The sequence below is a fragment of the Streptomyces sp. NPDC057253 genome, from assembly GCF_042669125.1.
Classification (GTDB): domain Bacteria; phylum Actinomycetota; class Actinomycetes; order Streptomycetales; family Streptomycetaceae; genus Streptomyces.
Genome location: NZ_JBHUXV010000026.1, coordinates 1 through 57,086 on the forward strand (window position 1 = coordinate 1; position 57,086 = coordinate 57,086).

A 57,086-nucleotide genomic window follows, 5' to 3' on the forward strand; every position below is an offset into this window, starting at 1 on the left:
CCTTTTGAGGTGCGGGGCCCGTTCCCATGTGCGGGGCCAGGGCTCTGAGTTAGCGTGCGAGCAGGGCACTTGTACGGGGGGACGTATGAAGAGGACGACGGCGACGGTCCGGATCGCGGCGGTCGCCGCGCTTGCGGGACTGACCGCCTGCACGTCCTCCGGCTCACCCGACGGGCCGGAGGCCGGGCACACCGCCTCACCTCCCGCCGCCCTCCCGGTCCTGCGTACCGCCGAGCGCGCCACCGAGCAGGCCGGCACGGCCCGGGTGCGGTCCACCACCGTGCTGGGCAGCCAGCTGTCCCTCACCGCCGATGGCCTCCTCGCCTGGCGGGACGGGCTCTCCGGCACCCTCACCCTCCGCTACACCGGCGGCACCGCGGCCCAGACGATGCGCGGCCTCGGCGTCACCTCCATGGAGGCCCGCTACCTCCCCGACGCCTACTACGCGCGCCTGGGCGACACCTTCGCCGCGAAGACGGGCGGCAGGCACTGGCTCAAGTACGCCTACGAGGACCTCAAGAGCCTCGGCGGCGGCGCCGACCTCGCCGACCAGATGCGCTCCACCACCCCCGACCAGTCGGTACGACTGCTGCTGGACTCCGCGGACGTGCGCGAGGTCGGTGAGGAGACCGTGGACGGCCGGACCACCCGGCACTACTCCGGCACCGTGACGCTCGGGCACGTCACCGACGCCGAGCTCCAGCGCCGCCTGAGGGACGCGGGTGTCACCGGCGAGAGCCTCGACATCTGGATCGACGAGAAGAACCTCCTGGTCAAGAAGGTCGAGAAGACCAGCACGGCCAGTGGAGAAGTCACCCAGACCGCGCACTACAGCGACTACGGCGTCGAGGTCGCCATACATCGCCCGCCGGCCGCGGACACCCAGGACTTCACGTCCCTCCTGTCACAGTCAGGCACCAACCCCCCTTAAGCCCCGGGGAATTCACCGGCCCCTCCCGCTCCTCTCGGATAGGCTCGCGGTCTTGCTGTGAATCGACCATGTGTTCCTTGGGGGGAATCAATGGGTACTTCCGTACGACGTTCCGCGCGCTGTAGGACCATCGGCGTCGGCCTCGCCGCCGTGGCCCTGGCCTCGGGTGCGGTGAGCTGCTCCAAGGGCGGCGACGAGTCGCCGGAGATGACTCCCGCGGCGGCCGTCGCCAAGGCGGCGAAGAACACGGAGGAGATCACCTCCTTCCGTTACCGCATGAAGGGCGAGATGCCCGAGCAGGGCCAGGTCCAGGCCGAGGCCTCCATGCGCACCAAGCCCGACCTCGCGATGAGCATGAAGATGACCGCGGCCGGACAGGGCTCCGCGGAGATCCGGCTCGTCGACAAGGCCATGTACATCGGGGGCAACCCCGAGCTGGCCAAGGAGATGGACGGCAAGAAGTGGATGAAGTTCGACCTGTCCGCGCTCGGCAAGGACGGCGGCCTCGGTGCCACCGCGCCCGGCGCCGGCCAGGCCGACCAGAACCCCGCCTCCATGTCCTCCTTCCTCAACGGCGCCAAGGACGTGAAGAAGGTCGGCACCGAGACCGTCGACGGGGTCAAGACCACCCACTACGCGGGCGACGTCACGCTGGCCGAGCTGAAGGCCTCCTTCAAGGACGCCGACAAGTCGGTGCGCGAGCAGCGCGAGAAGAGCACCGAGCAGCTGGAGAAGCTGGGCCTGGACAAGTTCACGATGGACATGTGGGTCGACGGTGAGCAGCACGCCAAGCAGTTCCGCATGCAGGGCGACGCCACCAAGGGGAAGTTCGACATGACCTTCACCTTCCTCGACTACAACAAGCCCGTGACCGTCGAGGCGCCGCCCGCCGGCGAGACCGCCGACCTCGCCGAGATGATGAAGGAACTCCAGAGCAGCTGAGCGTCGTAGGACCGGATTTGCTTGACAGGGATCCGGTCACGTACGCTCCTACAGAAGCCAAAGACCGCTGGTCGTTGCCGTGTCCTCGCAAGGGGGTGCGGTGGCCGAAGGATCCGCTGAGAATCGCGGACGACCCGCGCAGGTGACTGTGGAAGTTGCTCCTGGATCTCGCTGCCTCAGGGTTGCGTGTTCCGGTCGAGCTACGCCCCGTGCGCCTGCGCCGGGGCGTTTCGTTTTGTTCAGCCCCTTCTGAGCGGTCCTCATCACCCGGAAGGAGGCCACGCTTATGGCAAGGCCCGACAAGGCTGCCGCGGTAGCCGAGCTCGCGGACCAGTTCCGCAGCTCGAACGCCGCTGTGCTGACCGAGTACCGGGGTCTCACCGTGGCGCAGCTCAAGACGCTGCGTCGTTCGCTCGGTGAAGACGCCCAGTACGCCGTGGTGAAGAACACGCTGACCAAGATCGCGGCCAACGAGGCCGGGATCTCGACGCTCGACGACCTGTTCAACGGTCCGACGGCGGTTGCCTTCATCACCGGTGACCCGGTGACGTCGGCGAAGGGTCTTCGTGACTTCGCCAAGGACAACCCGAACCTCGTCATCAAGGGCGGTGTCCTTGACGGCAAGGCGCTGTCCGCCGACGAGATCAAGAAGCTTGCGGACCTCGAGTCCCGCGAGGTTCTGCTCGCCAAGCTGGCGGGTGCCTTCAAGGGCAAGCAGACTCAGGCTGCTCAGGTCTTCCAGGCGCTCCCGTCGAAGCTCGTCCGCACCGTGGACGCGCTTCGCGCCAAGCAGGACGAGCAGGGCGGTGCCGAGTAACTCGGCTCGCGCATTGATCCGCGCCGCCTGAGGCGCGGGTCGTAGCGGGCCGTAAGTACGCCCGCCGTATCGATACATCCGGCACCTGCCGAAATTAGTGGAAGGATCGCCCCTCATGGCGAAGCTCAGCCAGGAAGACCTGCTCGCGCAGTTCGAGGAGATGACCCTCATCGAGCTCTCCGAGTTCGTGAAGGCCTTCGAGGAGAAGTTCGACGTCACCGCCGCCGCGGCCGTCGCCGTTGCCGCCCCCGCCGCCGGCGGTGCCGCCGGTGGTGCCGAGGCCGCTGAGGAGCAGGACGAGTTCGACGTCATCCTCACCGGTGCCGGCGACAAGAAGATCCAGGTCATCAAGGTCGTGCGTGAGCTGACCTCCCTGGGTCTGAAGGAGGCCAAGGACCTCGTGGACGGCGCCCCGAAGCCCGTCCTCGAGAAGGTCGCCAAGGACGCCGCCGAGAAGGCCGCCGAGTCCCTCAAGGGCGCCGGCGCCTCGGTCGAGGTCAAGTAACACCCCACAGGTCCCGCTGGGCCTGTAACGCGTAAGCGCCGAGGAGCGATCATCCATCCGGGTGGTCGCTCTTCGGCGTTCCTGGAGGCGCGGTCACGGTTGCCTTGCGGCCTCGTGGGCGAGGGGTATGGTGATCTTCGTCGTGTCTCCGGAAACCCCGGGTTGGGGCAGCGGGGCCTTGACGAACCGCACGCAGCGCGCAATTCTCAGGACGCGTCGCCAGAACGGTCCGAATCCGAGGCATGGATCGGCGACGAAGAGGGCAGTATCAACGTGCGTTGAGGGCAACATGCCGAGGGCGTTGAGGACGACGAGGGTTTTTGAAGACCGGGCAGAAAAGCGGGGCTGGACATCAGTGCGCCAAGTGGCTACACTGACCCTTTGCGCTGCCTGTTAGCTGTCCCCTGCCCGTCACCAGGGGTCTGCCCTCGCCTCAGCATCGATGATCGGACCATCTCTGACCTGGCCTTTCGGCCAAATCGGAGAGACCTGTCCCGATGCCGCGGATGAGGGGCCGGGGAGCGCGTAGTGAGTCCGAGCCCTCGGAAGGACCCCCTCTTGGCCGCCTCGCGCACTGCCTCGACCGCGAATACGAACAACGGCGCCAGCACCGCCCCGCTGCGCATCTCCTTTGCAAAGATCAAGGAGCCTCTCGAGGTTCCCAACCTGCTCGCGCTGCAGACCGAGAGCTTTGACTGGCTGCTCGGGAACACCGCCTGGCAGAGTCGGGTCGAGGAGGCTCTGGAGTCCGGTCAGGACGTCCCCACCAAGTCCGGTCTGGAGGAGATCTTCGAGGAGATCTCCCCGATCGAGGACTTCTCCGGGTCGATGTCGCTGACGTTCCGCGACCACCGTTTCGAGCCGCCGAAGAACAGCATCGACGAGTGCAAGGAGCGCGACTTCACGTACGCCGCCCCGCTCTTCGTGACGGCTGAGTTCACCAACAACGAAACCGGCGAGATCAAGTCCCAGACGGTCTTCATGGGCGACTTCCCGCTCATGACGAACAAGGGCACCTTCGTCATCAACGGCACCGAGCGTGTCGTGGTGTCGCAGCTGGTCCGTTCGCCCGGTGTCTACTTCGACTCCTCCATCGACAAGACGTCCGACAAGGACATCTTCTCGGCCAAGATCATCCCGTCCCGGGGTGCCTGGCTGGAGATGGAGATCGACAAGCGCGACATGGTCGGTGTCCGCATCGACCGCAAGCGCAAGCAGTCCGTCACCGTCCTGCTCAAGGCTCTCGGTTGGACCACCGAGCAGATCCTCGAGGAGTTCGGCGAGTACGAGTCGATGCGCGCCACCCTGGAGAAGGACCACACCCAGGGCCAGGACGACGCGCTGCTCGACATCTACCGCAAGCTGCGTCCGGGCGAGCCCCCCACGCGTGAGGCCGCGCAGACGCTGCTCGAGAACCTCTACTTCAACCCCAAGCGCTACGACCTCGCCAAGGTCGGCCGCTACAAGGTCAACAAGAAGCTGGGTGCGGACGCTCCGCTGGACGCGGGCATCCTGACCGTCGAGGACATCATCTCGACGATCAAGTACCTGGTGAAGCTGCACGCGGGCGAGACCGAGACCACGGGTGACAGCGGCACCTCGATCGTCGTCGAGACCGACGACATCGACCACTTCGGCAACCGTCGTCTGCGCAGCGTCGGCGAGCTCATCCAGAACCAGGTCCGCACGGGTCTGGCTCGTATGGAGCGCGTCGTCCGTGAGCGCATGACGACCCAGGACGTCGAGGCGATCACGCCGCAGACCCTGATCAACATCCGGCCGGTCGTCGCCTCCATCAAGGAGTTCTTCGGCACCAGCCAGCTGTCGCAGTTCATGGACCAGAACAACCCGCTGTCGGGTCTCACCCACAAGCGCCGTCTGTCGGCTCTTGGCCCGGGTGGTCTCTCCCGTGAGCGGGCCGGCTTCGAGGTCCGTGACGTGCACCCCTCGCACTACGGCCGCATGTGCCCGATCGAGACCCCCGAAGGCCCGAACATCGGTCTGATCGGCTCGCTCGCCTCCTACGGCCGCGTCAACGCGTTCGGTTTCGTGGAGACGCCGTACCGCAAGGTCGTCGACGGTCAGGTCACCGACGAGGTGGACTACCTGACGGCCGACGAGGAGGACCGCTTCGTCATCGCGCAGGCCAACGCCACGCTCAACGACGACATGCGGTTCGAGGAGGCCCGGGTCCTGGTCCGCCGTCGTGGCGGCGAGGTCGACTACGTCCCCGGTGACGACGTCGACTACATGGACGTCTCGCCGCGCCAGATGGTGTCGGTCGCGACCGCCATGATCCCGTTCCTCGAGCACGACGACGCCAACCGTGCCCTCATGGGCGCGAACATGATGCGTCAGGCCGTGCCCCTCATCAAGAGCGAGTCCCCGCTCGTCGGCACCGGCATGGAGTACCGCTCCGCCGTCGACGCCGGCGACGTGGTCAAGGCCGAGAAGGACGGTGTGGTCCAGGAGGTCTCCGCGGACTACATCACCACCGCCAACGACGACGGCACGTACATCACGTACCGCCTGGCCAAGTTCTCCCGGTCCAACCAGGGCACCTCGGTCAACCAGAAGGTCATCGTCAACGAGGGCGACCGGATCATCACGGGCCAGGTGCTCGCCGATGGTCCCGCCACCCAGAACGGCGAGATGGCGCTCGGCAAGAACCTGCTGGTCGCGTTCATGCCGTGGGAGGGTCACAACTACGAGGACGCGATCATCCTGTCGCAGCGCCTCGTGCAGGACGACGTCCTCTCCTCGATCCACATCGAGGAGCACGAGGTCGACGCCCGTGACACCAAGCTCGGCCCCGAGGAGATCACCCGGGACATCCCGAACGTCTCCGAGGAGGTCCTCGCCGACCTCGACGAGCGCGGCATCATCCGCATCGGCGCCGAGGTCATCGCCGGTGACATCCTCGTCGGCAAGGTGACGCCCAAGGGTGAGACCGAGCTGACCCCGGAGGAGCGCCTGCTGCGCGCGATCTTCGGTGAGAAGGCCCGTGAGGTCCGTGACACCTCGCTGAAGGTGCCGCACGGCGAGACCGGCAAGGTCATCGGCGTGCGCGTCTTCGACCGCGAGGAGGGCGACGAGCTTCCCCCCGGTGTGAACCAGCTGGTGCGCGTGTACGTGGCGCAGAAGCGCAAGATCACCGACGGTGACAAGCTCGCCGGCCGGCACGGCAACAAGGGTGTCATCTCCAAGATCCTGCCGATCGAGGACATGCCGTTCCTGGAGGACGGCACCCCGGTCGACATCATCCTCAACCCGCTGGGTGTCCCGTCCCGAATGAACCCGGGACAGGTCCTGGAGATCCACCTCGGCTGGCTCGCCAGCCGCGGCTGGGACGTCTCCGGCCTCGCCGAGGACTGGGCGCAGCGCCTCCAGGCGATCGGCGCCGACTCCGTCGCCCCCGGCACCAACGTCGCGACCCCGGTCTTCGACGGTGCCCGCGAGGACGAGCTGGCGGGTCTGCTCCAGCACACCATCCCGAACCGGGACGGCGAGCGCATGGTGCAGCCGACCGGTAAGGCGAGGCTGTTCGACGGCCGCTCCGGTGAGCCGTTCCCGGACCCGATCTCGATCGGGTACATGTACATCCTCAAGCTGCACCACCTGGTCGACGACAAGCTGCACGCCCGCTCGACCGGTCCGTACTCGATGATCACCCAGCAGCCGCTGGGTGGTAAGGCCCAGTTCGGTGGCCAGCGCTTCGGTGAGATGGAGGTGTGGGCGCTGGAGGCTTACGGCGCCGCGTACGCCCTCCAGGAGCTGCTGACCATCAAGTCCGACGACGTGACCGGCCGCGTGAAGGTCTACGAGGCCATCGTCAAGGGCGAGAACATCCCCGAGCCCGGCATCCCCGAGTCCTTCAAGGTGCTCATCAAGGAGATGCAGTCCCTGTGCCTCAACGTGGAGGTGCTGTCCTCGGACGGCATGTCCATCGAGATGCGCGACACCGACGAGGACGTCTTCCGCGCTGCGGAAGAGCTCGGCATCGACCTGTCCCGGCGCGAGCCGAGCAGCGTCGAAGAGGTCTGACGGGAGTCCGGCCGGAGGACCTGGTGAGGATCCTCCGGCCGGCCCCAGGACCCCCGTATCAGACCCCGTGACTTACAACCCTGAGAGGGATTGACGCATAGTGCTCGACGTCAACTTCTTCGACGAGCTCCGGATCGGCCTGGCCACCGCTGACGACATCCGTCAGTGGAGCCACGGCGAGGTCAAGAAGCCCGAGACCATCAACTACCGCACCCTCAAGCCCGAGAAGGACGGACTCTTCTGCGAGAAGATCTTCGGTCCGACCCGGGACTGGGAGTGCTACTGCGGCAAGTACAAGCGCGTCCGCTTCAAGGGCATCATCTGTGAGCGCTGTGGCGTCGAGGTCACTCGCGCCAAGGTGCGCCGTGAGCGGATGGGCCACATCGAGCTGGCCGCTCCCGTCACCCACATCTGGTACTTCAAGGGCGTTCCGTCGCGTCTGGGCTACCTGCTCGACCTCGCCCCGAAGGACCTGGAGAAGGTCATCTACTTCGCGGCGTACATGATCACGTACGTCGACGAGGAGCGCCGCACCCGCGACCTGCCCTCCCTGGAGGCGCACGTCTCCGTGGAGCGTCAGCAGGTCGAGAACCGCCGGGACGCCGACCTGGAGGCCCGCGCCAAGAAGCTCGAGTCCGACCTGGCCGAGCTGGAGGCCGAGGGCGCCAAGGCCGACGTGCGCCGCAAGGTGCGCGAGGGTGCCGAGCGTGAGATGAAGCAGCTGCGCGACCGTGCGCAGCGCGAGATCGACCGTCTCGACGAGGTGTGGACCCGCTTCAAGAACCTCAAGGTCCAGGACCTCGAGGGTGACGAGCTGCTCTACCGCGAGCTGCGGGACCGCTTCGGCACGTACTTCGACGGTTCGATGGGTGCCGCGGCGCTGCAGAAGCGCCTGGAGTCCTTCGACCTCGACGAGGAGGCCGAGAAGCTCCGCGAGATCATCCGTACCGGCAAGGGCCAGAAGAAGACCCGTGCGCTGAAGCGGCTGAAGGTCGTGTCTGCCTTCCTGCAGACCTCCAACAGCCCCAAGGGCATGGTCCTCGACTGCGTCCCGGTCATCCCGCCGGACCTTCGCCCGATGGTGCAGCTGGACGGTGGCCGCTTCGCGACCTCCGACCTGAACGACCTGTACCGCCGTGTGATCAACCGCAACAACCGCCTGAAGCGCCTTCTCGACCTCGGTGCGCCCGAGATCATCGTGAACAACGAGAAGCGCATGCTCCAGGAGGCCGTGGACGCGCTGTTCGACAACGGCCGTCGTGGCCGTCCGGTCACCGGTCCCGGCAACCGCCCGCTGAAGTCCCTCAGCGACATGCTGAAGGGCAAGCAGGGTCGATTCCGTCAGAACCTGCTCGGCAAGCGTGTGGACTACTCCGCGCGTTCCGTGATCGTCGTCGGTCCGCAGCTGAAGCTGCACCAGTGCGGTCTGCCGAAGGCGATGGCGCTGGAGCTCTTCAAGCCGTTCGTGATGAAGCGCCTGGTCGACCTGAACCACGCGCAGAACATCAAGAGCGCCAAGCGCATGGTGGAGCGCGGCCGCACGGTCGTGTACGACGTCCTCGAAGAGGTCATCGCCGAGCACCCGGTTCTCCTGAACCGTGCTCCCACCCTGCACCGACTCGGCATCCAGGCCTTCGAGCCGCAGCTGGTCGAGGGCAAGGCCATCCAGATCCACCCGCTCGTCTGCACCGCGTTCAACGCGGACTTCGACGGTGACCAGATGGCCGTGCACCTGCCGCTGTCCGCGGAGGCGCAGGCCGAGGCGCGCATCCTGATGCTGTCCTCGAACAACATCCTCAAGCCCGCCGACGGCCGTCCGGTGACGATGCCGACCCAGGACATGGTCCTCGGTCTGTTCTTCCTCACCACCGACGGCGAGCTGCGTGACACCAAGGGCGAGGGCCGTTCGTTCGGTTCCACGGCCGAGGCGATCATGGCGTTCGACGCCGGTGAGCTGGCGCTCCAGTCGCCGGTCGACATCCGCTTCCCGGTGGGCACCATCCCGCCGCGGGGCTGGACGCCGCCGGCCCAGGAGGAGGGCGAGCCGGAGTGGCAGCAGGGGGACACCTTCCGCCTGCGCACCACGCTGGGCCGCGCGCTCTTCAACGAGCTGCTGCCCGAGGACTACCCGTTCGTCGACTACTCGGTGGGCAAGAAGCAGCTCTCCGAGATCGTCAACGACCTGGCCGAGCGCTACCCCAAGGTCATCGTGGCGGCGACGCTCGACAACCTGAAGGCGGCCGGCTTCTACTGGGCGACCCGTTCCGGTGTCACCGTGGCCATCTCCGACGTCGTCGTTCCCGAGGCGAAGAAGGAGATCGTCAAGGGCTACGAGGCGCAGGACGAGAAGGTCCAGAAGCAGTACGAGCGCGGTCTGATCACCAAGGAAGAGCGCACTCAGGAGCTCATCGCGATCTGGACCAAGGCGACCAACGAGGTCGCCGAGGCGATGAACGCGAACTTCCCCAAGACGAACCCCATCTTCATGATGGTTGACTCGGGTGCCCGAGGAAACATGATGCAGATGCGGCAGATCGCCGGTATGCGTGGTCTGGTGTCGAACGCCAAGAACGAGACGATCCCGCGTCCGATCAAGGCGTCCTTCCGTGAGGGCCTGTCCGTGCTGGAGTACTTCATCTCCACCCACGGTGCCCGTAAGGGTCTGGCCGACACCGCCCTGCGTACCGCCGACTCGGGTTACCTGACCCGTCGTCTGGTGGACGTCTCGCAGGACGTCATCATCCGCGAGGAGGACTGCGGCACCGACCGTGGCCTCAAGCTCAACATCGCGGAGGTCGGCGCGGACGGCGTGCTGCGCAAGGCGGACGACGTCGAGACGTCCGTGTACGCGCGCTGCCTCGCCGAGGAGATCGTCGTCGACGGCAAGGTGCTGGCCCCGGCCGGTACCGACCTGGGCGACGTGCTCATCGACGAGCTGGTCAAGCACGGTGTCTCCACGGTCAAGACCCGCTCGGTCCTGACCTGCGAGTCCGCCGTCGGCACCTGCGCCATGTGCTACGGCCGCTCGCTGGCCACCGGCAAGCTGGTCGACATCGGTGAGGCGGTCGGCATCATCGCCGCCCAGTCCATCGGTGAGCCCGGTACCCAGCTGACGATGCGTACCTTCCACACCGGTGGTGTGGCCGGTGACGACATCACCCAGGGTCTGCCGCGTGTCGTCGAGCTCTTCGAGGCCCGTACCCCGAAGGGTGTCGCCCCGATCTCCGAGGCCCAGGGCCGCGTGCGGATCGAGGAGACCGAGAAGACCAAGAAGATCGTCATCACGCCGGACGACGGCAGCGACGAGACGGCGTTCCCGATCTCGAAGCGCGCCCGACTCCTGGTCAGCGAGGGCGAGCACGTCGAGGTGGGCCAGAAGCTCACCGTGGGTGCCACCAACCCGCACGACGTGCTGCGCATCCTGGGCCAGCGTGCCGTCCAGGTCCACCTGGTCGGCGAGGTCCAGAAGGTCTACAACTCGCAGGGTGTGTCGATCCACGACAAGCACATCGAGATCATCATCCGGCAGATGCTGCGCCGCGTGACGATCATCGAGTCCGGCGACGCCGAGCTGCTGCCCGGTGAGCTGGTCGAGCGCTCGAAGTTCGAGACCGAGAACCGTCGTGTGGTCCAGGAGGGCGGTCACCCGGCCTCCGGTCGTCCGCAGCTGATGGGTATCACCAAGGCCTCGCTGGCGACGGAGTCCTGGCTGTCGGCCGCCTCCTTCCAGGAGACGACCCGAGTGCTGACGGACGCGGCGATCAACGCCAAGTCCGACAGCCTCATCGGCCTCAAGGAGAACGTCATCATCGGTAAGCTCATCCCGGCCGGTACGGGTCTGTCCCGTTACCGCAACATCCGGGTCGAGCCGACCGAGGAGGCCAAGGCCGCGATGTACTCGGCCGTCGGCTACGACGACATCGACTACTCGCCGTTCGGCACGGGCTCCGGCCAGGCCGTTCCGCTGGAGGACTACGACTACGGTCCGTACAACCAGTAAGCGAGTCGCTCGTTGAAGGGCGGTCACCCTTTGGGGTGGCCGCCCTTCGGCGTGCGCGTTGCGGTGACGTGCCCGTTGGAGTGCTGGGGGTGCGGGAACCTGTCCCGGTATCGGCGCGTTGGAGCATCATGGAGGCATTCGACCTCTCAGGGGGTGCTCCGTGACGCAACCGTCGTGGCAACCGTGGCAGGACAGGGATGAGTGGCCGTCAGAGCCGGGCAGAGACGCTCCGGCGGACGTTCCGGCCACCGAGCCCTGGACCGGTGCGGGCGGCCCTGTCGCGCGCCCCTGGCCCGGATACGCGGCTCCTCAGCCCGGCGCCGCCCACCCCACCCCGTACCCCGGCGTCTCCCACCCCGCCCCGCACCCCGGTGCCTCCGCCATGCTCGCCTCGCACGCCGACCGGGAGCGGGCCGTCGACGTGCTGCGGGCCGGGTACGGCGAGGGGCGGCTGGAGAAGGCGGAGTTCGACAAGCGGGTGGAGCGGGCGTACCGGGCGCGGACCGTGGGGGAGCTGGCGCTGCTCGTGTCCGATCTGCCGCTCGGGCCCGTGCCGCAGCCGGCGCCCTTCACCGCCGTACCGCGGACGTTCCTGCCGGCCCCGCGGCCGCGGGCGAACGGGAAGGCGGTCGGAGCCGCGGTGTGCGGGCTGCTGTGCGTGCCGACGCTCGGGTTCACCGGGCTGCCCGCGGTGATCCTCGGACACGCGGCGCGCACGGAGATCGAGCGGACCGGGGAGGGCGGCGACGGGCTCGCGCTGATCGGGCTGGTGCTCGGCTGGCTCTCGGTCGCCGCGTGGTCGGTGCTGGTGACCTTGATGGTGGCGGTCGGGCTCGCCACGGGATGAGCGTGCCGGGCCGTGCTCCCACGTGTGCGGAATGTGAAATCGAAGATCGTCCACGGCGTAGGGGCTTGACACGGAGTGCATAACGATGCGGCCCGACCCCATTTGTTTTGACCGCAGCGAATGAGCTAGGTACGCTCAGACCTTGTGCCTGGGGTGTGCCCTGGCTCTCGTGCGTGCCTTGAACCGCACTAGGGGAGCCGCAAGCGGCCACCGTAATCTGTGCTCTTTTCGCCTTGCGGCGGGAGTCCGCCGGATTCGACACACCCGACCGCGTGGGTCGGCGACGTTCCAGGTTAGCTGTACCCATCGGCACACAGAAACCGGAGAAGTAGTGCCTACGATCCAGCAGCTGGTCCGTAAGGGCCGGCAGGACAAGGTCGAGAAGAACAAGACGCCCGCACTCGAGGGTTCCCCTCAGCGTCGTGGCGTCTGCACGCGTGTGTTCACGACCACCCCGAAGAAGCCGAACTCGGCCCTGCGTAAGGTCGCGCGTGTGCGTCTGACCAGCGGGATCGAGGTCACCGCTTACATTCCGGGTGAGGGACACAACCTGCAGGAGCACTCCATCGTGCTCGTGCGCGGCGGCCGTGTGAAGGACCTGCCGGGTGTTCGCTACAAGATCATCCGCGGCTCGCTCGACACCCAGGGTGTCAAGAACCGCAAGCAGGCCCGCAGCCGCTACGGCGCCAAGAAGGAGAAGTAAGAATGCCTCGTAAGGGCCCCGCCCCGAAGCGCCCGGTCATCATCGACCCGGTCTACGGTTCTCCTCTGGTGACCTCCCTGATCAACAAGGTGCTGCTGAACGGCAAGCGCTCGACTGCCGAGCGGATCGTTTACGGCGCCATGGAGGGCCTGCGCGACAAGACCGGCAACGACCCGGTCATCACGCTCAAGCGCGCTCTCGAGAACATCAAGCCGACCCTCGAGGTCAAGTCCCGCCGTGTCGGTGGCGCCACCTACCAGGTGCCGGTCGAGGTCAAGCCCGGCCGCGCCAACACCCTGGCGCTGCGCTGGCTGGTCGGTTACTCCCGCGCCCGTCGCGAGAAGACCATGACCGAGCGTCTGCTCAACGAGCTTCTCGACGCTTCGAACGGCCTCGGTGCGGCCGTCAAGAAGCGCGAGGACACGCACAAGATGGCCGAGTCCAACAAGGCCTTCGCGCACTACCGCTGGTAGTCGCAGACCCCATCGAGACCGAGAGAAGACTGAAGCCTTATGGCTACCACTTCGCTTGACCTGGCCAGGGTCCGCAACATCGGGATCATGGCCCACATCGACGCGGGCAAGACGACCACCACCGAGCGGATCCTGTTCTACACCGGCGTTTCGTACAAGATCGGTGAGGTCCACGACGGCGCCGCCACCATGGACTGGATGGAGCAGGAGCAGGAGCGTGGCATCACGATCACCTCTGCTGCCACCACCTGTCACTGGCCGCTTGAGGGCGTCGACCACACCATCAACATCATCGACACGCCGGGTCACGTCGACTTCACCGTCGAGGTGGAGCGTTCGCTCCGCGTTCTCGACGGCGCCGTGACGGTGTTCGACGGCGTCGCCGGTGTGGAGCCGCAGTCCGAGACGGTGTGGCGTCAGGCCGACCGTTACGGCGTGCCGCGCATCTGCTTCGTCAACAAGCTGGACCGTACCGGCGCCGAGTTCCACCGCTGTGTGGACATGATCTCGGACCGCCTGGGCGCCCAGCCGCTCGTCATGCAGCTGCCGATCGGTGCCGAGGCCGACTTCAAGGGTGTCGTCGACCTCGTCACCATGAAGGCGCTCGTCTGGTCCGCCGAGGCCGCCAAGGGCGAGATGTACGACACCGTCGACATCCCGGCCACGCACACCGAGGCTGCCGAGGAGTACCGCGGCAAGCTCATCGAGGCCGTCGCGGAGAACGACGAAGAGATCATGGAGCTGTACCTGGAGGGCGAGGAGCCCACCGTGGAGCAGCTGTACGCCGCGATCCGTCGTATCACCATCGCGTCCGGCAAGTCCAAGGACACCACGGTCACCCCGGTGTTCTGTGGCACCGCGTTCAAGAACAAGGGCGTCCAGCCCCTGCTCGACGCGGTCGTGCGCTACCTGCCGACCCCGCTCGACGTCGAGGCCATCGAGGGCCACGACGTCAAGGACCCCGAGGTCGTCGTCAAGCGCAAGCCGTCCGACGAGGAGCCGCTGTCCGCGCTGGCGTTCAAGATCATGAGCGACCCGCACCTCGGCAAGCTCACCTTCGTCCGGATCTACTCCGGTCGCCTGGAGTCCGGCACCGCGGTGCTGAACTCCGTCAAGGGCAAGAAGGAGCGCATCGGCAAGATCTACCGCATGCACGCGAACAAGCGTGAGGAGATCGAGTCGGTGGGCGCCGGCGACATCGTCGCCGTCATGGGCCTGAAGCAGACCACCACCGGTGAGACGCTCTCCGACGACAAGGCCCCGGTGATCCTGGAGTCCATGGACTTCCCGGCGCCGGTCATCCAGGTCGCCATCGAGCCCAAGTCCAAGGGTGACCAGGAGAAGCTGGGTGTCGCCATCCAGCGTCTCGCGGAGGAGGACCCCTCCTTCCAGGTCCACTCGGACGAGGAGACCGGCCAGACCATCATCGGTGGTATGGGCGAGCTGCACCTCGAGGTGCTGGTCGACCGTATGCGCCGTGAGTTCAAGGTCGAGGCCAACGTCGGCAAGCCGCAGGTCGCGTACCGCGAGACGATCCGCAAGGCCGTCGAGCGCGTCGACTACACGCACAAGAAGCAGACTGGTGGTACCGGCCAGTTCGCCAAGGTGCAGATCGCGATCGAGCCGATCGAGGGCGGCGACGCCTCGTACGAGTTCGTGAACAAGGTGACCGGTGGCCGTATCCCGAAGGAGTACATCCCTTCGGTGGACGCCGGTGCGCAGGAGGCCATGCAGTTCGGCATCCTCGCCGGGTACGAGATGACGGGCGTCCGCGTCACGCTTCTCGACGGTGCCTACCACGAGGTCGACTCCTCCGAGCTCGCGTTCAAGATCGCCGGCTCGCAGGCCTTCAAGGAGGCCGCCCGCAAGGCCAGCCCCGTGCTGCTCGAGCCGATGATGGCCGTCGAGGTCACCACGCCCGAGGACTACATGGGTGAGGTCATCGGCGACATCAACTCCCGCCGTGGTCAGATCCAGGCCATGGAGGAGCGGGCCGGTGCCCGCGTCGTGAAGGGCCTCGTGCCCCTCTCGGAGATGTTCGGCTACGTCGGAGACCTCCGCAGCAAGACGTCGGGTCGCGCAAGCTACTCGATGCAGTTCGACTCCTACGCCGAGGTTCCGCGGAACGTCGCCGAGGAGATCATCGCGAAGGCCAAGGGCGAGTAACGCACCGCGTTCGCACGCTTTAGGCTTGACTCCGGAGCCCGGAGGGGCATTCACCCGCATTTGAGGGGGAGTGCCCCCGGGCCGAGGCTTTCCAGCAAAGATCACCTGGCGCCGATGAAGCAAGGCGTTCAGAACCACTCCACAGGAGGACCCCGTGGCGAAGGCGAAGTTCGAGCGGACTAAGCCCCACGTCAACATCGGCACCATCGGTCACATCGACCACGGTAAGACGACCCTCACGGCCGCCATTACCAAGGTGCTGCACGACGCGTACCCGGACCTGAACGAGGCCTCGGCCTTCGACCAGATCGACAAGGCTCCCGAGGAGCGCCAGCGCGGTATCACCATCTCGATCGCGCACGTCGAGTACCAGACCGAGACGCGTCACTACGCCCACGTCGACTGCCCCGGTCACGCGGACTACATCAAGAACATGATCACCGGTGCTGCCCAGATGGACGGCGCCATCCTCGTGGTCGCCGCCACCGACGGCCCGATGCCGCAGACCAAGGAGCACGTGCTCCTGGCCCGCCAGGTCGGCGTTCCGTACATCGTCGTCGCCCTGAACAAGGCCGACATGGTGGACGACGAGGAGATCCTGGAGCTCGTCGAGCTCGAGGTGCGTGAGCTCCTCTCCGAGTACGAGTTCCCGGGCGACGACGTTCCCGTCGTCAAGGTCTCGGCGCTCAAGGCTCTCGAGGGCGACAAGGAGTGGGGCCAGTCGGTCCTGGACCTGATGGCCGCCGTCGACGAGGCGATCCCGCAGCCCGAGCGTGACGTCGACAAGCCGTTCCTGATGCCGATCGAGGACGTCTTCACGATCACCGGTCGTGGCACCGTCGTCACCGGTCGTATCGAGCGTGGTGTCCTCAAGGTCAACGAGACCGTCGACATCATCGGCATCAAGACCGAGAAGACCACCACCACGGTCACCGGCATCGAGATGTTCCGCAAGCTGCTCGACGAGGGCCAGGCCGGTGAGAACGTCGGTCTGCTGCTCCGTGGCATCAAGCGCGAGGACGTCGAGCGCGGCCAGGTCATCATCAAGCCGGGTTCGGTCACGCCGCACACCCAGTTCGAGGCCCAGGCCTACATCCTCTCCAAGGACGAGGGTGGCCGCCACACGCCGTTCTTCAACAACTACCGTCCGCAGTTCTACTTCCGTACGACGGACGTGACCGGCGTGGTGACCCTCCCCGAGGGCACCGAGATGGTCATGCCGGGTGACAACACCGAGATGAAGGTGGAGCTCATCCAGCCCGTCGCCATGGAAGAGGGCCTGAAGTTCGCCATCCGTGAGGGTGGCCGGACGGTCGGCGCCGGCCAGGTCACCAAGATCACCGCCTGATCTTGACCTGACAGGTCTCCGAGACCTCGGTCTCTGAAGGGGCCCGTACGACTTCGGTCGTGCGGGCCCTTTCGCCTGTCCGGCGGTCTGTCCGGCGGTCTGTCCGGCGGTCTGTCCGGGGGTTGCATGCGGAGCGGGTGAAGAGTGGGCGAACTCTGTGGGACGCCTCGCAGAGCGTTCAACCAACTTCGCCCGGGGGCCGTACGGAATGTTCTTGTCTGTTCCCTGTGAGGTGGTTGTGCCAGTCGTAGCCTGAGGCGTCCGGTGGCCACTTCCGGCCCGGATTCCCTCGCGAGGACGGACGGACACGCAGGTGTCGATGCAGGACGCGGAACAGCGCAGAACGTCGATACCGAGGCGGCTCGTCGGTGGCCTGCAACAGCCGCTTCCGCCCCTCGCCAGCGCCGCCCCGGTGCGGCAGCCCGCCCGGTCCGCCGTCGTACGCGACCGTGCCGGCCGTCGGCTCTACGCCATCGACGGCATCCGGCTCCTGGCCGCGCTCATGGTCGCCGTGCACCACTACGCCGGCACCCACCGTGTCGACCAGCCCGGCAACCGCGTCTGGGACCGGCCGGTGTCCGACATCATGCCGACGGTCTTCCGGTTCGCCTCCTACGGCTGGATCGGCGTCGAGATCTTCTTCGTGATCAGCGGCTTCGTGATCTGCATGTCGTGCTGGGGGCGTACGCCGAGGCAGTTCTTCACCTCCCGGGTGATCCGGCTGTACCCGGCGTACTGGTTCGCCATCGTCTTCACCACGGCGGTGCTGATCGCTCTGCCGGGCGTGTGGGACCGCCTGCGCACCCGCGACGTCCTCCTCAACTTCACGATGCTCCAGTCGGGTTCGGGCGTCATGAACGTCGACGGCGTCTACTGGACCCTGTGGTCGGAGCTCCGCTTCTACCTGCTCTTCCTGGTCGTGGTGTGGAGCGGTCTGACCTACCGCAAGGTCGTCGTCTTCTGCTGCGTCTGGGGCGCCGCGGCCATGCTCGCCCCGATCTCGAAGCTCCCGCTCCTCGAACTGGTCGCCAACCCGGAGGGTGCCTGGTACTTCATCGCGGGCCTCTCCCTGTACCTGATGCACCGCTTCGGCCAGGACCTGCTGCTGTGGGGCATCCTCGCGATGGCCTGGCTGATGGGGCAGCGGGAACTGGGCATCCGGATCGACGAGGTCGAGCATGTGTCGGGGTGGCGGGGGAGTGTGCTGATCTTCACCGTGTTCCTGCTCGCCATGGTGGCCATCGCCCTCGGCGCCACGGACCGGGTCCGCTGGAGGTGGCTGGTGACGGCGGGTGCGCTGACGTATCCGCTCTACCTGATGCACTACGCGGCCGGTACGACTCTGATCAACCGCCTCCGCGACACGATGGACGCCCGGCTGCTGGTCGTCTCCGTGATCGCCGGGTTCCTGCTGCTGAGCTGGCTGGTGCACCGGTTCGTGGAGCGGCCGGTGGCGCGGTTGCTGAAGCGGGGGCTGGACACGTCGTTCGCGCGATTGCGGAACGCGGGAGCCTGAACTCCGTACGCCGCACGTCCGTTCTGAGTACGAACGCTCATGCGGCTCCGCGTGCCCGCGCGCTGTGATGGACCCATGCCGGATCTCACGCTCGACGACGACCGCGCGACCGGAGCCTGGGTCGCCCCGCTGGTCTCGACGTTCCTGACCCTGCCCGCCTGTGTGCTCGTCTACTTCGTCGGCGGCTTCTCCGCGATGGCCTGCGACTCCTGCGCGGGCCCCGAGGCCGACCGCTTCGAGTCGAGCTTCGGCGTCGCCTTCCCGCTGCTGCTCGGCGGGCTGGGCCTCGCGCTGTTCCTGCTCGCGGCGAGCTGGGCTCTGCCGTGGGAACGGGGGAGCACGGCTCGGCGGGTGGGGTTCGCGTTCGCGGCGCCGGTGTTGGTGGTGGGGGTGTATGTGGTGTTCAGGGTGTTGGTGGAATGGCCGTAGGCCAAGTGAGAGTCATGTGCAGGTCATGGGATAGTCTGCCTCCTCCTTTTCCGCACCACGAAAGAGGTGGTAATGACCACTGGCAGACGCACGGTCACCGGGGCCGCGCTCGTGGGGGCCCTCGCCCTCACCCTCCTGAACGCCCCGGCGGCCCACGCCCAGGACACCGGGATCAAGGTGACCGACATCGTGATCAACAAGGGGAAGCCGATCGTGGTCGGCACTTCGAAGGTGGTGGAACCGTCTCTCACCTTCACGATCACGCTGCCGTCCGGGTACAGCACGAGTGACCCGTCCCGGTACGACGCGTTTCCCTTCATCTACCGGGGCGGCCTGGAGCACGCGGCCGACACCGGTGACAACTACATCGGACCGGGCAGCTACACCTGCTACGAGTTGAGCAATCGGAAGGCCGAGTGCGAGGGGTCCCTCTACATCGACCCCCACCCCTCTCAGGAGCACGTCGACTCCAACGGCGACGCCACCACCTGGAAGACGGCCGTGGCCCTGCGCCTCTTCCGGGCGAACGGGAGCCTCGTGGCCGAGGAACACGAGACCCGGTCCCTGACCGTCCGGCTCAAGCGCGCGGCGAAGGTCACCGTGGACGCCTCGCCCGAGCCAGTCGTCAAGGGCAAGAAGATCACCGTCACCGGCAAGCTCACCCGGGCGGACTGGGCGACCAAGAAGTACGGCGGCTACGGCGGCCGTTCGGTCAGCCTCCAGTTCCGCGAGACGGGCACCAGCTCCTTCGTCACGGTCAAGAAGGTCACGACGAGCAGCACCGGCGCCCTGAAGACCACGGTGACCGCCTCGAAGGACGGGACGTGGCGGTGGGCGTACGGGGGGAACGACACGACGGGGGCGACGACCAGTGGTGGGGACCACGTGGACGTGCGCTGACGCCAAAGGAGCGCTGGTGGGGCCGAGGACGGCTGGCGTCATCGGCCCCGATCCGGGACGGGGCGCCACGGCTCAGCCGAACGCCAGCTTCCCTGTCCAGTTGCCGATCACCGTCGTGGAGCTGCCGACCACTGACTTGCCGCCCGCGTACAACCGCACGCTGCCGTCACTCATGTGAGCCCAGATGTCGGGGACGCCGTCAGTCGTGACGTCGGGGATGCCGAGCAGGCGGGGCATGTCGGTCGGGGACCAGCCGCTCGCGGCGTACTCGCCGTCGGTGCCGGTCGAGGAGGCGGCGGCCGTGGCGAGGGAGAGGACGTCGAGGCCGTTGCCCGCCGAGTCGGCCTTGCCCCGGCGCAGGAGGGCGCGACCGCTGGTGGAGCGGTAGAGCAGGTCGGCGATTCCGTCGCCGGTGATGTCGGAGACGTTGACCAGGTCTCGGCCCGGCCAGGCGGTGCCGTCGTTCAGCAGCCGGGCGCCGGAGAAGGACGCGCCGGTGTAGCCCGTGAAGGCCCAGAACTGGGTGCCCGCGGTGACGAACAGGTCGGGGCGGTCGTCGCCGGTGACGTCGCCGGCGGAGAGGATCTGGTCGAAGGCGGACGGCGCGGGGACGTCGACACTCGCGCCGCCGACGTCGGTGCCCTTGGTGGGCAACAGGAGCGGCAGCCGGGCGCAGGTGTTGAAGCCGCCGTAGCCGTCACCTGGGTAGACGTACAGGGTGCCGTCGCCCATGCGTGCGACCAGGTCCTGGAGGCCGTCGCCCGGGTAGTAGTCGCCGAGGTGGGTGATCAGGGCGCCCTTCCAGCTGACCGTCTGGGTGCAGCCGTCGGCGTATGCGGTGTTCTTGGTGGTCTTGCCGTAGGACGGATCCATGCCGATGAACAGGTCGCCCTTGGTGCCGGAAGGGTAGACGCGCAGGTCGTCGTGGACGACTCCGTCGTCGTCCGTGCTCTCGGTGATGGTCAGCAGGTCCGGCTTGTCGTCACCGGTGATGTCGCCGGCGGTCTCGTCACTGTCCTTCGGGCTCACGAAGACCTTGTACGAGTTCGGGGTCACCGACTCGTTGCCTGCCGCGTCGACGGCCTTGACGTAGAGGATGGCGGGGCCGGCCAGCGGTGGGGTGACGGAGACGACCGCTGTGATGGCGTTGCCGGTGATCACGTCGCCCGACTTGGTGGTGCAGCTGTTGTGGTCACTGATCTTGGCGGACTTGTCGTACGTCGTGCTGTTCCAGCTGTACGCGTACTGAGTGACCCTGTCCGTGACCCAGTTGGAGAACTGCATGCAGCCGGACTGTCCGAACGTGGCCTTGGACCACTGGTCCTCGCCGCTGTCGTTGTCTGCGTCCGCCTCGTCGAAGTCCGTGGAGCTCACCTTCGGTGTCTTCGGGGCCACGGTGTCGAGCTTGAAGTAGCAGGTGTAACTGGTGGACGAGGTGCTGCCCATATCGTCCTTGACGTACAGGTTCCAGGAGTAGGTGCCGTCCTTGAGCACACTGGAACCGCTGGAGTTGGTGTTGTCGAACACCACGCTGGTCGTGCTCTTGCCCGAGGCGTTCTCCTCCCGGTGGTACACCGTGCCCGTACCCGTGTTCTTCAGGGTGAGGTGCATGATGTTCAGATCGTCCTTGCCGTCCGGGTCCGATGTGGCCGCGGAGAAGGTGATCTGGTCGTTGTCACCGATGGTGACGTAGGGCGTGCTGGTGGTGCACTTGCCCGGGCTCATCTTGAGTTTGCTCGGCTTGTTCGGCTTGGTGTTGAACGTGACGTCGATGCTCGGGCCGGCGTTGTCGTTCGTGGCCTGGAACTTCTTCCACGCATACTGATCGTCCTCGTCGCCCGCCTGCAGACCCAGCGTCCAGTGGTTCAGGCTGCGGTCGGCCGCGTACTGGGCGGCGTCCTTGACGTCGAAGACGGTGTTTCCTGCCGCGCACCTCTTCTTGTAGCCCTTGGCGTACGACCTGGTGTCCAGATGGTCGCTCCAGCCGGGCTGGTTGGACCAACTGGTCTTCTTGTCGATGTCGCCGGTCCGCCACACCTCGACGTCCCGCTTGGAGCAGGACCAGGCGTACGTCTCCTTCATGTTGAGCGTGGCCTCCTTGATGGAGGTCGTGCGCACCTTCTCCGGCCACTCCATCGTGAAGAAGGAACGGCTGCTGCCGAAGGTGTCGGACTCGTAGCCGACGCGCGCCTCGTTGGTGCCCTTGTTGAAACCGCGGCCGTTGAAGAAGGTGGCGGTGGCCCAGGAACCCCGCTTGTAGGCGGTCGTCCAGTTGCCCGCGTCGGTGTTGGTGCTGGGGTCGATGAAGACGGGGTACGTCGTGTTCGCGCCGGTCAGCAGGGCCTGGTCCGGTGTCAGGGTGATGGTGCCGTCGGCGGCGAGCGAGGGGTCGATACGGGAGGTGTGGGTGCCGGGCTGGGGACCGGTCAGACCCGGGATCTCGCGGTCGATGGCGGTGGTGTCGGGGACCACGACGGCGTCCTCGTCGCCTGCGGGCTGGGTGACCGCCGGGTCGGGCTCGGAAGCGGGCACGGAGGCGGCGGCGGACGCTGTGGCGTCGCCGTCGGTCTCCGTGGTCGCGGTGGGTTCGGCGCCTGCGTCGTCGAAGTCGGTGTCGGCGTGCTCGTCCTCGCTCGCCCGGCGTCGGGCGGCGTCGGAGTCGTCCTCGGCCTCCGGAGTCGGGTCGGCCGAGCCACCCTGGTCTGCCGTCGGTGTCGGGTCGGGGTCGCCAGGGCCGCCGTCACCGTGCGTCAGGTTGTCGGTCGTGGCGTCCTTGCCCGCCGAGTCCCACATCAACATGGTCGGGGTGGCCGCGACGTCGTTGCCCTCGGCGTCGTAGGCGTGGACGGATCCGCTGCGGGAGTCGAGCTTCATCGTCAGGTCCGGCGAGGTCAGGCCGTAGGAGATGGTCTTGAGCGCGGGATTGGCCGCAGCCTCGGCGGACTTGACGACGAGCACCTCGGAGAAGCCGCCGTCGGTCGCGGCCAGCACCAGGTCCACGCCCGGCAGCACCTCGCGGTAGAGCGCCTCGTTGCTCTCGACCTCAGGTGCGGGGAGTGGGCCCGGCCAGGTGAGGTTGATCGTGTGGCCTGCCGTGGTGAGGGTGGCGAGGGTGCTCGTGGTGTCGTCGGTGTCCGCTGCCGGGTGGACGTAGGCGGCCTGGTTGACACCGGAGGACGCGGCCTTCTTCTTGCTCCCGCCCGAGAGCACCACCGATGTCGTCGTGGCCGTCGTCGCCCAGTTCCCGTCGGATCTGCGGCGCAGCGTCGGATCGATGGCCCGCCACTGGCCGTCGATCTTGGTACGGACCGGCATGACGTGGATCCGGGTGGTCAGGGTGCGGTCCGGGTTGGCCCAGGTGGTGGTCTTGGCGGTGCGCGCGGTGACCACCTCGGCCGGTTCCCCGGTGCGCTTGGCCAGGGCGCGGGCCTCGGGCTCCGTGCGGGCGTGGGGTGCGGTGGGGCTCTTCGCGGTGTCGCCGCTGTCCGGGGCTTGGGCCGGGAGCAGCACCCAGGCGGTCGCCGTGACCAGGACAAGGGCCAACAGGGCTGTGAGCAGGCGCAGGTGACGTTGGCTCAGCCTGCCCGGCCAAGAAGCGGAGGACACCGGACCGTTTCCCCTCTGACGGTGGCGACATGCGAACGGCTCTCCCGCTCGGGCGATCCGGTGGTCTTGTCGGGACGCGGGGAGAACGTGTGGAGATCATGAAGGGATGAGGGGGGTTGAACAAGGGCCGAGAGGTGTCTGTCGTCCCCTGGGGCTGCCGGAGCCTCTTATTCCAGCCTTAATTGCCTTCAATCTGCCCGGAGTTGATCCTTCTTGTCATGTTTCTGTCAGTGAGTAATCACACACAGTCTCGAACACTCTGGCGCGGAAGCGTACAGGTGCCCAATAATCCCGGCTGATCATCTTCTCATTTTCCTCACACTTTTCTTACGGCTTCGTCCGCACCGCCGACCGGGGTGACTGCCCGGCCGCGCCCACCGGGGGGTTCCTTTCGTGTTCGGTCGATCACGTCCGCGCTGGCACCGGGGAATCCGCCGCGTCATGGCGCCGGGCGGTGTCCTGCTGCTGTCGCTCGCCCTGTCCGTCGGGGTCCTGGACGGCAGGGCGGTCGCCGAGCCTCCTCCGACCGACGACGTCGCCGCCATGGTGGACGTGCCGGCTACCGATCCGGTGGACGGCGCCGACCAGTCCCCGGACGGCTACGCCCGGCAGTACGCGATCGACCAGGCCCAGGACGACACCGATCCGCCGGACGGCAGCACTGCCATCCCGGCCGCCGGTCCCGACGGCACCGCCGACATCACCCCGGAGAAGCTGGCCACCGCCCCCGACGGGCTCGTCCAGGTCGACGGCGGGGTCCCTGTGAAGATCGGCGCCGCCTCCGAGGACACAGCTCAGCAGCCCACGGGCACCTGGTCGGTGAACGTGCTCAGCCAGGCCGACACCACCGCGGCCGGCGTGAACGGCCTGCTGATGCAGATCACCACCAGCGACACCACCCCGGCGCCCGCCAAGGTCCAGATCGACGCCACCGACTTCAAGAACTACTTCGGCGCTCAGTGGTCCGACCGGCTCCAACTGGTCCGCTACCCCGAGTGCTTCCTCACCCAGCCCGACAACGAGGCGTGCGCCACTCCCGAGCCCCTGGACGACTCGGCCGACCAGCTGCCCGACGCCACGACCACGGACGCGGACGGCAACGAGACCACCGACCTGGGTGCCAGCAAGGTCGAGGCAACGCTCGACCTGTCCACGCCGATGGCCGCCGACAGCGCGACCGGCACCACCACGGCCGACGCGGCGGCTGCCCTCTCCCACGGCAGCGTCCAGTCGGCCGTCTGGCACGGCACCTCCGCGAAGGCGGTCAGCGCTGCCGCCTCCGCCGGGTCCGGTGGGGTCCTGGGTGTGGGCGACTCCGGCAACGGAGTCGGCGGGTCCTTCCGGGCCACCCCCCTGTCCTCAGCGGGCACCTGGGCGGCCGGCTCGTCGTCCGGTGGCTTCTCCTACACCTACGCGATCGACGCCCCGCCGGTCGCCGCGGGCCCGACGCCGACCGTCGCCTTCTCGTACAACTCGCAGGCAGTGGACGGCAAGACGGCCTCCGCCAACCCGCAGACCTCCTGGATCGGCGAAGGCTGGTCGTACGAGACCGGGCACATCGAGCGGTCGTACCGCGGCTGTGGCCAGGACCAGGACGGGGACAACGCCAACAACAAGGGCAAGGCGAAGAAGACCGGCGACCTTTGCTGGGCCTCCTGGAACGCGGTGATGACCCTCGGCGGCACCACCGTCGAACTGGTCCGCGACGACACCACCGGCGAGTGGCATCCGCGCTCCGACGACGGCACCAAGGTGGAGCGGAAGACCGGCGCCGACAACGGCGACGGCGGCGGTACGGACGACAAGGGCGAGTACTGGATCGCCACCACCCGCGACGGCACCAAGTACTACTTCGGCCTCGACAAGGTCGGCGGCGGACACGCGGACACCGACTCGGTTTCGACCGTCCCCGTCTTCGGCAACGACCCGAAGGAACCCTGCCACGCGGACGCCTTCAAGGACTCCTTCTGCGACCAGGCCTGGTCCTGGCAGCTCGACAAAATCGTCGACCTGCACGGCAACGCGATGGTGGTCAACTACCGGCAGGAATACAACTACTACGCCAAGAACAAGGCGAACAAGACGGCCGTCAGGTACGCCCGCGCCTCCTACCCGCTCAGCATCGAGTACGGCCTGAACAAGGACCACCTCGACGCGGTCCCGGCCGCCAAGGTCGAGTTCCGGACCGAAGAGCGCTGCCTCAACGCGAACAGCGGCAAGTGCGACGCGGACGACTTCACCTCCGACGACCCGGCGAAGTACCGCGTCTGGTACGACACCCCGCGCACCCTGCTCTGCAAGACGGCCACCTCCAAGCAGTGCCCGACCTTCCCGTCCTTCTGGACCCGCAAGCGACTCGAGAAGGTCGTCACCTGGGCCCACCGTGACGGCACCAGCGCCCTCCGCCCGATCGACGAGTGGACGCTCAGCCAGGCATTCAACGGCGGGTGGTACCAGACCTCCCCGGGTCTGTGGCTGTCCGGCATCCAGCACGGCGCCTACGACACCGACACCACCGACCCGGACGACGCCCCCGGCCAGACCCTGCCCGCCGTCGCCTTCGACGGCACGGCCCTGCCCAACCGCGTACGCGACGACAGCAAAGACATCGAGCTGACGTACGTCCATCCGCGTATCACCGGGATCACGGACGAGAACGGCAAGAAGACGGTCGTCGAGTACAACAAGGGCTGCGCGTACGCCCCCGCCAAGACCGACATCGCCGACAACACCGCTGCCTGCTACCCCGTGCACTGGTCGCCTGACGAGAGCGTCGAGAACCCGCCGCTGTCCTGGTTCAACAAGTTCACCGTCGCCCGCGTCACCGAGCAGGACACGGTCGTCACCCAGACCGCGCTCGCTTCACCCGACCTGGTCACCAGCTACACGTACGGCGGCGGCGGCTACTGGGCCAAGAGCGACGCCGAGTTCACCAAGCCCTCGCAGCGCACCCACAGCGACTGGCGCGGCTACGCCTACGTCACGACCGAGGTCGGCGATCCCGACGGAGCCGCCGCCACCCGCTCCCGATCGACGACGTACTACCTGCGCGGTTCCGGAAAGACCCTCAAGGACGACACCGGCGCCACGCTCAGCTCCGACGACGCCTCCGAATACGCCGGCCAGGCTGCCGAAGCCGTCACCTACCTCTCCGCGGAGAGCGCGGCGGCCGCGCACAGCCGCGTGATCACCCTGCCGGGCGCGAGCACCGAGACGGCCCGGCGGGCCCGCACCGGCGACAGCGACCTGGTCGCCCGCCGCAGCTACATGAAGCGCGTCGACGACCTCACCGCCTACAACGGCAAGTGGCGCGGTACCCGCACCACCACCGCCGTGGACGGTGACGCTCTCCCCAAGCTCAGCGAGGTCTCGACGGTCACCCTGACCTCCCCCGGGGACACCACCCCGGTCGTCGGCGATACGACCTGCACCCTCACGACGTATGACAACAAGGAGTCGCTGAACCTCTACGGTCTGCCGCAGCGGGTCCTGACCACGGCCACCGACTGCGACGACGTCACGACCGCAGCCACGGCCCAGGTCGTCTCCGACACCACCACCGGCTACAACGCGCTCGGCGACGCCACCAGCCAGAAAGCCCTGAACGGCGACGGCACCGCAAGCGTCACCAGCTCCACCACCGCGTACGACGACTATGGCCGCGCCACCAAGGTCACCTTGGGCACCCAGGTGACCAGGACCACTTTCACCCCGGGCAGCAGCGACTACGTCGTCACCGGCACCAGCATCACCAACAACAAGCAGCAGACGACGATCACCACGATCGACCCGGCTCGCGGTCTGTCCCTGACCACCAAGGACCCCAACGACAGCGTCACGCGCTACGCCTACGACCTGCTCGGCCGCCTCACCACCGGTTGGCTCCCCGGCGACGACGACTCCCTGCCGACCACGAAGATCACGTACGGGCTCGGCTCCAGGACCCCGACCCGGGTCATCACCAGCAACCTGCGCGACAACGGCACCTACAGCGACTCGGTCACCTTCTACGACGGCATGATGCGCACCGTCCAAACCCAGTCACCGGACGCCACCGGCCTCGGTCGCATCGTCAGCTCGGTCCGCTACGACGACCACGGCAGCCCTGCCCGCACCGACAACGGGTACTACACGACGGGCCTGCCGGCGAAGACCTGGCACTTGCCGACCAGCCAGCAGCCGATCCCGAACTCGACGAAGACGACGTACGACGGTCTGGGCCGTCCGCTGAAGTCCGTCACCCTGCACCACAATGCGGAGTTCGCGACCACAACGGCCACCTACAGCGACAGCGACGCATCGGTTCTGGTAGTCCCACCTGCCGGCGGGACCGCCACCAAGACCATCGGTGACGCCATCGGCCGCGCGGTCAAGCAGATCACGTACACCAACGCCGCCCGCACCGCGAGCACATACACCGAGACCAAGTACGACGCCCTGGGCAACCGCACCGAGGTCAAGGACGCGTCCGGTCACCTCTGGTCCTGGACCCACGACTCCCGCCACCGTGTCCTGACCAGCACCGACCCCGACTCCGGCACCAGCCGGACCTGGTACGACGACCAGGACCGCGTCATCCAGACCAAGGACGCCACCGGCAAGGTCCTGCATTACGGCTACGACCCCCTGGGCCGCCAGTCCTCCCTCACGGTGGGCTCGGCGACCCTGCCGACGGCGGAGTGGACGTACGACACGGCGACCAACGGCATCGGTCGGCCGGCGACCTCGGTCCGCCACACCACCCCGGGTTCCGCGGCCGGAGACATCGTCACCGAGGCGACCGGCTACACCCCGAAGGGCCAGCTGACCGGCAAGACGGTCACCATCCCGACGATCACCGGCACCACGAGCAACCTCTCCGGCTCGTACCACTGGTCGTACACCTACACCCGCACCGGCAAGCAGCAGTCGGCCACCCTTCCCGCCACCCCCGGCGGTATGGCGACGGCCGAGAAGATCATCACCCGCTACAACGCCCAGGACCTGCCGGTCTCCACCTCAGGCTGGGACTGGTACACCACGGGCGCGATCTACAACCCGTACGGTCAGATCACCCGCACCACCACCGGCCAGAACCCCTACCGGGTGTGGACCAGCGCCCTCTACGACGAGCCCACCGGGCTGCTCGTCCACTCCTACGCCGCCACCCAGACGGCAAAGGGCCTGGTCTCCCAGACCGCCTACGCCTACGACCAGGCGGGCAACACTAGCCTGGTGGCGACGGGTTCGACCTCCGGGGCGACCACCACGTGGGACAACCAGTGCTTCACCTACGACGCCCGCGGCCAGCTGGTCGAGGCCTGGACCGGCGCCACGGCGAAGAGCTGTACGGACTCGGCGGGCACCACGTGGAAGGCGACCGACGCCTCGGCGATCGCGTCGGGTGGGGTGGGCACCACTCCGTCCCCTTCGACCATCGCGACGGGCACGGCGACCTACGGCTCCCTCCCTTACTGGCAGTCGTACCGCTACGACGACCTCGGCAACCGCACCACGGTCACCGACCACAGCACCCAGCGCACCTCGACCGGGGCTCTCAACACGGCGCTGGACGGCGGCACTTCGTATGCCTACGGCGACACGGGCCAGCCCAACACGCTGACCGACTGGACCAAGAAGACGGTCACCCCGGCAGACTCCGGCACCAAGACGGTGACGGAGACGAACTCCGCCACCTTCGACGACGCCGGCCGCACCGCCACGCGCACGATCAACGGTGACTCCCAGTCCTTCGTGTACGACGGCGAGGGTCTGCTGACCTCGGTGTCCGGCTTCGGAGCGGGCAAGGGAGCCGTCACCGGACCGGGCGGCCTGTGCCTGGACGACGCCGGCGCCGGAACGGCCGACGGCACGGTCATCCAGATCTACACCTGCAACGGCAGCCCCGCGCAGAAGTTCAGCGCGAACGGCGGCAAGCTGACGGTGCTGGGCAAGTGCGTGACGGCGGCGGGTACGACGTCCGGCTCGGCGATCACCCTGAAGACCTGCGTGCCCGACGCTTCCGCCCAGTCCTTCGTCCTCCGCGCGGACGGCACGTTCTACAACGCGGCCTCGAAGCTCTGCCTCAACGCCCCCGCGACCACGGCAGGCACGGACCTGACGCTGGCCGCGTGCACAGCGAGCGCGTCGACGCAGAAGTTCGCCCTCTCGGCGAGCACGTCGTACCTGTACGACGCTGACGGCAACCGGATCGCGAAGACGACCGGCGGCTGGACCACGCTGTATCTGGGGGAGACGGAGGTCTCGGCCTCCCAGTCGAACACCGCCACCAGGGCTGTGCGCACCTACGCCCAGGCGGGCGCCCCCACAGTGGTCCGCTACACCTCCAGCGCCACCTCGTCCCAGACCCTGGCCGCGCAGATCAGCAACACCCAGGGCACCGGCACGATTCAGATCAAGCTGGCGTCCGGGATGGCGATCGTGTCCCGGTCGTACGACGCGTGGGGCAACCTGCGCGGTGACCAGGCCGGTCCGGCCGCATGGGCGGGTTCGAGGACGTACATCGGCGGCGCGGACGAGTCCAGTACGGGCTTGATCCACTTGGGCGCGCGGGACTACGACCCGGTGACGGGCCGCTTTACGACCATCGACCCGGTGATGGACCTCTCCGATCTCCTGCAGCTGGGCGGTTACGCGTACGCGGACAACAGCCCGGTGACGAAGGAGGACCCGAACGGGCAGTTCTGGAGCTGGTCCCAGATCAGGCACAAGGCCTGGCAGGCAACCAAGGCCGTCCCGCACGCCCTCTACGAGTACTCCGGCGCTGCGGACGCCGTGAGCTGCTACACCAACCCGACCCTGAGGGCCTGCCTGATGACCTCGGTCACGGTTGGCGTCCTCGTCGTCACCCGAGGCCAGGGAGAGCCGGCTCTGCTCGTGACCAGGGCCGAGCTGGCCCTGGGGAGTCGCCTGTTCCTCCAGGGCGCGGAACAGGCGGCCGTGAAGTCCGCGGCCAAGGAGTCGGTCGCCCCCGCGGTGAAGGCGGTGGAGAAGAAGGTCGTCAAGACCGCCGAGGAGAAGGCGGCCAAGGCGGTCGAGAAGAAGACGGCCGCCAAGGCGACGGAGAGGTCGGCGGCGAAGACGGCGGAGAAGGACGCGGGCAGGGCCTCAGACGCGGGCGAGGACGCCGTCGAGGCGGGCGGCAAGTGCAACAGCTTCACGCCGAACACCCGGGTCCTGCTGGCGAACGGCAAGTCCAAGGCCATCAAGGACCTCCGCCCCGGTGACAAGGTGAAGTCCACCGACCCGGTGCTGGGCGCCCTGAGCACCCAGACGGTCACCGCCACGATCAAGGGTCACGGCACCAAACACCTGGTCCGCCTGACCCTGTCCAACGGTAAGTCCATCACCGCCACCGCCGGCCACCCGATCTGGCTCCCGAAGGAACACCGCTGGGCGAAGTCGAGCGAACTGCGGTCGGGGGACTGGCTCCAGACGTCGGCGGGGACGTACGTCCAGGTCGCGGCGGTGAAGGCGTGGACCCAGAGGGCGACCGTCAACAACCTGACGGTGTCCAGCACGCATACGTATTACGTGCTGGCGGGGGCCATCTCGGTCTTGGTGCACAATTGCGATGAGGCCGTCAAGGACGAGCTGACGCAACTCGGCCGGGCCCGGATCGAAGAGGTCAAGACCAATCTTTCCGAGGATGAGGCTCTTCCGGGCGCGTTCAGCGTAGGACGTGACCGCATTACTGGGAAGGTCTACTACGGTGAGAGTGGGCCTGCTACCGGACACCATCCCGATGTGATCTCCCGGCTGCCAGCGGAATCCCAGCTCCCTAACGGTCGCCCCCCCGGCGTTTGTGCAGAGGCGCGTATGTGTACCAATGCCCTGAACGACGGAGCCTCGTTGGAGAATCTGGACATCATCACACTCAACCAGAAGGGTAAAAAATTCAAAATGTGCCCGAATTGTCAAACTTGGGTTCCGGAGGCAGTAGGGAAGGTCCTCACCGGATGAGCGGGGCCCGCGAAATCACCCGGCTTGAGAAACTGCGTGACGCGTTCCCCGGCGCGGTTCGCGTGGGCCTGGGGGAAGCGTCTGTCGATGACGTCTCCAGTCTCTACGAAAGTGCCGGATACTTCGTCGGTCCAGAGTTGCGCAGATTCCTTACAGAGTATCGAGAGGTTTCCCTGACCTGGCTGTACCGAGGCATTGAGGTAGAAGTGACTATCAGTGCCGAAGAAGCGCTCTCTTTCTATCCCGGGAACATTCGAATTTACTCACGTAAGGTGGGTCTCCCCCTGACTCCTGTCGGCTCTGCATTCGCCACCGAAGAGGTTGTGTTGATTGCTAATGATGGGGATATATTTCTCGCCGGGGATGCGGGAATGCAGCGCGTCGGTAATGGATTCGTGCAATCCATGCGGGCTCTGATTTCCGGCGATTGGGACAAAACGTTCTTCTGATCGAAGAACGTTTTGGTGAGAGCGGGAAGAACGATCAGGGGGAGCGCTCTGCGGGGCCGTGGACGTGTAGGTCCGTGGCCTTGTCCTTGGTCACTTTGCCAGCGACAAGCCGCGTGGTTCCTGCGGGGCGGTGCCAGCCCTCACCGTGGGCACCTTCACGCCGTATGGCAAGACCGTCCCGGACTGAAGCTCGACCGGGGGCATGGCGACTTCGACCGGAACAGTTACGGCGATCTGGCCGTCAGCGACACCCCGTACAACGAACATGCCGGTTCGGTCGTCACGCTGTGAGGCGGGATCAGGGATGCCGCGAGTTCGTACCGGTTGAGCCGGTCCACCGTCGGCGTTACCACCGTCGCTGCCGCGGAGGCCGCGACGTGTCCCCGTCCTAATGGGCGTAAGCAGGGCTGGGACTCGGGCCCGTTAGGTGTCCGTGCTCGCAGATTTCCCGCCGTAGTCGCACACGGTCACCCTCCGGTGTTTGTCCGGTGCTGTCCGGGCTTGTCGGGGTGGGCTCCGTGGGTAGGGCGGCCGTGTGGCGCAGTGGGACTACGGAGGGGGCGCGATGGTCGACCGTGAGGCGGGGCGGCTCAAGGGGGAGGCGGACGAGCCGGGGTGGGAGGTCGATCCGGACGACGAGTGGGGGCTCGCGGTCATCGCGACCGTGGGGCGGCAGCTGAGGCTCCGGCGGGAGGCGGCGGGGCTGCGGGCCGGGGAGTTCGGGGAGCGGGTCGGGTACGGCGAGGACATGGTCTACAAGATCGAGGGCGGGAAGCGGATTCCCCGGCCCGAGTATCTGGACGACGCCGACCGGGTGTTGGAGGCGGGTGGGCTCCTCTCCGCGATGAAGGAGGACGTGGAGAAGGTCCGGTACCCGAAGAAGGTGCGGGCCCTCGGGGAGTTGGAGGCGAAGGCCGTCGAGCTCCAGCTCTACGACCCCCTCAACATCCACGGGCTGCTCCAGACGCCGGAGTACGCGCGCGGGCTGCTGCTGATGCGGCGCCCCGCGTACAGCTCGGACGAGGTCGAGCGGTTCATCGCCGCGCGAGTGGCCCGCGGGGCCGTCTTCGAGCGGGATCCGGCGCCCGAGATCGGGTTCGTGGTGGAGGAGTGGTCGCTTCGGCGGCCGCTGGGCGGGCGGGCGGTGCTGCGGAATCAGCTCGCACATCTTCTTGAGGTGGCGCGGTTGCGGAACGTCGAGCTTCAGGTGATGCCGATGGATCGGGAGGAGCACGCGGGCACCGACGGCGGCATCGACGTGCTGAAGTTCGCCGATGGTTCGGCCGTGGGGCGCTCGCCTGTTGTGGCACACGGGCGGCCGGTCCACGAGCCCAAGCACCTCCGTATCCTTGAGCTGCGGTACGGAATCATCCGGGCTCAGGCGCTCACTCCTCGTGAGTCACTGGCCTTCGTCGAGCATCTGCTGGGGGAGACATGATCCACGACACCGACTCCGCGTTGCAGTGGTTCAAGAGCAGCTACAGCAGCGGCAGTGAGGGCGACTCCTGCGTTGAGGTCGCCACGACCCCCGGCACGGTCCACGTCCGCGACTCCAAGTTCCGCGAGGCCGGTCCCCGTTTCGCGCTGACGCCGGGGGCCTGGGCCCGTTTCCTGCCGTTCGCGTCGGAGGACTGACTGGGTGTGACGGCGGCGCGGGTGAGCGTGGGGCTGGTGTTGCCCCCGGGTTCTTGGAAAGCCTTGATCACGCGTGGGGCCGGTCGGTGGGCCAACGGCACGTGACCGACCCCGTTTTGGGCGGCCGGGGTCGTCGCATCGGCCCGGTCGCCGACGCCCCCGGCTGCCATCCACGTCCGCGACTCCAAGCCCCCGGCCACCGGCCGTACCTTCCACCTCACGCCCTCCGCCTGGGCCGCCTCCACCGCCGCAGTGAAGCTCCCGGCGGTCGCCGATCCGCTGAGTGGAACAGGACACGACACCCGGCTCCGAGCGCAGCAGGCTGCGCAGTGCAACGTCCAGCGAGAGAGCCGGAGAAGACGGATGTCCAAACGACGTGGCCTGTTGGCGCTTCTCACCGCCGGGTTCGCGATGCTGACCATCGCCTCGGTCAGCACACCCGCGCAGGCGGCGGGGTTCACCCCGATCAACGTCTGGAAGTCGAGCCACTGCCTCGACAACGCCACCGAGAACTGGTCGAAGCTCCATATGTGGAAATGCACCGGCGGTCCCGAGCAGAAATGGCTGGAGGGGTTCAACACCACCACCGGCTACTTCACCTTCACCAACCAGAACACGGGACGGTGCATCACGGCGCCCGCCTCGGGCACCGGGACGGTCACCGTGCAGTTCTGCAACGCCGCCGCGGCCAACCAGCAGTGGCGGGTGTACTTCGCGGACAACCCGGAGGGCCCGCCCTCGGGCTGGTACGACGTCTGGCAGAACGTGTCGAGCGGGTTCTGTCTGTCGACGCCGAGCGTGGCCAACGGCACGCTCCTTCAGACGACCCCCTGTGATCCTTCCGACCAGTACGACCGGTGGCACACCCAGTAGGAGGGGGTAAGCGGAACGGAAGACCCCTGGGGGCGGTGTTCAGCGGTGGCCCAGTGCCCCGCTGATCGCCGCCCCCGCGCGCCGTGCCGCGTCGGCGAGCCGTTCCAGGTGGTGCGACGGGTCGGTCAGCACGCTCAGCGCCGCTGTCGGCGCACGGTCCGCGCCGTACAGCGGCACGGCCACACAGCACACGCCCTCCAGCACCTGCTCCCGGTCGAAGGCGGCGCCCAGGTCCCGTATCGCCTCCGCCTCGCGCTGCCAGACGGCGGGCAGCGGGCCCAACGGAAGTCCGGGGCGGGCCCCGGCGAGCAGGACCTTTCCCGCCGCCGTGTACCAGGGCCAGGTCGCCTCGGTGTCCGGCGAGCCGATGGACGAGGCCCGGCCGGGCGTCCAGTCCAGGATCAGGGTCTGGCCCTGCCACAGCACACTGAGGCCGACCGCCATCCCGGTGGCGGCGGCCAGCCGTCTCGCCGGTTCGCGCGCGGCCGCCCGCAGGCCAGGCAGCGGCTGCCAGCGCTGCCCCAGCTGGTACACGCGCGGGCCGATCCCGTAGCCGACGCCGTTGCGCTGCACCGCGCCGAGCTCGATGAGCTGCTCCAGCAGCCGGTACGCGGTCGTCTTCGGCAGCCCGCACTCCGCCGCCAGCCTGGTCAGCCTCGCCCCCTCGGCCCGCTCCATCGCTCTCAGCAGCGCGAACGCGCCCTCCAGTACGCCACGCCCGCCGGCCCCGGTCATGGGCGCGGATGTGGACACCGATGTCGCCTGGTTCATCGGCGGATCCCCCGTTTTCTCTTTGGTCGGGCGCCTCCCGCTCCCCCGTGGCGGGAGGCGCTCGACCAGGGTGGGGGGCGGGTCTGGGGCGGGAGGTTGCCGAAAGGTTGTCGCGCCGCGTTCTCCCGCGGGCATTCTGTGGACAAAATGTGCCTGGGGGGTGGAACTCTTGGTTCAGTTACGGCTGTTGGGACCAATCGAGCTGGAGCTCCGGGGACGGGTCGAGGAGCTCGGGCCGCCGCAGCGGCGTGCCGTGGTGGCCGCTCTCGCGGTGGACGCCGGTCGGCCGGTCCCGGTCGACGTACTGACCGAGAGGATCTGGGGTGCCGATCCGCCGTCCGGTGCGCGGCGGGCTCTGTACGCCCATATCGCCAGGATCCGGCGGGTCTGCGAGCGGACGGGCGACGCCGGCGAGGAGCCGTTACGGCTGCTGCGGCGTTCCGGTGGGTATCAGCTGGAGGCGGGCCAGGACCAGGTTGACCTGCACCGGTTCCGTCGGCTGGACGAGCTGGCCCGGCGGCCGGGACAGCCCGCCGGTACACAGGTGTCGCTGCTGCGGGAGGCGCTCGCCCTCTGGCGCGGCGAACCGCTGACCGGGCTGGACGGTCCGTGGGCCGGGCGGGTACGGCAGGCATGGCACCGCCGACGTGTCGACGCGGCCGTTCTGCTGGCCGAGGGAGAACTCCGCGAGGGCGACCCCGCCGCCGTCGTACAGCCGCTGACCGACCTGCTGGGGGAGTACCCCCTGGCGGAGCCCCTGGCCGAGGTGCTGATGAGGGCACTGCACGCCGTGGGGGACAGCGCGGGGGCGCTGAACTGCTTCGCGGAGATCAGGCACCGGCTGGCGGAGGAGCTGGGGGCGGACCCGGGAGAACGGCTCGGCGGGACGCACGCGGCGATCCTGCGGGGGCGGAGATTCGGCGGGGGCGGGCGCACGACGTCCGCCGGGGACCCCGTGGGGGCAGGGCGGCCGGTCCAGGGCGGGCGGCGTCTCGGAGCGGACGCAGGCCCATCCGGGACGTATGCCACCGGTGGGGCGCGGAGCCCGGTCGGTGCGCCGACTGCGACGGAACCCGCCCTGCCGTCCTCGGGCGCCCCCGTTCGGACGACACGCGTCGCTCCCTCCGCGCCGCCTGTGGCGCCCGCTGCCGCGCCTCCGGACGAGGTCGCCGCCGTCCGGCCCCCGGCCCCGGCAGCCCCCGCGGCGTCCGGCGAGAGGCGTTCCGGCACCGGGGCGCCGCCGCGGCCCTCGCTCGACATCCCGGCTCAACTCCCCATGAGCGTGGGGGGCTTCACCGGTCGGGTCGAAGAGCTCGCACGGCTCCACGATCTCCTGGCCGAGGTCGAGCGGCAGCCGACGGCCGTTGTCGTCTCGGCCCTCTCCGGCACCGCCGGCGTGGGCAAGACCGCGCTGGCGGTGCACTGGGCGCGACAGGTGCGGACGGAGTTTCCGGACGGACAGGTGTACGTGAACCTGCGGGGCTTCGACCCGGGCGGCGCCGCGGTGGGTGCCGCCGAGGCGATCCGCGGGTTCCTCGACGCCTTCGGGGTGCCCGCGAACCGGGTGCCGCGTGGCCTCGACGCCCAGGCGGCGCTCTACCGCAGTCTGCTGGCCGGCCGGCGGGTACTGATCGTGCTCGACAACGCCCGGGACGCGGACCAGGTGCGCCCACTGCTGCCCGGGGCGCCCGGCTGTCTGGCACTCGTCACCAGCCGCAACCGGCTCACCGGACTGGCGGTCACCGAAGGCGCCCATCTGCTCCCCGTCGACCTGCTCGCCCCGGCCGAGGCCCGCGAACTGCTGGCGGCGCGGCTCGGGGCGGTCCGGACGGCCGCCGAGCCCGCGGCGGTGGACGAGATCGTCGTGCGATGCGCCGGGCTGCCGTTGGCCCTGGCCGTCGTGGCCGCCCGTGCCTCCGGCCGGCCCGGACTGCCGCTCGCCGGGCTCGCCAAGGAGCTGCGGACGGCCGACCGCCGACTGGACCCGCTGGACGGCGGCGACTCGCTCACCGGAGTGCGGTCGGTGTTCCAGTGGTCGTACCGGCTGCTGAGCCCGGCGGCCGCCCGGCTCTTCCGGCTGCTGGGCCTGCACCCCGGACCCGACACCGCCGTACCGGCCGCGGCGGCCCTGGCCGGGGTCACCGCCCCCGAGGCGCGGACCCTGCTCGCCGAACTCACCGAGGCGCAGCTGCTCACCGAGCACCGGCCCGGCCGGTACACCTTCCACGACCTGCTGCGCGCGTACGCCGCCGAGCTGACCGCCGTACACGACAGCGACGACACCCGGCGCAGCGCCGTCCACCGGCTGCTCGACCACTACCTCCACACCGCCTATGCCGCCGACGCGCTGCTGACCCGGCGGCGGGACCCGATGGCGCTCGCCCCGGCGCTGCCCGGCGCCCTGCCGGGACGGCCCACCGGGCCCGACGAGGCGCTGGCCTGGTTCGCCGCCGAGTACTCCGTCCTGCTGTCCGCGGTGCAGCACGGGCAGCCCGGTTTCGAGGCCCACACCTGGCAGCTGGCCACCACGCTCGGCACCTTCCTGGAACGGCAGGGGCACTGGCAGGCGCTGGCCGACGCGCACACCACCGCCCTGGACTGCGCCCGGCGCGGCCACGACAAGACCGGTCAGGCCAACGCCCACCGCGGCCTCGGGCTCGCCTGGCACCGGCTGGGCAACGTCGACCGCGGCCGTGAGCACTATCTGCTGGGCCTCGCCCTGTTCGAGGAGCTGGGCAACGACGCCGGACAGGCCCGGATCCGCCAGAACCTGGCCATCGCGGACTCGGCGCGGGGTGACCACGCGGAGGCGCTGGAGCACGCCCGGCTGAGCCTCGACCACTTCCGCGCCGCGCACGACCGCGGCGGACAGGCCATCGCCCTGAACGAGATCGGCTGGTACCTCGCCAAACTCGGCGACCACCGCGAGGCGCTCACCTCCTGCCGGCAGGCCCTCGCCGCCGTACAGGAGATCGGTGACCTCAATGGCGAGGCACACACCTGGGACAGCCTCGGCTACGTCCACCGCCTCCTCGGGCGGTTCGCGGAGGCGGTGGACTGCTACGAGCAGGCGCTACGGCTGTTCAGGAAGACCGGGGACCGGCGCAGCGAGGCGATCGGCCTGGCCTACCTGGGTGACACCCTCGATGCGGCGGGGGAGCCGGAGGCGGCGCGCGGCGCCTGGACGCGGGCGCTGGCCGTCTTCGACGAGTTGGGCCTGCCGGAGGCGGACCCCCTGCGCGACCGGCTCCGCCGCCCTCCGCCTTCGTAGCCCCTTTGTGGTCAGGGCACCTCCAGGATCGTGTCGATGATTCCCTGGGCGTATGCCTGGAGCTGCTCGGACCGTTTCTGGCTGAACTTCTTGATGAACCCCGGAGTCGGAAGGAAGTTCCGCGCGGCGCCTTTGGCCGCCCGTTCCTCCGGCGTCTGGGGCAGGGGCAGGGGCTTCCCGCTTTCGGACATCACCTGCACCCCGTCGAGGAAGGCCCAGCTCTGCTGGTTGTCGTCGACCTCGACGGTGAACACGGGCGCCCCGGGACGTGCACCCGGGCCCTTCGAGGAGGGGACGTCGACGGGTCCCCAGTCGCCGAGCGAGAAGGCCTCGGGCGTCGTGCTCGCCTTGGCGTAGTGGACGACGGGAACGGCCTCGGTCACGTGGTTGCCGCGTACGAGCGCCGGGTCCAGCCGGGCGACGGCCTGGGCGGCCTTGAGGGCGAGAGCGTCATCCGCCCTGCCGTCCTGGGTACGGGCCGAGTCGAAGCGCCGGTTCGTCCCCTTGCCGTCCTTTCCCGCGCTCTGCACCGGGAAGGCCGGGTCCAGGAGAGGGTCGAACTTGCAGGTCTCCAGGTCGAACTTCGGGCAGTCCTTGCCGAGCTGGTATCTCGGGTCGACGAAGATGCCCGGGAAGTTCACCCCCTTGATGGCGGAGACGCCGTCCCAGTTCTTGATCTCGTCGTCGCTCATACCGGTCTGGGCCTTTCTGCCCTTCACGTCGTCCCTGGTCACCGGATGGGTGCCGTGGACGCTGACGATCCTGATCGGCTGGAACCGCTCGACGAACTGGATGACGTACCGGATCTCCGGCAACTGGGGCAGCGTCCGTTTGTCCTCCCTCAGCTCAGTGCCGGCCCGGTCGATCAGCAGCCCCTTCCGCAGGGCGCTCAACGGCTCTCCCGGCGGGGGGAAATGGCGGGCGGGGTGAAGGACCACCCCCGGGCTGCCGGGGCGCGGGACCTCCCGCCAGGTGTTGCCCGTGTCGCCCCGCTTCCACTCGTCGGCCCTTGCCTGGAGACCGCGTTCGGGGAAGACGTCGGGGATGACGACCGCCCCCAAGCGGGTCGGCCTGGTGCGGGCCGCCAGCTTGGTCCGGATCCAGTGCGCCACCTCGATGCCGCCCTGCTCGCTCTCGTGGATGCCGGCCACGATGAGCACGAACCGCGGTTCCGTGCCGAAGAAGACATAGCTGTTCGCCGTCATGAAGGGTCACCGGCCCTTCACTGGGGGGTCCAGTTGCCGTGGCTGTCGAGTTTCCCGAAGTCGGGGGTCCACTTGCCGGCCACGATGCGGCCGGGCACCCACATGTCCTGGCCGTTGACCTGGAACTTGCGCCACTCCGGCAGCGTGTCGTCCGCCCTGAGACGGACGAGGGTGGTCGGCAGCGTGACCTCCCAGGGATCGCCCTGCGGCACCTCGCCGCCGGGCGCGTCGTCGCGCGCGCGGATCTCCTCGGTGATCGGGAGGTAGTCGGTGTCGGTGATGCCGGGCACGGCACCGCCGTTCCAGATCTGCCCCGTCATGAGGAAGTACCGTACGTCGCCCTCCAGTTGGGGCCGTACCGGTACGACGACCCGGGCGGCGCCCGCCTTCAGGAACTCGGCGAACAGCGGGTCGGGGTCGTCGGCGAGCGCGTTGGCGTACCACGTCTCGCGGCGGGCCCAGTAGTACGGGTAGAACACGTACATCATGTGTTCCCACTCGAAGGCCTGCTCGAAGAAGCGGATGAACCCCTCCTGGTCGGAGCCGACGAGGTTCTGGTTCGGGAGCTGCGGAACGTTCGGGCGCGGGAAGGCGGGCGCCGTGGAGTTCACCCTGACGTCGTCGATGTCGGCGTCGTGGAGATCGGTGCCCGACAGCAGGGAGATGCACGCCTTCTTGAGTTCCGCACGCTCGATCAGCCTGTTCTGCGCCGGATTGCGGCCGAGCGAGACGGTGGCGGCGGCCTGCACCGCCTGGGCTTTCACCTTGTCCTGGTAGCCGCTGACCAGGTTCTCGTGCGCGTTGACCAGCGAGTTGTACGTGTCGAGCCGCCACTGCTCCACCGCGGTGTCGGTCCGTGCGCACGTCACCTCGACCGTGACCGCGAAGTCCCGCGCCTGCTGGGTCTCCACGGCGATGGGCATGCTGCCCTGCTCGTTGATCACCGTGTTGGCGGGGTCGGGCAGCAGCGCGGCGTTCGGCGGCAGGGTGCCGGCGCCCTTGCACTCGAAGCGGTGCTTGCCGACGAACACCCACATCCGTTCGTCGCCGTCCTCCTCCTCGTAGAGGGTGAAGGCGCCCTGGGCGGTGATGGCGGTGGCCTGGTAGCCCTGCGGGATCGTCAGGTCGTCCACGACCGCGAGATGGTCGTGGTCGTCCTTGTTGCCGGTCAGACTCTTGGTGACGGTGGTGAACGGCTCCGGGGGTGCGTTGACGCCCAGGGCGCCGTACTTGCCCATGAACGTGCCGTAGTACGTGGGCGAGAGGGGTTCGAACGACACGTCGGCGGGGGTGATCGGACGGGAGACGACATCCGACTTGAGGAGGCCTTCCGGGTCGAGGTCCCCGGGCTGGACCGGTCGCCAGTGCGGCGCGGCCGTGCCGTCGTTGACGACGACGAAGGGCTCGGGCGGGGTGATCGCCGCCTGGACGCCCTTCACGGTGGTGGCGTCGACGACGAAGGCGGCCGGCTCCGGGACCGTCAGGTCGAACATGAGGCGGCTGCCGTAGTTGAAGGTCTGTGCCTCGTAGACCTTGTTCATCCACTGGTAGACGCCGCTCACGTTCGCGTTGCCCGGGCCGGTGTTCTCGAACGAGTGCAGCTCCCGGTCCTTGAGCACCTCGATCGTGCGGGTGGTCTCCTGCCGCCGTACGGTCTCGGTGACCTTCGTCGCCGCCCGGTTCGTCACATCCCTCGCGTGATCGGTCGCGACCTTGGCGGACTCCTCCTTGGACAGCTGGTAGGCCACGCCGGCGTTCGCGTTGATCTCCACGGCACCGTACTTCGCCGACACGTTCACGCCGCCGGTGATCGACAGATCCTCGCTGACGGTGTTCTGCACCTCGTTCTTGAAGTCGAACCGCTCGGTCACGTCGAGCGAGGTCGTCGTCTCCGTCGTCTTCGAGGTCTCCGTCACCACCGTGGTGTCGATGGTCAGGTTGTGGTGGGTGAGCTTCTCCCGCTTCTCGCCCTTGAGGATGTTCTCGATGTCGGCGACATCCCCGGGCTCGTACCGGGTGAGCCGTTGCTTCACGACGAGCAGGTCCCCGACCCCGACCGGTTGCGGCAGCCCACCGCGCAACGGGAACACGGTGGTCGGCAGCACCAGCGACTCGCTCAGCGAGCGCTGGATCTCACCGGCGCCCTCCAGCGAGGCGTCAGCGGCGGCCACCCGGGTGATCAGCCCCGTCAGCCGGGTGAGCCGGGCGAGGTCGCTGATCGGATGCGAGCGCGTGGCCGGCAGCAGGAAGAGGGCGACGATCGTGTCGTGCACGTTCTGCACGAAGAGCTTGAAATTCGCGTCCGCCGCCAGGACCTGCGGTGTCTTCCCGAACCCCGACTTGATGACCGCGCTCAGGTCCGCGGCGTGCAGCGCCGTGGCCGCGGTCGCGGCCAGCTTGTCGTAGGCGCCCTGGTCCGGGATCGCGTCGCTCTCCTTGATGAACCCCGGGCCGTAGTCGCCGACCAGATAGCGCCCGGCGACCTGCCGCGCGGCGTCGACCGGGCTCTCGCTCTGCCGGGCCGATGCCAGCGCCTTCTGGAACGCGCTGGACGACTGCAGATCTATGGAATGCGCGGGTGCGGTGCGCGCGGGCGCGCGCAGCGCAACGAAACGGAACAGATCAGTCACTTTTCCCCCGTTGTACGCGTGTAGGACGTACGCGTGCGAGACGCGTGCCGGGGAGTCTTACGCGTCGCTTTCGCTGATCGGTACCCTTTGGGTGGAACGGGGGCGGTTTGTTCCGGTGAGCGGTCCGCGTGTTTGACCTGCGTCACTCTCGGGGTATTGTCTCCGGCTCGATTGGCCAGGCCCGTGCCCCGTATGGCAGACTAGCGGGGTTGCTCGGTCGAGTGTTGATGCTGCGCGCCTCCCGCCGGGGGGACCGGAAGCGAGTCCCACAGTACTCGTCGCCCTAACTGCCTTACGGCAGCGCTGGGGCGGACGTACGGGAATCTTCCGGGAAGTGTGGTGCGGCACTGGCCAGGCACCCGGTGAACCTCTTTCCAAAGGCAAGGATGTTCGAACAAGGGACATCTGTGTCAGTGAGAGTGCGACACGCCCGACCGCGTGGGTCGGAGGAGGTCAACGGAACACCGGGTTCCAGAGCTGTAGAGAGACAGGACTACTGAGTAGCCATGGCGGGACAGAAGATCCGCATCCGGCTCAAGGCCTACGACCACGAGGTCATCGACTCCTCGGCGAAGAAGATCGTCGAGACGGTGACCCGTACTGGTGCGTCGGTCGCGGGCCCGGTGCCGCTGCCCACTGAGAAGAACGTGTACTGCGTCATCAAGTCGCCGCACAAGTACAAGGACTCGCGCGAGCACTTCGAGATGCGCACGCACAAGCGCCTGATCGACATCCTCGACCCGACCCCCAAGACCGTTGACTCTCTGATGCGACTCGACCTCCCGGCCGGTGTCGACATCGAGATCAAGCTCTGAGGCCGGTGATCTGAACGATGGCTAAGCAGATCAAGGGCATCCTGGGCGAGAAGCTCGGCATGACGCAGGTGTGGGACGAGAACAACCGTGTTGTTCCGGTCACCGTCGTCAAGGCCGGCCCCAACGTCGTGACCCAGGTCCGTACGAACGACGCCGACGGCTACGAGTCCGTCCAGATCGCGTTCGGCGAGATCGACCCCCGCAAGGTGAACAAGCCCCTCAAGGGCCACTTCGCCAAGGCCGATGTCACCCCGCGTCGCCACCTCGTCGAGATCCGCACCGCGGACGCCTCCGAGTACACCCTCGGCCAGGAGATCACCGCTGAGGTGTTCGAGGCCGGGATCAAGGTCGACGTGACCGGCAAGAGCAAGGGCAAGGGCTTCGCCGGTGTCATGAAGCGTCACAACTTCAAGGGCCTCGGCGCCGGTCACGGCACCCAGCGCAAGCACCGCTCGCCCGGTTCCATCGGTGGCTGCGCCACCCCGGGCCGCGTGTTCAAGGGCCTCCGCATGGCGGGTCGTATGGGCAACGAGCGGGTCACCACCCAGAACCTGACCGTTCACGCCGTTGACGCGGAGAAGGGCCTGCTGCTCATCAAGGGCGCGGTTCCTGGTCCGAACGGCGGCCTCGTCCTGGTCCGCACCGCGGCCAAGGGGGCCTGAGGATATGAGCACCATTGACATTCTGTCGCCCTCCGGCGACACCGCCGGGACCGTCGAGCTCCCGGCCGAGATCTTCGACGTCGAGAAGGTCAGCATCCCGCTGATCCACCAGGTCGTCGTCGCGCAGCTGGCCGCTGCCCGTCAGGGCACGCACAAGACCAAGACGCGTGGCGAGGTCCGTGGTGGCGGCAAGAAGCCGTACCGCCAGAAGGGCACCGGCCGCGCCCGTCAGGGTTCGACCCGTGCGCCGCAGTTCGCCGGCGGTGGCGTCGTCCACGGCCCCGTGCCGCGTGACTACTCGCAGCGGACCCCGAAGAAGATGAAGGCCGCGGCCCTGCGCCACGCCCTCACCGACCGGGCCCGCCACAACCGGATCCACGTCGTCTCCGGCGTCGTCGAGGGTGAGAACCCGTCGACGAAGGCCGCCCGGACGCTGTTCGGCAAGATCTCGGAGCGCAAGAACCTGCTCCTGGTCGTCGACCGCGCCGACGAGGCCTCGTGGCTGTCCGCCCGCAACCTGCCCCAGGTCCACATCCTGGAGCCGGGCCAGCTGAACACGTACGACGTTCTCGTCTCGGACGACGTGGTCTTCACCCAGGCCGCCTTCGAGTCCTTCGTGTCCGGCCCGAAGGCCAACGACACCGAAGGGAGCGAGGCCTGATGGCTACGCGTCACCCGAGCATCGCCTCCAAGGCTGCGAAGGCCGCCAAGGCCGCGCGCGTCGCCAAGGCGCGCCGCCACGCCGCCGAGGGCAAGAACACCGTCGTCACCCCGGCCAGCAAGGCGTACACGGACCCCCGTGACGTGCTGCTGAAGCCGGTCGTGTCCGAGAAGAGCTACGCGCTTCTCGACGAGGGCAAGTACACGTTCATCGTGGCTCCGGGCGCCAACAAGACCCAGATCAAGCAGGCCGTCCAGGCGGTCTTCTCGGTCAAGGTCACCGGCGTCAACACGATCAACCGCCAGGGCAAGCGCAAGCGGACCCGCACTGGCTTCGGCAAGCGTGCCGACAGCAAGCGCGCGATCGTGACCCTTGCCGAGGGCGACCGTATCGACATCTTCGGCGGTCCGACCGCGTAAGCGGGTCGGATCGTCCGATATCGGACGAGGACTGAGAAATGGGAATCCGCAAGTACAAGCCGACTACGCCGGGCCGTCGTGGCTCCAGCGTCGCCGACTTCGTCGAGGTCACGCGGTCCACGCCGGAGAAGTCGCTGGTCCGCCCGCTGCACAGCAAGGGCGGCCGTAACAACGCCGGTCGTGTGACCGTTCGCCACCAGGGTGGCGGACACAAGCGCGCCTACCGTGTCATCGACTTCCGTCGCCATGACAAGGACGGCGTGCCGGCGAAGGTCGCGCACATCGAGTACGACCCCAACCGCACCGCGCGCATCGCGCTGCTGCACTACGCGGACGGCGAGAAGCGCTACATCCTCGCCCCGCGCAACCTGCAGCAGGGTGACCGCGTCGAGAACGGTCCCGGGGCCGACATCAAGCCGGGCAACAACCTGGCGCTCCGCAACATCCCGGTCGGTACCACGATCCACGCGATCGAGATCCGTCCCGGTGGCGGCGCCAAGTTCGCCCGCTCCGCCGGTGCCTCGGTGCAGCTGCTCGCGAAGGAGGGCACGATGGCCCACCTTCGTATGCCGTCCGGCGAGATCCGCCTGGTCGACCAGCGCTGCCGCGCCACGGTCGGCGAGGTCGGCAACGCCGAGCAGAGCAACATCAACTGGGGCAAGGCCGGCCGCAAGCGCTGGCTGGGCGTCCGCCCGACCGTTCGCGGTGTGGCGATGAACCCGGTTGACCACCCGCACGGTGGTGGTGAGGGCAAGACCTCCGGTGGTCGCCACCCGGTCAGCCCCTGGGGTCAGAAGGAGGGTCGTACTCGTTCGCCGAAGAAGGCTTCGAACAAGTACATCGTCCGCCGCCGCAAGACGAACAAGAAGCGCTAGGAGCGGGTTTAGATGCCGCGCAGTCTCAAGAAGGGGCCCTTCGTCGACGACCACCTGATCAAGAAGGTGGACGCCCAGAACGAAGCCGGTTCCAAGAACGTCATCAAGACCTGGTCCCGTCGCTCGATGATCGTCCCGGCCATGCTCGGCCACACGATCGCGGTGCACAACGGCAAGACCCACATCCCGGTGTTCGTCACCGAGTCGATGGTCGGCCACAAGCTCGGCGAGTTCTCGCCGACGCGCACCTTCCGGGGTCACGTCAAGGACGACCGGAAGTCGAAGCGCCGCTAGCAGCGGATCGCATTCAGACACGTAAGTAACTGAGAGGGACAACCATGGAAGCCAGGGCCCAGGCGCGGTACATCCGCGTTACGCCCATGAAGGCCCGCCGAGTGGTGGACCTTATCCGTGGCATGGATGCCACGGAGGCTCAGGCTGTTCTGCGATTCGCTCCGCAGGCAGCCTCAGTGCCCGTCGGCAAGGTGCTGGACAGCGCCATCGCCAACGCCGCGCACAACTACGACCACACCGACGCCGACAGCCTCTTCATCTCCGAGGCGTACGTCGACGAGGGCCCGACCCTGAAGCGGTTCCGGCCGCGCGCCCAGGGCCGTGCCTACCGGATCCGCAAGCGGACCAGCCACATCACCGTGGTCGTCAGCAGCAAGGAAGGAACCCGGTAATGGGCCAGAAGGTTAACCCGCATGGGTTCCGGCTCGGTGTCACCACGGACTTCAAGTCCCGGTGGTACGCCGACAAGCTGTACAAGGACTACGTCAAGGAAGACGTCGCCATCCGTCGGATGATGACGTCCGGCATGGAGCGCGCCGGCATCTCGAAGGTGGAGATCGAGCGCACCCGTGACCGTGTGCGTGTGGACATCCACACCGCTCGTCCGGGCATCGTCATCGGCCGCCGTGGCGCCGAGGCCGACCGCATCCGCGGTGACCTCGAGAAGCTCACGGGCAAGCAGGTCCAGCTGAACATCCTCGAGGTCAAGAACCCCGAGACCGACGCTCAGCTGGTTGCCCAGGCCGTCGCCGAGCAGCTCTCCTCCCGCGTCTCCTTCCGTCGGGCCATGCGCAAGAGCATGCAGTCCGCCATGAAGGCCGGCGCCAAGGGCATCAAGATCCAGTGCGGTGGCCGCCTCGGTGGCGCCGAGATGTCCCGCTCGGAGTTCTACCGCGAGGGCCGCGTGCCCCTGCACACGCTCCGCGCGAACGTGGACTACGGCTTCTTCGAGGCCAAGACGACCTTCGGCCGCATCGGTGTGAAGGTCTGGATCTACAAGGGCGACGTCAAGAACATCGCCGAGGTCCGCGCCGAGAACGCTGCCGCCCGTGCGGGCAACCGCCCGGCTCGCGGTGGCGGTGCCGACCGCCCGGCCCGTGGTGGCCGCGGTGGCGAGCGGCGCGGTCGCAAGCCGCAGCAGGCTGCCGGCGCCGAGGCCCCCAAGGCCGAGGCTCCCGCCGCCGCTCCGGCTGAGAGCACCGGAACGGAGGCCTGACCGACATGCTGATCCCCCGTAGGGTCAAGCACCGCAAGCAGCACCACCCGAAGCGCCGTGGTCAGGCCAAGGGCGGTACGACGGTCGCGTTCGGCGAGTACGGCATTCAGGCCCTCACGCCGGCGTACGTGACCAACCGCCAGATCGAGGCGGCCCGTATCGCGATGACCCGCCACATCAAGCGTGGCGGCAAGGTCTGGATCAACATCTACCCGGACCGTCCCCTCACCAAGAAGCCTGCCGAGACCCGCATGGGTTCCGGTAAGGGTTCGCCGGAGTGGTGGATCGCGAACGTGCACCCGGGCCGGGTCATGTTCGAGCTGTCGTACCCCAACGAGAAGATCGCCCGTGAGGCTCTGACTCGCGCAGCCCACAAGCTGCCGATGAAGTGCCGGATCGTCAAGCGCGAGGCAGGTGAAGCGTGATGTCGGCCGGTACCAAGGCGTCCGAGCTGCGCGAGCTGGGCAACGAGGAGCTTCTCAACAAGCTCCGCGAGGCCAAGGAAGAGCTGTTCAACCTCCGCTTCCAGGCGGCGACCGGTCAGCTCGAGAACCACGGTCGGCTCAAGGCCGTCCGTAAGGACATCGCGCGGATCTACACCCTGATGCGTGAGCGCGAGCTGGGCATCGAGACGGTGGAGAGCGCCTGATGAGTGAGAGCAACGTGACTGAGCAGACTGCAGAGGCCCGCGGCTTCCGCAAGACCCGTGAGGGTCTCGTCGTCAGCGACAAGATGGACAAGACCGTCGTCGTCGCCGTCGAGGACCGCGTCAAGCACGCGCTGTACGGCAAGGTCATCCGCCGTACCAACAAGCTCAAGGCGCACGACGAGCAGAACGCTGCCGGCGTCGGCGACCGGGTCCTCCTCGCGGAGACCCGCCCGCTGTCCGCCACGAAGCGCTGGCGCGTCGTCGAGATCCTCGAGAAGGCGAAGTAATCAAGCGGGGGTTCGCCCCCGCTGACCCCCCGCCGGGGCTTCGGCCCCGGCGGACAGGGTTCTTCTCTTCAAGAGGCGCAAGTAATTCCTGCGGGGCAAATCCGCAGGACGGTTCCGCCAGGCTCTCCGGTTCAACCCCCGGAGGGAACCGGCAGACAAACAGGAGATAGACGTGATCCAGCAGGAGTCGCGACTGCGTGTCGCCGACAACACTGGTGCGAAGGAGATCCTTTGCATCCGTGTGCTCGGTGGCTCCGGTCGCCGCTACGCGGGCATCGGTGACGTCATCGTCGCCACCGTGAAGGACGCGATCCCCGGTGGCAACGTGAAGAAGGGTGACGTCGTCAAGGCGGTCATCGTTCGCACCGTCAAGGAGCGCCGCCGTCCGGACGGCTCGTACATCCGCTTCGACGAGAACGCCGCCGTCATTCTGAAGAACGACGGCGACCCTCGCGGCACCCGCATCTTCGGCCCGGTCGGGCGTGAGCTGCGCGAGAAGAAGTTCATGAAGATCATCTCGCTGGCTCCGGAGGTGCTGTAAGCGTGAAGATCAAGAAGGGCGACCTGGTCCAGGTCATCACCGGTAAGGACAAGGGCAAGCAGGGCAAGGTCATCGCGGCCTTCCCCCGCGAGGACCGCGTCCTGGTCGAGGGTGTCAACCGGGTCAAGAAGCACACCAAGGCCGGCCCGACCGCTCGCGGTTCGCAGGCCGGTGGCATCGTCACGACCGAGGCCCCCATCCACGTCTCCAACGTCCAGCTGGTCGTGGAGAAGGACGGCAACAAGGTCGTCACGCGTGTCGGTTACCGCTTCGACGACGAGGGCAACAAGATCCGCGTTGCCAAGCGGACGGGTGAGGACATCTGATGGCTACCACCACGACTCCGCGTCTCAAGACGAAGTACCGCGAGGAGATCGCGGGCAAGCTGCGTGACGAGTTCAAGTACGAGAACGTCATGCAGATCCCCGGCCTCGTCAAGATCGTGGTCAACATGGGTGTGGGCGACGCCGCCCGCGACTCCAAGCTGATCGAGGGCGCCATCCGCGACCTCACCACGATCACCGGTCAGAAGCCGGCCGTCACCAAGGCCCGCAAGTCCATCGCGCAGTTCAAGCTGCGTGAGGGCCAGCCGATCGGTGCCCACGTCACGCTCCGTGGCGACCGCATGTGGGAGTTCCTGGACCGCACCCTGTCGCTCGCGCTGCCGCGCATCCGCGACTTCCGTGGTCTGTCCCCCAAGCAGTTCGACGGCCGTGGCAACTACACCTTCGGTCTCACCGAGCAGGTCATGTTCCACGAGATCGACCAGGACAAGATCGACCGTACCCGGGGCATGGACATCACCGTGGTGACCACGGCGACCAACGACGCTGAGGGCCGCGCGCTCCTTCGTCACCTCGGCTTCCCCTTCAAGGAGGCGTGAGCGAGATGGCGAAGAAGGCTCTGATTGCCAAGGCTGCTCGCAAGCCCAAGTTCGGTGTGCGTGCGTACACCCGCTGCCAGCGCTGCGGCCGTCCGCACTCCGTGTACCGCAAGTTCGGCCTGTGCCGCGTGTGCCTTCGTGAGATGGCTCACCGTGGCGAGCTGCCGGGCGTGACCAAGAGCTCCTGGTAATCCCCTAGTTGGGATTACCTGAAGCTCTCGGTAAGCAAAGGGTTTGGTCAGGGGCCCACCCCTCCATGGCTTAGGCTAGGAGGGTTGGGCGCCCTGACGCCCGTACGACTTACTACGCCGTAGGTCCACCGCACCGCACCCGCCTCGTCTCGGATCGAGGAGAGGGATGGGCACCTGGAAACCCCGGCGAGAGAGGCCGAAGGCCAATTCATGACCATGACTGATCCGATCGCAGACATGCTTACGCGTCTGCGGAACGCGAACTCGGCATACCACGACTCCGTGACGATGCCGGCGTCCAAGATCAAGTCTCACATCGCGGAGATCCTCCAGCAGGAGGGCTTCATCACGGGCTGGAAGGTCGAGGACGCCGAGGTCGGCAAGAACCTCGTCCTGGAGCTGAAGTTCGGCCCCAACCGTGAGCGCTCCATCGCGGGCATCAAGCGGATCTCCAAGCCCGGTCTCCGGGTGTACGCGAAGTCCACCAACCTGCCGAAGGTGCTCGGCGGCCTGGGCGTGGCGATCATCTCCACGTCCCACGGGCTCCTCACCGACAAGCAGGCCGGCAAGAAGGGCGTAGGCGGAGAAGTTCTCGCCTACGTCTGGTAGCGGAAAGGAATCGGAGGAAACAGCTATGTCGCGTATTGGCAAGCTCCCCATCACGGTTCCCGCCGGCGTGGACGTCACCATCGACGGCCGTACGGTCTCGGTCAAGGGCCCCAAGGGCGAACTGACCCACACCGTCGCTGCGCCGATCGACATCGTCAAGGGTGAGGACGGCGTTCTCAACGTCACCCGCCCCAACGACGAGCGTCAGAACAAGGCCCTGCACGGCCTGTCCCGCACGCTGGTGGCGAACATGATCACCGGCGTGACCCAGGGTTACGTGAAGAAGCTCGAGATCAGCGGTGTCGGTTACCGCGTGCAGGCCAAGGGTTCGAACCTCGAGTTCGCTCTCGGCTACAGCCACCCGATCACCGTCGAGGCCCCCGAGGGCATCACCTTCAAGGTGGAGGCCCCCACCCGGTTCTCGGTCGAGGGCATCGACAAGCAGAAGGTCGGCGAGGTTGCGGCCAACATCCGCAAGCTGCGCAAGCCCGACCCGTACAAGGCCAAGGGTGTCAAGTACGAGGGCGAAGTCATCCGCCGCAAGGTCGGAAAGGCGGGTAAGTAAGCCATGGCATACGGACAGAAGATCCTGAAGGGCGACGCCTACAAGCGCGCCGCGATCAAGCGCCGTCACATCCGGATCCGCAAGCGGATCTCCGGTACGGCGGAGCGTCCCCGTCTGGTCGTTACCCGCTCCAACCGCCACATCGTGGCCCAGGTGATCGACGACATCAAGGGTCACACCCTGGCGTCGGCGTCCACCCTGGACACCACGGTCCGCGGTGGCGAGGGCGACAAGTCCGCGCAGGCCAAGCAGGTCGGTGCCCTGGTCGCCGAGCGCGCCAAGGCCGCCGGTGTCGAGGCTGTCGTATTCGACCGTGGTGGCAACCAGTACGCCGGGCGCATCGCCGCCCTGGCGGACGCCGCCCGCGAAGCCGGCTTGAAGTTCTGAGCCGTTCGTAGCTAGCGGAAAAAGAGAGAGGTAATTCCAATGGCTGGACCCCAGCGCCGCGGTGGCGGTGCCGGTGGCGGCGAGCGGCGGGACCGGAAGGGCCGTGACGGCGGCGCTGCTGCCGCCGAGAAGACCGCGTACGTTGAGCGCGTGGTCGCGATCAACCGCGTCGCCAAGGTTGTGAAGGGTGGTCGTCGCTTCAGCTTTACCGCGCTGGTCGTGGTGGGCGACGGTGACGGCACCGTGGGTGTCGGTTACGGCAAGGCCAAGGAGGTGCCGGCCGCCATCGCCAAGGGTGTTGAGGAGGCCAAGAAGCACTTCTTCAAGGTCCCCCGTATCCAGGGCACCATCCCGCACCCCATCCAGGGTGAGAAGGCTGCCGGCGTCGTGCTGCTCAAGCCCGCGTCCCCGGGTACCGGTGTTATCGCCGGTGGTCCGGTGCGTGCCGTGCTCGAGTGCGCCGGTATCCACGACGTGCTGTCGAAGTCGCTCGGCTCCGACAACGCGATCAACATCGTGCACGCGACCGTGGAGGCCCTGAAGGGTCTGCAGCGTCCCGAGGAGATCGCGGCCCGCCGTGGTCTGCCCCTCGAGGACGTCGCTCCCGCGGCTCTTCTCCGTGCGCGTGCCGGGGCGGGTGCGTAATCATGGCGCAGCTCAAGATTACGCAGGTCAAGTCCTACATCGGCAGCAAGCAGAACCACCGTGACACCCTGCGCTCCCTTGGTCTCAAGGGCATCAACACGCAGGTCGTCAAGGAGGACCGCCCCGAGTTCCGCGGCATGGTGCACACCGTCCGCCACCTCGTGACGGTCGAGGAGGTCGACTGATCATGGCGGAGAACAACCCGCTCAAGATCCACAACCTCCGTCCCGCCCCGGGCGCCAAGACCGCCAAGACCCGTGTGGGTCGTGGTGAGGCGTCGAAGGGTAAGACGGCCGGTCGTGGTACCAAGGGCACGAAGGCCCGCTACCAGGTTCCGGAGCGCTTCGAGGGTGGGCAGATGCCCCTCCACATGCGTCTTCCGAAGCTGAAGGGCTTCAAGAACCCGTTCAAGACCGAGTTCCAGGTCGTGAACCTCGACAAGCTGGCCGCGCTCTACCCCGAGGGCGGCGAGGTCACCGTCGAGGGTCTGGTGGCCAAGGGTGCGGTTCGCAAGAACAGCCTCGTCAAGGTCCTCGGCCAGGGCGAGATCTCCGTGGCGCTGCAGGTGACGGTCGACGCCGTCTCCGGCTCCGCCAAGGAGAAGATCACCGCCGCCGGCGGCACGGTCACCGAGCTCGTCTGAGCGCGATGACGTAAAGCAGTACCCACCGGGGATACCTCACAACGGGGTATCCCCGGTTGGTCGTTCCACGGGGGGCAGTGTCGCCGGTAAGGTGGCCTGCACTGCTTTCCCACATATTCGTCGAACCTCAAGACCGTCACCCTTGACGCAGTAGCGCGGGGGTCGCAGGAGGCACCGTGCTCACCGCGTTCGCCCGGGCGTTCAGGACGCCCGACCTGCGCAAGAAGCTGCTCTTCACGCTCGCCATCATCGTGGTGTACCGCGTGGGTACCCACATTCCGATCCCTGGCGTCGACTACAAGTCCGTCCAGGAGTGCGTGGACCAGGCGTCCGGCAACACGGGACTCTTCGGTCTGGTCAACATGTTCAGCGGTGGCGCGCTGCTGCAGATCACGATCTTCGCGCTCGGCATCATGCCGTACATCACGGCGAGCATCATTCTCCAGCTGCTGACCGTCGTGATCCCCCGGCTGGAGGCCCTCAAGAAGGAGGGCTCGGCCGGTACGGCGAAGATCACGCAGTACACCCGTTACCTCACGGTGGCGCTCGCGATCCTGCAGGGCACCGGCCTCGTCGCCACCGCCCGCAGCGGCGCCCTCTTCTCCGGCTGCACCGTCGCGTCGAGCATCGTCCCGGACCGCGCGATCTTCACCACGATCGTCATGGTCATCACGATGACCGCCGGTACGGCCGTCGTCATGTGGCTCGGTGAGCTCATCACCGACCGCGGCATCGGCAACGGCATGTCGATCCTGATGTTCATCTCGATCGCCGCCACCTTCCCGTCCGCGCTGTGGGCCATCAAGAAGCAGGGCACCCTGGCCGACGGCTGGATCGAGTTCGGCACCGTCATCGCGGTCGGCCTGGTCATGGTCGGCCTGGTGGTCTTCGTCGAGCAGGCCCAGCGCCGCATCCCCGTGCAGTACGCGAAGCGCATGATCGGCCGCCGGTCCTACGGCGGTACGTCGACGTACATCCCGCTGAAGGTCAACCAGGCCGGTGTGATTCCGGTCATCTTCGCGTCGTCGCTGCTCTACATCCCGGCTCTGATCGCGCAGTTCTCGAGCGGCAACTCGGGCTGGAAGACCTGGATCGAGGCCAACCTCGTCAAGGGCGACCACCCGATCTACATCACCCTGTACTTCCTGCTCATCGTTTTCTTCGCGTTCTTCTACGTGGCGATCTCCTTCAACCCCGAGGAAGTCGCCGACAACATGAAGAAGTATGGTGGCTTCATCCCGGGCATCCGGGCTGGCCGACCGACCGCTGAGTACCTCAGCTACGTACTCAACCGGATCACCTGGCCGGGTTCGCTGTACTTGGGTCTGATCGCTCTTGTGCCAACGATGGCGTTGGTCGGCTTCGGGGCAAGCCAGAACTTCCCGTTCGGCGGGACCAGCATCCTGATCATCGTGGGTGTCGGTCTCGAGACGGTGAAGCAGATCGAGAGCCAGCTCCAGCAGCGCAATTACGAAGGGTTCCTCCGCTGATGCGTATCGTCCTCGTCGGGCCGCCGGGTGCCGGCAAGGGAACGCAGGCCGCGTTCCTCGCCTCGAACCTGTCGATCCCGCACATCTCCACGGGCGACCTGTTCCGCGCCAACATCAGCCAGCAGACGGACCTCGGCAAGCTCGCTAAGTCCTACATGGACGCGGGCAACCTGGTTCCGGACGAGGTCACCATCGGGATGGCCAAGGACCGCATGGAGCAGCCCGACGCCGAGAACGGCTTCCTGCTCGACGGCTTCCCGCGCAACGTCTCGCAGGCCGAGGCGCTCGACGAGATGCTCCAGACCGAGGGCATGAAGCTCGACGCGGTGCTGGACCTCGAGGTCCCCGAGGAGGAGGTCGTCAAGCGCATCGCCGGCCGCCGCATCTGCCGCAACGACTCGGCGCACGTCTTCCACGTCTCGTACAAGGCGCCCAAGCAGGACGGCGTCTGTGACGTCTGCGGCGGCGAGCTGTACCAGCGCGACGACGACTCCGAGGAGACCGTCCGCAAGCGGCTGGAGGTCTACCACACCCAGACCGAGCCGATCATCGACTACTACAAGGCCCAGGGCCTGGTGGTCACGATCTCGGCGCTCGGCAAGGTGGAGGAGGTCACCGGTCGCGCGATGGAGGCCCTGGGGCGCGAGGACCACGCCGCGTAGCGGTTCTTCCCGTACGACAGCCGCGGTTCCCTTCCGGGGGGCCGCGGCTGCTGCGTGGGTGCACGTATCGTTGAAGGCGCCTCGTCGAGGGCGTCCGACCCCTCACCCGTTCCCCCGTTTCCCCGGTCCGAGAAAGGCCCCCGCCGCATGGTGCAGATCAAGAACTCCGAGCAGATCGCCAAGATGCGTGAGGCGGGGCTGGTCGTCGCCGCCATCCACGCGGCGACCCGCGAGGCCGCGGTGCCCGGAGCCACGACCAGGGATCTCGACCAGGTCGCGCGCAAGGTCCTCGCGGAGCACAACGCCAAGCCGAACTTCCTGGGGTACGGCGGCTTCCCGGCGACGATCTGCACCTCCGTGAACGAGGTCGTGGTCCACGGCATCCCGTCCGACGAGGTCGTCCTCAAGGACGGCGACATCATCTCCATCGACTGCGGCGCGATCATCGACGGCTGGCACGGGGACGCGGCGTACACCGCCTTCGTGGGCTCGGGTCACGCCCCGGAGCTGATCGAGCTCTCCCGGGTGACCGAGGAGTCCATGTGGGCCGGCATCGCGGCGATGAAGCAGGGCAACCGGCTGGTCGACGTCTCCCGGGCCATCGAGACGTACATCCGGCGGCAGCCGAAGCCGGGCGGTGGGCGGTACGGGATCATCGAGGACTACGGCGGGCACGGCATCGGCACCGAGATGCACATGGACCCGCACCTGCTGAACTACGTCGACCGGCGGCGGGGGAAGGGGCCGAAGCTGGTGCCGGGGTTCTGCCTGGCGATCGAGCCGATGGTGTCCTTGGGTACGCCGAAGACGGAGGTCTTGTCGGACGACTGGACGGTCATCACGACGGACGGGACGTGGTCTTCGCACTGGGAGCACTCGGTGGCGCTGACGGAGGCTGGTCCTTTGGTGCTCACGGCTCCGGACGGTGGCAAGGCGAAGCTTGCGGAGCATGGGGTTGTTGCGGCGCCGGATCCGTTGGCTTAGGTCGTGTGCCGGGTGCGGGCGCGCCGTGGCTGGTCGCGCCCACGCGGCGGAGCCGCATATCGACACAGCCCCGCGCCCCTCAAGGGGCGCTTAAGGATCTCCCTCTTGGGGCATGAATCCTCGATTCGTCTTTCTCGGGGTGCTTGACGTAGACTGACTCGTCGACTCTCGTGCGCCCGCATGTCCTCATGCGCTGGCGGGAGTCGATCAAGGTAGTCGATTCGAAGGGCGAAGCGTGGCCAAGAAGCAAGGTGCCATCGAGATCGAGGGCACTGTCGTCGAGTCTCTTCCGAACGCCATGTTCAAGGTCGAGCTCCAGAACGGCCACCAGGTCCTGGCACACATCAGCGGCAAGATGCGGATGCACTACATCCGTATCCTCCCTGACGACCGGGTCGTGGTGGAGCTGTCTCCGTACGACCTGACCCGTGGCCGGATCGTCTACCGGTACAAGTAGATCCCTCTGACTCGGAGAACCTCAGTCCCATGAAGGTCAAGCCGAGCGTCAAGAAGATCTGCGACAAGTGCAGGGTGATCCGCCGTCACGGTCGGGTCATGGTCATCTGCGAGAACCCGCGCCACAAGCAGCGCCAGGGTTAATCGCAACCGGCCTCACCTTCTGCATCCGCAGAGATTCGCGCGACGCGAGCTGAATATGTAAATACGCGGAACCCAGGCGGCCAGTGCACGCCTGACACCCTCGGTTCGGAGGCCGAGGACCCGATTCGTACCTGGTACGGCGGTCGGGATCCGGTTCTGCGTCAGACCTCCGAAGATCAACTGGAGCCATTGAATGGCACGCGTTTCCGGTGTTGACATCCCGCGCGAAAAGCGCGTGGAGGTCGCCCTGACCTACGTGTTCGGCATCGGCCGGACTCTTTCGCAGAAGACGCTGGCGGAGACGGGCATCGACCCGAACACCCGTGTTCGTGACCTGAGCGAAGAGCAGCTCGTCGCGATCCGCGAGTACGTCGACAACAACATCAAGACCGAGGGTGACCTCCGTCGCGAGATCCAGGCCGACATCCGCCGCAAGGTCGAGATCGGCTGCTACCAGGGTCTGCGCCACCGCCGTGGTCTGCCCGTCCGTGGTCAGCGCACCAGCACGAACGCCCGCACCCGCAAGGGCCCGCGTCGCGCCATCGCCGGCAAGAAGAAGCCGGGCAAGAAGTAGTCCTCAGCGGACAACGCTTCATCAGCGGTCTTCGCTGTAGGACCGACCACCTCCCCGTAGGAGTTTGTAGATGCCCCCCAAGGGTCGTCAGGGCGCTGCCAAGAAGGTGCGCCGCAAGGAAAAGAAGAACGTCGCTCACGGCCACGCGCACATCAAGAGCACGTTCAACAACACGATCGTCTCCATCACGGACCCGTCCGGCAACGTGATCTCCTGGGCCTCCGCCGGCCACGTCGGCTTCAAGGGCTCCCGGAAGTCCACGCCGTTCGCCGCGCAGATGGCCGCCGAGTCGGCTGCCCGTCGTGCGCAGGAGCACGGCATGCGCAAGGTCGACGTGTTCGTGAAGGGTCCGGGTTCCGGCCGCGAGACCGCGATCCGTTCGCTCCAGGCCACGGGCCTCGAGGTCGGCTC

52 protein-coding genes (1 of these 52 running past the window's edge) are annotated in these 57,086 nt (G+C 67.6%); 48 read left to right on the forward strand and 4 right to left on the reverse strand.

Annotated elements, in window-relative coordinates; translation table 11 throughout:
- Nucleotides 1-85 precede the first annotated feature (85 nt).
- From ACFULQ_RS16725 to ACFULQ_RS16790, 14 genes are all read left to right on the forward strand, one after another.
- Complete coding sequence (locus ACFULQ_RS16725; RefSeq protein ID WP_383544062.1) at nucleotides 86-931, forward strand: hypothetical protein; 846 nt, start codon at nucleotides 86-88, stop codon at nucleotides 929-931.
- 90 nt (nucleotides 932-1,021) lie between these two features.
- Nucleotides 1,022-1,873, forward strand: a complete 852-nt coding sequence (locus tag ACFULQ_RS16730) for a DUF1396 domain-containing protein (protein ID WP_383544064.1) — start codon at nucleotides 1,022-1,024, stop codon at nucleotides 1,871-1,873.
- Nucleotides 1,874-2,159: 286 nt separating this feature from the next.
- Nucleotides 2,160-2,690 carry a 50S ribosomal protein L10 gene (gene rplJ, locus ACFULQ_RS16735; protein WP_383544067.1) on the forward strand — a complete coding sequence of 177 codons (531 nt, stop codon included), beginning with the start codon at nucleotides 2,160-2,162 and terminating at the stop codon, nucleotides 2,688-2,690.
- Nucleotides 2,691-2,805: 115 nt separating this feature from the next.
- On the forward strand, nucleotides 2,806-3,195 hold the full coding sequence (gene rplL / locus ACFULQ_RS16740; protein WP_383544069.1) for a 50S ribosomal protein L7/L12: 390 nt from the start codon (nucleotides 2,806-2,808) through the stop codon (nucleotides 3,193-3,195).
- 558 nt (nucleotides 3,196-3,753) lie between these two features.
- Nucleotides 3,754-7,239, forward strand: coding sequence for a DNA-directed RNA polymerase subunit beta (rpoB, locus tag ACFULQ_RS16745; protein WP_383544072.1), 3,486 nt, complete (start codon nucleotides 3,754-3,756; stop codon nucleotides 7,237-7,239).
- Nucleotides 7,240-7,339: 100 nt separating this feature from the next.
- The gene (locus ACFULQ_RS16750) at nucleotides 7,340-11,239 is read left to right on the forward strand and encodes a DNA-directed RNA polymerase subunit beta' (protein WP_383544074.1); all 3,900 of its coding nucleotides are present in this window, start codon (nucleotides 7,340-7,342) and stop codon (nucleotides 11,237-11,239) included.
- Nucleotides 11,240-11,399: 160 nt separating this feature from the next.
- Nucleotides 11,400-12,086 (forward strand): DUF1707 and DUF4190 domain-containing protein, encoded by a 687-nt coding sequence (locus tag ACFULQ_RS16755; protein ID WP_383544077.1) that lies wholly within the window; start codon nucleotides 11,400-11,402, stop codon nucleotides 12,084-12,086.
- A 331-nt stretch (nucleotides 12,087-12,417) separates the two neighbouring features.
- The gene (gene rpsL / locus ACFULQ_RS16760; protein ID WP_003948652.1) at nucleotides 12,418-12,789 is read left to right on the forward strand and encodes a 30S ribosomal protein S12; all 372 of its coding nucleotides are present in this window, start codon (nucleotides 12,418-12,420) and stop codon (nucleotides 12,787-12,789) included.
- Between the two features lie 2 nt (nucleotides 12,790-12,791).
- Complete coding sequence (gene rpsG, locus ACFULQ_RS16765) at nucleotides 12,792-13,262, forward strand: 30S ribosomal protein S7 (protein ID WP_009330725.1); 471 nt, start codon at nucleotides 12,792-12,794, stop codon at nucleotides 13,260-13,262.
- Nucleotides 13,263-13,301: 39 nt separating this feature from the next.
- Nucleotides 13,302-15,428 (forward strand): elongation factor G, encoded by a 2,127-nt coding sequence (fusA, locus tag ACFULQ_RS16770; RefSeq protein WP_383544080.1) that lies wholly within the window; start codon nucleotides 13,302-13,304, stop codon nucleotides 15,426-15,428.
- Nucleotides 15,429-15,582: 154 nt separating this feature from the next.
- Nucleotides 15,583-16,776: an elongation factor Tu gene (gene tuf, locus ACFULQ_RS16775; RefSeq protein ID WP_007384061.1), complete on the forward strand. Its 1,194-nt coding sequence runs from the start codon at nucleotides 15,583-15,585 to the stop codon at nucleotides 16,774-16,776.
- Nucleotides 16,777-17,095: 319 nt separating this feature from the next.
- The gene (locus tag ACFULQ_RS16780) at nucleotides 17,096-18,292 is read left to right on the forward strand and encodes an acyltransferase family protein (RefSeq protein ID WP_383544083.1); all 1,197 of its coding nucleotides are present in this window, start codon (nucleotides 17,096-17,098) and stop codon (nucleotides 18,290-18,292) included.
- A 75-nt stretch (nucleotides 18,293-18,367) separates the two neighbouring features.
- On the forward strand, nucleotides 18,368-18,721 hold the full coding sequence (locus ACFULQ_RS16785) for a hypothetical protein (RefSeq protein WP_383544086.1): 354 nt from the start codon (nucleotides 18,368-18,370) through the stop codon (nucleotides 18,719-18,721).
- A gap of 72 nt (nucleotides 18,722-18,793) precedes the next feature.
- Entirely contained in the window at nucleotides 18,794-19,621 is an 828-nt protein-coding gene (locus tag ACFULQ_RS16790; RefSeq protein ID WP_383544088.1) for a hypothetical protein, read from the forward strand.
- 72 nt (nucleotides 19,622-19,693) lie between these two features.
- On the opposite strand, the gene ACFULQ_RS16795 is transcribed toward ACFULQ_RS16790, so the two are convergent.
- Entirely contained in the window at nucleotides 19,694-23,227 is a 3,534-nt protein-coding gene (locus ACFULQ_RS16795; RefSeq protein ID WP_383544091.1) for a hypothetical protein, read from the reverse strand.
- A 441-nt stretch (nucleotides 23,228-23,668) separates the two neighbouring features.
- On the opposite strand from ACFULQ_RS16795, the gene ACFULQ_RS16800 reads away from it, so the two are divergent.
- The 5 genes from ACFULQ_RS16800 to ACFULQ_RS16820 all read left to right on the forward strand — a co-directional run bounded on the left by ACFULQ_RS16800 (nucleotide 23,669) and on the right by ACFULQ_RS16820 (nucleotide 34,146).
- The gene (locus ACFULQ_RS16800) at nucleotides 23,669-31,189 is read left to right on the forward strand and encodes a ricin-type beta-trefoil lectin domain protein (RefSeq protein WP_383544093.1); all 7,521 of its coding nucleotides are present in this window, start codon (nucleotides 23,669-23,671) and stop codon (nucleotides 31,187-31,189) included.
- Entirely contained in the window at nucleotides 31,186-31,638 is a 453-nt protein-coding gene (locus ACFULQ_RS16805) for an SUKH-3 domain-containing protein (protein WP_383544096.1), read from the forward strand. Before ACFULQ_RS16800 ends, ACFULQ_RS16805 begins: the two co-directional genes overlap by 4 nt.
- A gap of 565 nt (nucleotides 31,639-32,203) precedes the next feature.
- On the forward strand, nucleotides 32,204-33,076 hold the full coding sequence (locus ACFULQ_RS16810) for a helix-turn-helix domain-containing protein (protein ID WP_383544099.1): 873 nt from the start codon (nucleotides 32,204-32,206) through the stop codon (nucleotides 33,074-33,076).
- Entirely contained in the window at nucleotides 33,073-33,273 is a 201-nt protein-coding gene (locus ACFULQ_RS16815; RefSeq protein ID WP_383544102.1) for a DUF397 domain-containing protein, read from the forward strand. The genes ACFULQ_RS16810 and ACFULQ_RS16815 overlap by 4 nt, the downstream gene beginning before the upstream one ends.
- Nucleotides 33,274-33,636: 363 nt before the next feature.
- Nucleotides 33,637-34,146, forward strand: a complete 510-nt coding sequence (locus ACFULQ_RS16820) for an RICIN domain-containing protein (RefSeq protein ID WP_383544104.1) — start codon at nucleotides 33,637-33,639, stop codon at nucleotides 34,144-34,146.
- Nucleotides 34,147-34,185: 39 nt separating this feature from the next.
- Here the strand turns inward: ACFULQ_RS16820 and ACFULQ_RS16825 are convergent, their stop codons facing one another.
- The gene (locus ACFULQ_RS16825) at nucleotides 34,186-34,917 is read right to left on the reverse strand and encodes an IclR family transcriptional regulator (protein ID WP_383544106.1); all 732 of its coding nucleotides are present in this window, start codon (nucleotides 34,915-34,917) and stop codon (nucleotides 34,186-34,188) included.
- Nucleotides 34,918-35,104: 187 nt separating this feature from the next.
- On the opposite strand from ACFULQ_RS16825, the gene ACFULQ_RS16830 reads away from it, so the two are divergent.
- The gene (locus tag ACFULQ_RS16830; RefSeq protein ID WP_383544109.1) at nucleotides 35,105-38,188 is read left to right on the forward strand and encodes a BTAD domain-containing putative transcriptional regulator; all 3,084 of its coding nucleotides are present in this window, start codon (nucleotides 35,105-35,107) and stop codon (nucleotides 38,186-38,188) included.
- An 11-nt stretch (nucleotides 38,189-38,199) separates the two neighbouring features.
- On the opposite strand, the gene ACFULQ_RS16835 is transcribed toward ACFULQ_RS16830, so the two are convergent.
- Nucleotides 38,200-39,393: a hypothetical protein gene (locus ACFULQ_RS16835; RefSeq protein WP_383544112.1), complete on the reverse strand. Its 1,194-nt coding sequence runs from the start codon at nucleotides 39,391-39,393 to the stop codon at nucleotides 38,200-38,202.
- Nucleotides 39,394-39,410: 17 nt separating this feature from the next.
- Nucleotides 39,411-42,023 (reverse strand): hypothetical protein, encoded by a 2,613-nt coding sequence (locus tag ACFULQ_RS16840; RefSeq protein WP_383544114.1) that lies wholly within the window; start codon nucleotides 42,021-42,023, stop codon nucleotides 39,411-39,413.
- A gap of 506 nt (nucleotides 42,024-42,529) precedes the next feature.
- On the opposite strand from ACFULQ_RS16840, the gene rpsJ reads away from it, so the two are divergent.
- The 28 genes from rpsJ to rpsK all read left to right on the forward strand — a co-directional run.
- Nucleotides 42,530-42,838, forward strand: coding sequence for a 30S ribosomal protein S10 (gene rpsJ, locus ACFULQ_RS16845; RefSeq protein WP_003948644.1), 309 nt, complete (start codon nucleotides 42,530-42,532; stop codon nucleotides 42,836-42,838).
- Between the two features lie 17 nt (nucleotides 42,839-42,855).
- Nucleotides 42,856-43,500: a 50S ribosomal protein L3 gene (gene rplC / locus ACFULQ_RS16850; protein ID WP_007384065.1), complete on the forward strand. Its 645-nt coding sequence runs from the start codon at nucleotides 42,856-42,858 to the stop codon at nucleotides 43,498-43,500.
- A gap of 4 nt (nucleotides 43,501-43,504) precedes the next feature.
- Nucleotides 43,505-44,161 carry a 50S ribosomal protein L4 gene (rplD, locus tag ACFULQ_RS16855; protein WP_383544117.1) on the forward strand — a complete coding sequence of 219 codons (657 nt, stop codon included), beginning with the start codon at nucleotides 43,505-43,507 and terminating at the stop codon, nucleotides 44,159-44,161.
- Complete coding sequence (gene rplW / locus ACFULQ_RS16860; RefSeq protein WP_383544119.1) at nucleotides 44,161-44,580, forward strand: 50S ribosomal protein L23; 420 nt, start codon at nucleotides 44,161-44,163, stop codon at nucleotides 44,578-44,580. Before rplD ends, rplW begins: the two co-directional genes overlap by 1 nt.
- Before the next feature lie 38 nt (nucleotides 44,581-44,618).
- The gene (rplB, locus tag ACFULQ_RS16865; protein ID WP_030039757.1) at nucleotides 44,619-45,455 is read left to right on the forward strand and encodes a 50S ribosomal protein L2; all 837 of its coding nucleotides are present in this window, start codon (nucleotides 44,619-44,621) and stop codon (nucleotides 45,453-45,455) included.
- 12 nt (nucleotides 45,456-45,467) lie between these two features.
- Entirely contained in the window at nucleotides 45,468-45,749 is a 282-nt protein-coding gene (rpsS, locus tag ACFULQ_RS16870) for a 30S ribosomal protein S19 (protein ID WP_007384069.1), read from the forward strand.
- A gap of 44 nt (nucleotides 45,750-45,793) precedes the next feature.
- A complete protein-coding gene (rplV, locus tag ACFULQ_RS16875; protein ID WP_003974262.1) occupies nucleotides 45,794-46,141 on the forward strand; it encodes a 50S ribosomal protein L22 in 348 nt (115 codons plus the stop codon).
- Nucleotides 46,141-46,965, forward strand: coding sequence for a 30S ribosomal protein S3 (gene rpsC / locus ACFULQ_RS16880; RefSeq protein ID WP_062023386.1), 825 nt, complete (start codon nucleotides 46,141-46,143; stop codon nucleotides 46,963-46,965). Before rplV ends, rpsC begins: the two co-directional genes overlap by 1 nt.
- Before the next feature lie 5 nt (nucleotides 46,966-46,970).
- Nucleotides 46,971-47,390 (forward strand): 50S ribosomal protein L16, encoded by a 420-nt coding sequence (gene rplP, locus ACFULQ_RS16885; protein ID WP_004927269.1) that lies wholly within the window; start codon nucleotides 46,971-46,973, stop codon nucleotides 47,388-47,390.
- Entirely contained in the window at nucleotides 47,390-47,614 is a 225-nt protein-coding gene (gene rpmC, locus ACFULQ_RS16890; protein ID WP_010036720.1) for a 50S ribosomal protein L29, read from the forward strand. Before rplP ends, rpmC begins: the two co-directional genes overlap by 1 nt.
- The gene (rpsQ, locus tag ACFULQ_RS16895; RefSeq protein WP_007384073.1) at nucleotides 47,614-47,901 is read left to right on the forward strand and encodes a 30S ribosomal protein S17; all 288 of its coding nucleotides are present in this window, start codon (nucleotides 47,614-47,616) and stop codon (nucleotides 47,899-47,901) included. Before rpmC ends, rpsQ begins: the two co-directional genes overlap by 1 nt.
- A 172-nt stretch (nucleotides 47,902-48,073) precedes the next feature.
- Nucleotides 48,074-48,442 carry a 50S ribosomal protein L14 gene (gene rplN / locus ACFULQ_RS16900; protein WP_003998823.1) on the forward strand — a complete coding sequence of 123 codons (369 nt, stop codon included), beginning with the start codon at nucleotides 48,074-48,076 and terminating at the stop codon, nucleotides 48,440-48,442.
- A 2-nt stretch (nucleotides 48,443-48,444) separates the two neighbouring features.
- Nucleotides 48,445-48,768, forward strand: a complete 324-nt coding sequence (rplX, locus tag ACFULQ_RS16905; protein ID WP_003992365.1) for a 50S ribosomal protein L24 — start codon at nucleotides 48,445-48,447, stop codon at nucleotides 48,766-48,768.
- On the forward strand, nucleotides 48,768-49,325 hold the full coding sequence (rplE, locus tag ACFULQ_RS16910; protein ID WP_020135807.1) for a 50S ribosomal protein L5: 558 nt from the start codon (nucleotides 48,768-48,770) through the stop codon (nucleotides 49,323-49,325). The genes rplX and rplE overlap by 1 nt, the downstream gene beginning before the upstream one ends.
- Before the next feature lie 5 nt (nucleotides 49,326-49,330).
- On the forward strand, nucleotides 49,331-49,516 hold the full coding sequence (locus ACFULQ_RS16915) for a type Z 30S ribosomal protein S14 (protein WP_003956452.1): 186 nt from the start codon (nucleotides 49,331-49,333) through the stop codon (nucleotides 49,514-49,516).
- Nucleotides 49,517-49,726: 210 nt separating this feature from the next.
- Nucleotides 49,727-50,125 (forward strand): 30S ribosomal protein S8, encoded by a 399-nt coding sequence (gene rpsH / locus ACFULQ_RS16920; protein ID WP_007384075.1) that lies wholly within the window; start codon nucleotides 49,727-49,729, stop codon nucleotides 50,123-50,125.
- A gap of 25 nt (nucleotides 50,126-50,150) precedes the next feature.
- Nucleotides 50,151-50,690, forward strand: coding sequence for a 50S ribosomal protein L6 (gene rplF / locus ACFULQ_RS16925; protein ID WP_330265011.1), 540 nt, complete (start codon nucleotides 50,151-50,153; stop codon nucleotides 50,688-50,690).
- Between the two features lie 3 nt (nucleotides 50,691-50,693).
- Entirely contained in the window at nucleotides 50,694-51,077 is a 384-nt protein-coding gene (gene rplR / locus ACFULQ_RS16930; protein WP_030317315.1) for a 50S ribosomal protein L18, read from the forward strand.
- A gap of 39 nt (nucleotides 51,078-51,116) precedes the next feature.
- Complete coding sequence (gene rpsE / locus ACFULQ_RS16935; RefSeq protein ID WP_009190144.1) at nucleotides 51,117-51,722, forward strand: 30S ribosomal protein S5; 606 nt, start codon at nucleotides 51,117-51,119, stop codon at nucleotides 51,720-51,722.
- 2 nt (nucleotides 51,723-51,724) lie between these two features.
- Nucleotides 51,725-51,907, forward strand: coding sequence for a 50S ribosomal protein L30 (rpmD, locus tag ACFULQ_RS16940; RefSeq protein WP_003974250.1), 183 nt, complete (start codon nucleotides 51,725-51,727; stop codon nucleotides 51,905-51,907).
- A gap of 2 nt (nucleotides 51,908-51,909) precedes the next feature.
- Nucleotides 51,910-52,365, forward strand: coding sequence for a 50S ribosomal protein L15 (gene rplO / locus ACFULQ_RS16945; protein WP_003974249.1), 456 nt, complete (start codon nucleotides 51,910-51,912; stop codon nucleotides 52,363-52,365).
- 176 nt (nucleotides 52,366-52,541) lie between these two features.
- Nucleotides 52,542-53,855, forward strand: a complete 1,314-nt coding sequence (secY, locus tag ACFULQ_RS16950; RefSeq protein WP_383544127.1) for a preprotein translocase subunit SecY — start codon at nucleotides 52,542-52,544, stop codon at nucleotides 53,853-53,855.
- Nucleotides 53,855-54,517 (forward strand): adenylate kinase, encoded by a 663-nt coding sequence (locus ACFULQ_RS16955; protein ID WP_383544130.1) that lies wholly within the window; start codon nucleotides 53,855-53,857, stop codon nucleotides 54,515-54,517. Before secY ends, ACFULQ_RS16955 begins: the two co-directional genes overlap by 1 nt.
- A 147-nt stretch (nucleotides 54,518-54,664) precedes the next feature.
- Nucleotides 54,665-55,501, forward strand: a complete 837-nt coding sequence (map, locus tag ACFULQ_RS16960; RefSeq protein ID WP_383544133.1) for a type I methionyl aminopeptidase — start codon at nucleotides 54,665-54,667, stop codon at nucleotides 55,499-55,501.
- 235 nt (nucleotides 55,502-55,736) lie between these two features.
- On the forward strand, nucleotides 55,737-55,958 hold the full coding sequence (infA, locus tag ACFULQ_RS16965) for a translation initiation factor IF-1 (RefSeq protein ID WP_003948620.1): 222 nt from the start codon (nucleotides 55,737-55,739) through the stop codon (nucleotides 55,956-55,958).
- Nucleotides 55,959-55,987: 29 nt separating this feature from the next.
- On the forward strand, nucleotides 55,988-56,101 hold the full coding sequence (gene rpmJ, locus ACFULQ_RS16970) for a 50S ribosomal protein L36 (RefSeq protein WP_003998809.1): 114 nt from the start codon (nucleotides 55,988-55,990) through the stop codon (nucleotides 56,099-56,101).
- Nucleotides 56,102-56,294: 193 nt separating this feature from the next.
- Nucleotides 56,295-56,675, forward strand: a complete 381-nt coding sequence (rpsM, locus tag ACFULQ_RS16975) for a 30S ribosomal protein S13 (protein WP_330265008.1) — start codon at nucleotides 56,295-56,297, stop codon at nucleotides 56,673-56,675.
- A 70-nt stretch (nucleotides 56,676-56,745) separates the two neighbouring features.
- On the forward strand, nucleotides 56,746-57,086 hold the 5' portion of the coding sequence (rpsK, locus tag ACFULQ_RS16980; RefSeq protein WP_003956432.1) for a 30S ribosomal protein S11. The gene runs 64 nt beyond the window's last position; only the first 341 of its 405 coding nucleotides appear in the window; its start codon is at nucleotides 56,746-56,748; its stop codon lies off the right edge, out of view.

What these genes read in the sequence shown, in the direction of transcription:
- ACFULQ_RS16780 (WP_383544083.1), top strand. Translation starts at nt 17,096, where the DNA reads ATGCAGGACGCGGAACAGCGCAGAACGTCGATACCGAGGCGGCTCGTC.
- rplO (WP_003974249.1), top strand. Translation starts at nt 51,910, where the DNA reads ATGGCGGAGAACAACCCGCTCAAGATCCACAACCTCCGTCCCGCCCCG.
- rpmD (WP_003974250.1), top strand. Translation starts at nt 51,725, where the DNA reads ATGGCGCAGCTCAAGATTACGCAGGTCAAGTCCTACATCGGCAGCAAG.
- ACFULQ_RS16825 (WP_383544106.1), bottom strand. Translation starts at nt 34,917, where the DNA reads ATGAACCAGGCGACATCGGTGTCCACATCCGCGCCCATGACCGGGGCC.
- rpsE (WP_009190144.1), top strand. Translation starts at nt 51,117, where the DNA reads ATGGCTGGACCCCAGCGCCGCGGTGGCGGTGCCGGTGGCGGCGAGCGG.
- ACFULQ_RS16730 (WP_383544064.1), top strand. Translation starts at nt 1,022, where the DNA reads ATGGGTACTTCCGTACGACGTTCCGCGCGCTGTAGGACCATCGGCGTC.
- rpsH (WP_007384075.1), top strand. Translation starts at nt 49,727, where the DNA reads ATGACCATGACTGATCCGATCGCAGACATGCTTACGCGTCTGCGGAAC.
- rplD (WP_383544117.1), top strand. Translation starts at nt 43,505, where the DNA reads ATGAGCACCATTGACATTCTGTCGCCCTCCGGCGACACCGCCGGGACC.
- ACFULQ_RS16815 (WP_383544102.1), top strand. Translation starts at nt 33,073, where the DNA reads ATGATCCACGACACCGACTCCGCGTTGCAGTGGTTCAAGAGCAGCTAC.
- ACFULQ_RS16800 (WP_383544093.1), top strand. Translation starts at nt 23,669, where the DNA reads ATGGCGCCGGGCGGTGTCCTGCTGCTGTCGCTCGCCCTGTCCGTCGGG.
- rplV (WP_003974262.1), top strand. Translation starts at nt 45,794, where the DNA reads ATGGAAGCCAGGGCCCAGGCGCGGTACATCCGCGTTACGCCCATGAAG.
- ACFULQ_RS16790 (WP_383544088.1), top strand. Translation starts at nt 18,794, where the DNA reads ATGACCACTGGCAGACGCACGGTCACCGGGGCCGCGCTCGTGGGGGCC.
- rpsM (WP_330265008.1), top strand. Translation starts at nt 56,295, where the DNA reads ATGGCACGCGTTTCCGGTGTTGACATCCCGCGCGAAAAGCGCGTGGAG.
- rpsG (WP_009330725.1), top strand. Translation starts at nt 12,792, where the DNA reads ATGCCTCGTAAGGGCCCCGCCCCGAAGCGCCCGGTCATCATCGACCCG.
- ACFULQ_RS16820 (WP_383544104.1), top strand. Translation starts at nt 33,637, where the DNA reads ATGTCCAAACGACGTGGCCTGTTGGCGCTTCTCACCGCCGGGTTCGCG.
- ACFULQ_RS16915 (WP_003956452.1), top strand. Translation starts at nt 49,331, where the DNA reads ATGGCGAAGAAGGCTCTGATTGCCAAGGCTGCTCGCAAGCCCAAGTTC.
- ACFULQ_RS16955 (WP_383544130.1), top strand. Translation starts at nt 53,855, where the DNA reads ATGCGTATCGTCCTCGTCGGGCCGCCGGGTGCCGGCAAGGGAACGCAG.
- rpsC (WP_062023386.1), top strand. Translation starts at nt 46,141, where the DNA reads ATGGGCCAGAAGGTTAACCCGCATGGGTTCCGGCTCGGTGTCACCACG.
- ACFULQ_RS16805 (WP_383544096.1), top strand. Translation starts at nt 31,186, where the DNA reads ATGAGCGGGGCCCGCGAAATCACCCGGCTTGAGAAACTGCGTGACGCG.
- rpmJ (WP_003998809.1), top strand. Translation starts at nt 55,988, where the DNA reads ATGAAGGTCAAGCCGAGCGTCAAGAAGATCTGCGACAAGTGCAGGGTG.
- ACFULQ_RS16810 (WP_383544099.1), top strand. Translation starts at nt 32,204, where the DNA reads ATGGTCGACCGTGAGGCGGGGCGGCTCAAGGGGGAGGCGGACGAGCCG.
- rplB (WP_030039757.1), top strand. Translation starts at nt 44,619, where the DNA reads ATGGGAATCCGCAAGTACAAGCCGACTACGCCGGGCCGTCGTGGCTCC.
- rpmC (WP_010036720.1), top strand. Translation starts at nt 47,390, where the DNA reads ATGTCGGCCGGTACCAAGGCGTCCGAGCTGCGCGAGCTGGGCAACGAG.
- rpsJ (WP_003948644.1), top strand. Translation starts at nt 42,530, where the DNA reads ATGGCGGGACAGAAGATCCGCATCCGGCTCAAGGCCTACGACCACGAG.
- ACFULQ_RS16725 (WP_383544062.1), top strand. Translation starts at nt 86, where the DNA reads ATGAAGAGGACGACGGCGACGGTCCGGATCGCGGCGGTCGCCGCGCTT.
- rplJ (WP_383544067.1), top strand. Translation starts at nt 2,160, where the DNA reads ATGGCAAGGCCCGACAAGGCTGCCGCGGTAGCCGAGCTCGCGGACCAG.
- rpsS (WP_007384069.1), top strand. Translation starts at nt 45,468, where the DNA reads ATGCCGCGCAGTCTCAAGAAGGGGCCCTTCGTCGACGACCACCTGATC.
- rplW (WP_383544119.1), top strand. Translation starts at nt 44,161, where the DNA reads ATGGCTACGCGTCACCCGAGCATCGCCTCCAAGGCTGCGAAGGCCGCC.
- rplL (WP_383544069.1), top strand. Translation starts at nt 2,806, where the DNA reads ATGGCGAAGCTCAGCCAGGAAGACCTGCTCGCGCAGTTCGAGGAGATG.
- rpsQ (WP_007384073.1), top strand. Translation starts at nt 47,614, where the DNA reads ATGAGTGAGAGCAACGTGACTGAGCAGACTGCAGAGGCCCGCGGCTTC.
- rplC (WP_007384065.1), top strand. Translation starts at nt 42,856, where the DNA reads ATGGCTAAGCAGATCAAGGGCATCCTGGGCGAGAAGCTCGGCATGACG.
- ACFULQ_RS16785 (WP_383544086.1), top strand. Translation starts at nt 18,368, where the DNA reads ATGCCGGATCTCACGCTCGACGACGACCGCGCGACCGGAGCCTGGGTC.
- ACFULQ_RS16835 (WP_383544112.1), bottom strand. Translation starts at nt 39,393, where the DNA reads ATGACGGCGAACAGCTATGTCTTCTTCGGCACGGAACCGCGGTTCGTG.
- rplR (WP_030317315.1), top strand. Translation starts at nt 50,694, where the DNA reads ATGGCATACGGACAGAAGATCCTGAAGGGCGACGCCTACAAGCGCGCC.
- map (WP_383544133.1), top strand. Translation starts at nt 54,665, where the DNA reads ATGGTGCAGATCAAGAACTCCGAGCAGATCGCCAAGATGCGTGAGGCG.
- rplF (WP_330265011.1), top strand. Translation starts at nt 50,151, where the DNA reads ATGTCGCGTATTGGCAAGCTCCCCATCACGGTTCCCGCCGGCGTGGAC.
- rplE (WP_020135807.1), top strand. Translation starts at nt 48,768, where the DNA reads ATGGCTACCACCACGACTCCGCGTCTCAAGACGAAGTACCGCGAGGAG.
- fusA (WP_383544080.1), top strand. Translation starts at nt 13,302, where the DNA reads ATGGCTACCACTTCGCTTGACCTGGCCAGGGTCCGCAACATCGGGATC.
- rplP (WP_004927269.1), top strand. Translation starts at nt 46,971, where the DNA reads ATGCTGATCCCCCGTAGGGTCAAGCACCGCAAGCAGCACCACCCGAAG.